This is a genomic window from Oligoflexia bacterium (assembly GCA_034439615.1).
Lineage (GTDB): Bacteria > Bdellovibrionota > Bdellovibrionia > JABDDW01 > JABDDW01 > JAWXAT01.
Genome location: JAWXAT010000008.1, coordinates 1 through 57,671, shown reverse-complemented (window position 1 = coordinate 57,671; position 57,671 = coordinate 1). Strand labels below are relative to the sequence as shown.

Genomic DNA, 57,671 nt, shown 5'->3' with positions numbered 1-57,671 from the left:
CACAGGCCGCATGCAAGGGATTACCCATTAAATATAAAGCCTATGATAAAAAACAAATTGAAGCCTTACATATGGGTTGTTTATTAGGTGTGAATCGCGGAAGTGCAGAAGAACCTCGTTTTATCGTTATGGAATACAATGGCGGTAAAAAATCAGAGAAGCCATTTGTACTCGTCGGAAAAGGTCTTACTTTTGACACTGGCGGTATCAGCATTAAGCCTTCAGCTGGTATGGAAGAAATGAAATTTGATATGTGTGGTGGTGCCGCTGTGATTTCAGCAACCATCGCAGCAGCAAGATTAAAATTAAAAGTAAATATCGTTTGTATCGTGCCGAGCACAGAAAATATGCCTGGCGATGCTGCAATTAAACCTGGTGATGTGCTTGTTGCAATGAATGGAAAAACAGTTGAAGTGAATAACACTGATGCTGAAGGTCGACTGATTTTGGCCGATGCTCTCGCATATGCCTGCAAGAACTATAAACCTGCAGCCATTGTTGATGCAGCCACACTCACAGGTGCTTGCGTTGTAGCATTGGGCAATGTGTTTAGTGGTGTGTTTTGTAAAGATGAAAAATTTCTCGCAAAAATTCATAAAGCTGCAGACTTAAGCGGTGAGCGTGTTTGGCAATTACCTCTCGTTGATGATTATGTCGACGATATGAAAGGTACTTATGGCGATCTTTCAAACATGGGTAATGCAAAAGGTGGCGGTTCAAGCCAAGGTGCTGCGTTTTTAAGTCAATTTGTCGAAGACGGAATCGTCTGGGCACATTTTGATATTGCAGGAACAGCGTGGAATGTTGGCGGACGAGCAGCATACAACCCTGACAAAGGTGCGTCGGGTGCGGTGGTGAGATTGTTCACGCATTTAGCTTCGCTTAAATAAAAACAAAAGCTAATCGCTCAAATTAGTTTCTCAATTAAATCTTAGCTTTTTCTTGTGTGCTGAAGCGCACTTCTTTGGGCATGCTCAAAGGTGAAACTGTAACGATAACCTTGAAATGATCTTCAAAAAGTTTTGCTTTGTCTTTTATCACAACCTGATTAAGGCGCGAACCTTCTTTAAGGTCGACGCTGATATGCACTTTGCCAGGCCCCCATTGACATTTGAGCCAGCGCACACCTTGATCATGGGGGGCATCTAGTGCATCTGCGAGACGCAAAATTGAAGCTAAACCAAAGAGACTTTGCTTATCAGGAGCATCAAGTTTATCAAAATCTTCATGCCCCACTCTTGGCGGACTCTTTCGATGATAGCGAGCGAGATTAGCGACAAGGAGTCTTTCTTTATCACTAAAAAAAGGCATCACTGTATTTTGCAAAATATAAAGACTGTGTTTATGACTACTGTTCACTGCGATATAGCGGCCAATGTCATGCAAAATAGATGCAGCCATTAATATCGGCTTTAAGTTTGAAGAAAGGCCATGCACGGGGGCTAGCTCATCAAAAAGTAAGCGCGCCATGTTCCATACTTGATGACAATGACTGCGGTTAGATTGATATCGCCTACCGATGGTATTAAAAAACTCTAAGCGTTCTTGCTCGGCAGTTTCACGAACAACGCCTAGATTTTTCTTTGGATGTTCTAAGAGATCTAAAAGTAATCCCTCGCGAAGGCCCCTGTTACTTACTTTGAGTTGTTCGATTCCAAAATAATCAAAGACATGTTTTAACACCCGCGTACCCGCAGTTAAAATTTCAGCGCGCTTGTTATCAATACCGGGTAATGCAGTAATGCGTTTTTTAGACATTTTTGAAATTTGTATGTTCAAGCGATCAAGTTGTTTTTTTCTAATCACATGATCATCGTCAGTGAATTCAGATTTACTGATCACGCGAGCAAGGGCTCGAATTGTGCCCGCACTTCCATAAACCTGCTTTATCGTCGGAGGTTCACGCCAATTATCACGTATGAGTTTTTTAATATGCATGTCTAATTTTTTAAGCTGTGTCTTTTTTGGCTTAGGGCTGGGCAAAAACATTTCTGTCATTCTCACCGCACCCAAGGGAAGACTTACAAATTTTAGAATTTTCTTTTTATGAACTAAAGAGACTTCACAGCTTCCCCCACCGATATCTATAAAAATTGTGGGTTTCGGCGGTAGTGAAATTTCACTAGCAACACCTTTTACAATAAGCCTTGCTTCTTCTTCAGCTGGAAGAGTTTCAAGGGCGATTCCTGTTTTCTCACGAACTTCACGAATAAAATCAGGGCCATTTTTTGCGTCTCTTAATGCGCTGGTTCCGGTTGCCCTCACCACATCAACTTTGTAGGCTTCTAAAAATTTCGCGTACGTTTGAAATACTTTAAGTGTTCGCAATTGAACATGACGAGGAATTTTCTTTTTGCCGTCAGTAAAAGTTCCCTCGCCCAAGCGAACGATTACTCGATGACGTAAAAGCACACGCATGTGCCCGTCAGGGTCATGTCTGACGATGAGTATTTTGATACTATTTGTACCTAAATCAATGGCCGCTGCGTTCATTGTCGTTAAATGTAGGTAATTTTGTTGGATGGTTCAACAAGAACCTCAATGCTTTTTGAAAAAAGATGCACTACCAATTCATCGATATGGCTTGATTAAAATTCTCAACGTTAAGAATACGGCTGGTGTATTGCGTGTGGGTCAATTTGATACTGGTTAAAAACCAATGACTTGGCCAGGCACCTGGAGCATTTTGCAATTTTATCGATAGGGGTTCTTTAGAATCATAAAATTTCAGTTCAGTTTCCACTGGTTTGGCAGAGCGAATCTTACTTACAGGAATTCGTATAGGAACCAATGCGTTTATATTGCTAGCTACTTCACATTTAGATTCAATAATTAACTTTGGCTTTGATCCATCAACAGCGACCCCTTCGGCTTCAAAAACCAAAGTCACCTTATCGTAAACTCCGCAGGCAAAGTCTTTTTCATTATTGCCGGTAGGAAGCACGAAGTTTCCTACCGTAATAAGTGTTTCAGATTTATCATCGCTAAAGGCAATCTCAACACTGTTTCCGAGGCGCTCTTTAGCTGCTGTGATGAGGCTCTCGCCCTCGAGATAACTGTAATCAAATACTTTTTGAATCGAAGCCGGATTTCTCGAACTTGAAACCTTACCCGCCCATTTGCCACTAAATAAGTAGTAGGCTAACAGAAACATCAAAACAGCAATTGAGTATTTAAGCTCTCGTGATTTCACATATTAATGATCGGCAGACTGGGCTTGGTTATTGAGGGGTTTGCACTACATTTGCACACAACAGTTCGTAACCTTGGCAGGCGCCTTAACTCTTCCCGGAGAGAGCTTCCCCTCCTTTGGCACTGTCTAAAAAGTTGACAGTTCATAAGCTTACAACACCTTACAAATCTCCCCATGCCGCAAACCTTACGCGGGCAAATTATTCGTACCGAGCACCCACATCTTGACCCTCACGGCCAATTGCTAGTGCGTTTAGCCTTGCGATCCAGCCGTAGACGTTTTCAAGCTTTGATCCCTCAACGTCCACCATAAGATCTGACATACAAAGTCTTTTGAAAACTGCTCCCGGGCTATTTAGGTTTTCCATTGGGCCTTTTTGTTTGTGCGATCGTAAAAAACCACCTGCTAATTGATTGCCCACCATATAAATTGCGGGCTCAGCAGTGTCACCATCAGCTGAGACTTGTGTTGGAATACCCTCTTGCAAAATTACTTCATGAACAGTTTGGCCGCCTTTTGAGTAGCCCATTTTTTTACGTTCTTTTTGCGAAAGGCTGATGAGCTCCTCACCAGATCTTACTGATAAAATTCCCATGCCATATGTGCCGCGATTATTTTTTATAAAAATCGCGGGCTCACTGCATTTATGTTCGCTGGCTTTGCAATTTGCATTTAATCGATCAATAAATATTTGAGTTTTTTGAGCGAGACGATCAAGGCTTGATGGATCCGTAAAATCAACTTCGGCAAGTTCTGTTTCAACGGTGAAAGTCCATGGATTGACATCAATGATTTTTGAAAATTCAGTGGCCAACTCATTATAATATGTAAAATGACTGCTCTTTTTGCGACGAAACCATCCAAGCTCATGAGAAGGATTCATTGGAACTTTAAGCCCCGCATACCACTCTGCATGGGGATCACTAAAATCATTATTGCTTACAATAAGATCTGGTGTAAAACTTTTTGCACCTGCGACACCATCACCCGATACTTTTACTGAATCACCGTCTCGTGTGGCTGAAAAAACATGAACGACCACACCCTTGGGTGTAGTGATATCAAAACTGCCTGTGAAAACTTTTGGCACAGCGATCTTACATGTACTGCCCGCCTCAACTAAAAACTGGCTTAAAACATTTACATTTTCCCAATAATATTTATTAGACGTATGTTCTTCTGCTAAAAGCAAGATTTGCAAATTAGATGTTTTATAATGGCTTGTTAAATAATCTTTTATTAGCTTAACGGCATTTTCTTGATCAACATCGCAGATATTATTGAAACCTGCCGGAAAAATATTTGCGTCGACTGAGGCAAGTTTTACTCCTGCATCGCGAATATCTACAGAGCTATAGATCGGGAAATCCAAACCTTTACTTTTTTCTATAAACCATTGATCGACCTGCTCGCGTCTTTCGACGAGTCGTTTATGAATAAGATCTTTCAATGGAGGGGCTCCTTTTTTTTATTTGCGCTACAAATCGTGCCCCCGAAACTACACTTCCAGGCAGCATCAACATATTGAGCACTGGAATAGCAGTCGTCAACCCTATGGCAAAAGTAAACCCTATGATTTCAAGCTTATTACCCCGCATAAAGTGCATACGCTCTTGAAATGACATATGAAAGTGATCAAACGAATAATCGAGAATATCAAATGTGATCAGTGAAACGCCAATCAAACCGGCAACCAGACCAAGCCCGGGAATAAGTGTCGCAAAAAGTAAAATGCAGCCTGCGATTAATAAGAAGAGAAGTTTTTTAAACATCGCTGTGAAGTTTTTTACACTTCCTGAAAGCCAACCTTTGATGCCTTCATTTTTTGAGTCTAAAACGCCATGGAGCGTGAGAGTTTTTTCTGCCAATTTGTCGTTAAATGGAAATGCAATGAAATTGGAAACTACTGCCACGACAAACAAAGTTAAAATAAAAAACGTCAAAGCTGTCAAGATGAGCACAATATAATAAAGTACATATTGGTACCAAAGCTCAGGCTTTTGCACCACATAAGCCACAGCTTCTGGAATTTTTGTAATTGCAAAACTAAAACCCGCAGCAAATAAAATAATATTTATGATCATCGGAAATAACGACAAACCCAAGAGCGAACGTGTATTCATCCAAAATTTTAAACCAGAAAAATAATTTGTGAACCCGCGACTGAGACTAATCATTGTCCGATTGGCTTTATGCTGCGCTTAAGCCCTTCGCGCTTATGAGCTTCATACGTTTTTTGATCTTGTACATCGCGAGCTTGAATTGTCGCATCAACTTGTTTTTGAACTAAAGCTACTGTTTTAAATATTTCAGTTACTTGAGGCAACTCGGGTTCTAATTGCGTTGATGGCAAACGCTCAACCTTTATTTTATCAAGAACGCGATCGAGTGCCTCAGACATACTTTTTTGTTTTTGCTGCTGAATCTTTAGCGCCTGAAGTTTATCTGAACCATCAGGAACAGGAAAATTCGCGATGAAGTTCCACGCATCGTTATAACCCGTGGTTAATTCTGCGGCTGCTTTTTTTGACCATTCATTGCCACCAAGCTCTGATGCGCGTAAAAGCCAAGATTGCGAACGCTCTATTGTACCAACATAGTTTTTAAAATCTTCGTCGGTAAAATCAGATCTCAAAGGAGCAAGTTTTCCCATGCTGTAAAGAGTTTTAGGAAGCCAAACCAGCGTGTCTTCTGTCAAGCGAACACGCCGTAGTTTTTTTAAACCTAATTCCGCACGCGAGTAATAAACTTTAGCTTCAGCTAAATTTCCCATACGAGCATAAGCCGCCGCTAAACGAGCGGGCAACTCGACATTTCCCGTGTTTCGATTGAGAAACTCAGAATGAGTATCAAGTTCTAGAAGTGTTAATACCATTTTTGTATCATCACCTATATATTCATAACAAATCGATAACCGATACAAGGCATCTGCTTCATCACGGGTATGAACACCTTGGTAAAATTCGATTACTTTTTTATATTTCTCAGCAGCTTCGGCATGCTTTGTCTGCCCCTCATAGGCCAAACCTAAATTATAATAAGCACCCGATAGCCAACGTGTTGAAGGAAAATCATTGAGCAACTGATTAAATTTATTTGTAGCGGTTGAATAATCTTTTTTAACAAGCGCTTTTAAACCCTGTTCATAAAGCGCTTTCTCTTTAGGAGCCGCGGGTTCATCTCGCATCGTTTTAACGGCACAAGCACTTAAAAGTATTGCCACTAAGAGCAGTAAAATATTTCTCATCGCCAAGCCTCTTCAAGATGCGCATTATCAAAACGCTTTGCTAAAGTTTTTAAACTTTCAATATCATGAACATCTTGGTCGATATCTGGAAGGCGACTAAAAATTACGTTTTGGCGATGTTCGCCAGCAAAATTCTTAAACGCCTCTTGTTGACTGAGATAAAATTCATGAAGTTTTTCGTAGTACTCTCGAAGTTTCAAATACTGTGGCGTATTGATCATCTCTTTTTTCGCATCGTCATGCACGATTTCATGTCGGCCCCAAAGTGGGAACGCTCGATTGACGACAATGGCAGACAAAAGATAGCCGCCTTTTTTAAGACTGCGTTCAAAAAAACGTGCTTCTTCAATTTTTACAGCATTAAACCCAGTTACCAAAACAAAACCAGTAGTACCCGAAGTCAGAAGCCTGTGAACTTCAGCAGTGCGGTCGCGAAGAAGTTTTTGCCAATCACGAATGCTCGCAAAAAATTCTGTAAGGTTTAACAAAAACTCAGTACCAGCTATATTTTCAAAAACCTTAAAGGCAGCTTTTGTACCACGGTTCATGAGGCCCAGACTCATCTTATCAAGTGTTGTAAAAGGCATTAAAAACCACTTAATAATTGAATCTTGAAAAAGTGTGTGAATCTTCACAGGCGCATTTAAAAAATCAATGGCGTGTTTTGTTGGTGGAGTGTCGAGAATAACAAGATCGTATTTTCCGGAACTCACTACTTGCAAAAGTTTTTCAAGGGCCGTGTATTCTTGTGAGCCATTAAGTGCTGTGGATAACTGCTTGTATATCGTATTTTTTAAAACACGTTCTGAAACCTCAGGGTTCGGAGCCAACTTTATAATGAAATCGTCAAATATTTTTTTAACATCAAGCTGACTTCCATACAGCTCACCTTTAAATTGCCCCGGGGCAACTTGAACTTCTTCGTTAAGATTTTTTAAGCCCAAAGAAGTTGCAAGACGTCTTGCCGGATCAATCGTTAGGACCATTACTTTCAAACCAAGTTCTGCTCCACGCACACCCAATGCAGCAGACAAAGTTGTCTTGCCAACTCCACCTGAGCCACAACAAATCAAAACTTTCTTTGATTTTAAGAGTTCGTCAAAATCCACGGCTTCTCCAAATGGGTTGCAAAATGTGCAATGCAATCTTGACTGCTTAAAGAATCTAGAATCAATGGAACTCCATAATATTCAGTCGAGAGTTTTGCTAAACGTGCGAGTTGTTGATCTTGATTTTTTTCTTTGAACTGAATGTATTCCAAAAACTCATGCATGTTTTGATCTTTAACTGATTTCGTAAGCTCCACTTGCTCACTACGCGTAAGGGGGGGAGCAATAAGTTTATTACAAATCACTGAAATCTGCGCATTCTGCTCTGTTTTAAGCATTGAATAAAACTCTTCAGCTTCAGTGATTGGCATTTCTTCTGGAAGTGTTACCAAAACATAATGTGTCTGCTCTGGATTTTTTAAAACTTGTGCTATGTCACGCGCTTGATCATGTAAGGGGCCGCTTTTAAATATCGCACTTAACCCCTCGGGCGCACGAAACAAAGCCATCGCATGCCCAGTACTATAACAGTCAACAACATAGAGGTCATAATCATCAGGTAAAATTCCTCGAATATCGCTTGTAAGTTTGCCCAGAATTGAAAGCTCAGCCAATGCAGGTGACGCGTTTAAAAATGCTTTCATCACTTTGTTTTGGAAAAAAATATCATAGAGCTTTGGAACTTTGAGAAAATGAAGAACATATTCCCGCAGGCAATCTTGGGGCGTATAAAGGGCAATGTGTACGTCGGGAATTACTTCACTGGGTTCATAACTGATGCCGCGAGTTTCGAAAAAAGACTCGTAAAAACTCTGACTTCCTAGTTCTACGAGACAAACACGACGGCCTTTTCGGGCTTCAGCCCAAGCAATCGAGGCAGCACAGACGCTCTTACCCACGCCGCCCTTACCTGTAACAAAAACAATTTTTTGCGATGAAAGGTCCATATATTCCTAATGAGAGAGAGTACCCAATGCCTTGAGGGTGCTACAAGCTAATTCCTTGATTTTATCGGCGGTTTAGCCTATTTTCTGTCCTTTAAATTTTGAGGAGTATTCATGAAATCTGAAGTACAAAAGTTGTCTGGCCTTTCCCGTCGTTTAAGTGTCGAAGTTCCTTTAGAAGTCGTCACAAAAGCATTTGAAAAACAATACCAAGAGGTGCAGCGCGCTGCTTCTTTTAAAGGCTTTCGACCGGGCAAAGCCCCCATGTCATTAGTTAAAGCTGAGTACAGATCAAAAGTCGAAAACGATGTTGTTTCTCAAATAATTCAAGACCATTACGGAAAAGCTTTAGATCAACATGAATTAGATCCTGTAAATCGTCCAGAAATTGAATTTCAAGGTTTTAAAGAAGGCGAGCCACTTAAATTTTCAGCCACCTTTGAAGTGCGCCCCGATGTTGTATTAAAACAATATACAGGCCTTGATGTTGAAAAAGAAAAACTAGAAATCAAACCTGAAGTTGTTGAGCAAATTATTGAAGATATTCGTAAGAGTAAAGCCAGTATGGTTCCATTAATCGAATTGCGCGCAGCTCAATTAGGTGATGTGGCGATTATTGATTTTCATGGCAAACTCGACGGACGCGACTTGCCAGGCGGTTCAGGCCAAGAACACATGCTGGAGTTAGGTGCAAATCAATTTATTCCAGGATTCGAAGAAGGTGTTATTGGAATGACCTCTGGCCAAAATAAAACTTTGAACCTTAAATTCCCTGAAGATTATCATGCAAAAGAAATTGCCGGCAAAAATGTGGAATTTTTAGTTACTTTAAAAGAAATCAAAAAGAAGGTTTTGCCCGTACTTGACGAAGAGTTCGCAAAAACAATTGGTCATGATTCTATTGCACAGTTACGCGAAGAAATTAAAAAAGACGTTGAGTCACGAGAAGAAAAGCGAGTTAAAGACGATCTTAAAAACAGACTCTTGCATGCTCTGGTTGAAAAAAATAATTTTGAAGTTCCAAAATCTATGGTGGCTCAGCAAAAAGCAGTGCTTATCGACGATATCCGTAACCGCATGGAAAATCAGGGCATGTCTGCAGAGCAATTCAATGAGTACAAAGAAAAATGGGACGCTGATTTTGATAAATCTGCAGAGTTCGTCATTCGCTCAAGTCTTTTAATCAGCACCATCGCACGTCAAGAAAATCTCATGTCTTCAGCTGAAGAATACGAAGCTAAGCTTACCGAATACACCAAGCAAAGCGGCATTGAGATAGAAAAGATTCGTGCATTTTACTCAAAACCTGAGAATAGCTCTCGCTTGCGCTTTCAAATGACTGAAGAAAAAGTCATGGTGTTTTTGACTGAAAAAGCCAAGATCAAAGAAGTTCCCAAAGAGAAGCTTAAAAAAATAGATAACGAGCAACAATAAATTATTACTGTTTTTGCTGCTATTTCTTCAAAGGCGAAGCTGCCGGCGCTGGTGCGGCTGGCACTGTTGGCTTTTCAGGTAACTTTGCCGCTGGTTTGTCTTTTTTCTTCTTCGCAGGTTTATCAACTGGAGTTGTTACTGCGGGAGAAGATGCAGCTGGAGTTGTTACCGCTGGTGTTGCTGACTTCGCAGGAGCTGTAGTTCCTGCGATTCCCATATCTTTAAACACAGTCCAAGCCTTTAAGTAATTCAATGCCTGAAAAACTTGAAAATCTTTTTTGGTCAAACGCTCAACCGGTGAAAGCTTTGAATCATCTTCTTCATCTTTTTTGGCGTCTTTATCTTTTTTCTTCCAAAACATAAAAGTATCTTCGCTTTTTTTCTCATCTTTTTTCTCATCTTTTTTGGGCGACTCATTGTCACCCACGAGATGGCCTTCGATATCAGATTCACGCATGAATTTTTTATGGATAATTGCTTTTTCGTAAGCAGCGGAATCAACAGGGTCAACATGGATATCAGGTTCAATACCGAGAGCTTGAATACTTCGCCCCTTGGGAGTGTAGTAGCGAGCTACCGTAAGCTTAAGGCCAGCGCCATCGCCAAGTTCTACGACGGATTGAACACTTCCTTTTCCGAAACTGCGTGTACCCATGATTGCAGCACGTTTGTGATCTTGTAGTGCACCCGCCACAATTTCAGAGGCAGAAGCTGAGTATTCATTGATTAAAACAATTGCAGGAAAATCAATGCGCGCTCCATCTTTTTTGGCATAAACAACATCTTTATCTTTTTTATTACGCCCAATGGTACTTACAATAATACCATCGTTAAGAAATTGATTACTCACACGAATTGCCTGATCTAAAAGACCCCCAGCATTATTGCGCAAGTCTAAAATTAAGCCTCTCAATTTACCGTGCTTTTTTTCATGATTGTTGTTTACATTTTCAAGATCTTCGCCTGTGCGCTCTATAAAACTTGTGATGCGAACATAACCAAAACCATCACCCATGTCTGTGTATTTAATAGATTTAACTTTGATGATTTCTCGTTCCATCGTGAATTTTTTAGGTTTATCAAAACCCTCACGCCAAACTGTAATGGTAACAGGACTTCCTTTTTTACCACGCATTTTATTAACTGCTTCTGCGAGGCTGATGCCTTTAGTACTTTTGCCATCGATCTCTACGATTTTATCTCCCGCTTTAACTCCAACTTTCCACGCAGGTGTGTCCTCAATGGGGCTCATAACGGTGAGGACATCATCTTGAACGCTGATTTCTATTCCCAGACCACCAAACTCACCGGTGGTTTCGACTTTAAATTCTTTAAAAATGTCAGGTGGTAAAAAATTTGTATGTGGGTCAAGGCTTGCAAGCATTCCTTTGATTCCACCGTAAATTAATTTTTTGGTATCTACCTCTTCTACATAATGTTGTTCAACAAGATTTAAAACTTTTGTAAAGAGTTGCAAATCTCCGTAGCGATCTTTTGTAATTGCGAGAGCAGATTTTGTAAGCGCGCCAAATGTTGCACCCAAAATGATCAACGTCATAACAAATAAAAGGGTTGTGAGTAATTTATTAGGTGATTTCATTTGTGACTCCCCCGAAGGTGCTGCACTCGTTTGTATTCATTAATTATAGACGTCTTGGATTACGCAAATCAAGCCAAGGTAATGGATCTAGACTCTCACTGAAATGACGAATCTCCATATAGAGGCCTGGGCCCCTGAGACTACCTGTGTCACCAGCAAGAGCGATGACTTCACCAGTGGCTACAGAATCACCCGATCTTTTATCTAAGCGTGAGTTGTGAGCATAAAGCGAATAGTAGTGATCACCGTGGTCGATAATAATGGTTTCACCATAGCCGTTAATCCATCCGGAAAATGCGACTTTACCCCAAAAAGTAGCAGAAACTTTATCTCCCACTTGAGCTGCAAAGAATAAACCTTTATGAAAGATTTTTGTGTCAAATCTTGAATTGATCATAATGCCATACTTCTGAACAATTTCTCTAATGACTGGTGGTTTTAGATTACCCTTTTGTTCAAAAATACTAGCACGCGCAATTTCTCTAAAAGCATTGTGATGAACACCGATTTTAGTTAACTGCGCTTCAAGCTTTTGCCCAGCTTCGCGCCACTCTTTAATCGCCAGCAGATGACTTTCACGATCTTTTTCGATTTGCGATAATAAAAATAATTGTTGATCTTTATGTGAGGAAATTTTTTGTTTTTCTTGATTAAGTTGGGTTTGAAATTGAGCAAACACCTTTACCTGTGATCGAAGTTTATTTTGCTCTTTTGATAATTGCTCTAGAGTTGCTCTATAATTTTGAATAAGACGTGCATCTCTCTGAGTAACAATTTTCAAGAACTTTAAATTACGCGCAAACTCGCCACTAGTTTGACTCGAAAGTAATACTTCAGTGTAACCCTTGAAACCCATTTTATACAGCGCTCGAAGTCTCTCGCGCAGCAATTTTTTTTGTGTACTTTTAGTACCGTCAATTCGAACGATTGTTTTTGCATAACTCTCAATTGTTTTTTGAGAATTCTTCATTTGCGTTTCAATATTATTAATATCACCGCTTAGTTTAGTAATGTTTTTATTAATTTCATAGAGCGCGCCCAATATGCCGCGCTTTTTTACTTCCGAATCAACTAGAAGTTTTTTCTCCTTTGATAAATTATCTTTGAGTGTTTGAAACGTCGGGAGCACCTCGGCTTGCGCCGAAAATACCAGCAATGATGCTAAAACCAACGCATACACCTTCATCAAATTTTTCTTTCGCGAGCAGCAGCCCAACCCGTGTTTAAACGTGAAACACAAATGTAACTTCCAAATGCCCCCAAAAGAGTACCGAGCAAAACAGAAGACGCCGCTGTATTCCAAGATAAAAATGTAAGTGAGCTAATAACCGTCGACATGCCCAAGATATGCTCAAGATTGTGGTAAACAAAATTGTAAGTGAGTCCTAACAAAATAAGTGCACCGAAAGCTGCCACAAAACCCTGAAAAGCGCCTTCAATTAAAAAAGGGCGACGAATGGTTTGTGACGTCGCGCCAACTAATTCGAGAATTTCAATTTCTTCGCGTCGTGATGAAAGTGAGGCGCGAATGGCATTACTCACCGTGAAAAGACAACCAATAAGAATTACTATTGTGCAAGCCAAAGCCACCATTTTAAAAATGCGAAATAATATCGCGTAATTTTTAATCCATTCTTGGCCATAGCTGATGTCTTCGACCCCTGGGAGACGACCAAACTGTTGAGCCAACTCATCAACGCGATCAGGTGATTTGTGGTTTTTACTCAACCGCACCATATAACTTGCCGGAAACGGATTATCTTTATCGTTTTCAAGTGATTTTAAAAAATTAGGCCCGTAAGAACTAAGGCTTTTTTCAAAAGAGCTTTTCGCTTTTACTTTATCGACATAGAGAAGTTTATCGATTCCATTTTCACTGGAAATAGTTTTCTCAAGATTAGCAATTTGATCTTGAGTAATATCATCGGAGAGATAAATGGTAATTTGGATTTCATCTCCCCAAACAGCGAGTATGCGCCCAAGATTAGTAGTAAATAAGATGGCCCCATACACGAGCGCAAAACTTAGCGTAAGAACTGCCGTTGTCGCAGCGTTTGTCCAAAAATGTGATTTCCAACTGCGCCAAATTGTTGCACTGAATTCTGACATCACAACTCCCTCATTGTCATGGATAAGGGATAATCATCTACCAGCGCACTGGCTGCCTTGTGTGTCTCTGAGAAGTGGCCTTTTTCTAAACGCACAACTCTTCGATTACCCCTCGTAATAAAACTTTGATTATGTGTAGCGATAAATACCGTCGTACCTTGTGCATTTATTTTTGCAAAGAGTTCCATAATTTCATCAGAAAGATTTTGGTCTAAATTTCCCGTAGGCTCATCAGCAATAAGAAGACCGGGTTTACCTACAAGGGCACGCGCAATAGCCACACGCTGTTGTTCTCCGCCAGAGAGTTGTTCGGGCCAATAGATGGCCTTGTAGCGAAGCCCTACTTGATCAAGCATATCATGCACTCGTGCTGCAACTTCTGAGCGCTTCATGTTGAGAATTTCTAGCGGCAAAGCGACGTTCTCATAAACCGTTCTATTTTTAAGCAACTTGAAGTCTTGAAACACAACGCCAATTTTTCGTCTGACATATGGAATTTGCGACGCGGTTACCGATGAAAGATCTTGCCCAGCGACAATGATTTTTCCTGAGGTGGGTTGATCGTAACAAGTAATGAGTTTAAAGAGGGTTGTTTTGCCGGCTCCACTTGGACCCGTCAAATAGATGAATTCACCTCTGTCAATTTTAAGTGAGACATTACTCAGAGCATGAATAGAATTTCCATAAATTTTATAAACATGTGTTAACTCAATCACTGTGTCGATACCCTCCATGGTACATGCACATACTTATTATTTTAGACTTGCGTTGATCAGAGTACCAGAAACCAGTTGGTCTAGAATTTGTTGATGTTGCTCTCTCATACCTAGACGAACCGCTTGACGGCCCACTGCAAAGTTTGTCGCTGCGATTTTTTCATATGTGGTCTTAAGACTTAAGACCACAGTGCCTGAGTGATAAACACGGGTGACTACAAATGGGTTTTCTTCTCCCCAGTCTTCAGTCTGGACATGATACTTTGTTCCAGCGCAGACAATATCGCTATTAAAACCCGGTTCGATGTGCGGCATAGTTATAAATGGTCTACGAAGTCGAACACGAAGTCAAGAAACCGATACAACCTAACCCCTTAATTTCAATCATAACTTTAGCCTATCTCGGAGCATAATAGGCCTCAAGTAAACTAGACTTAAGCCGATAAGTATTATGAATGAAATCAGGCGGCAGACTCCTTAAAATTTGGCTACTTTTGGCTCTATGTTTCACTATCACCAATTACATTGGCATTGGGTGTTCACCCACCAACTTTCAAACACCTCGGAGTCCAGCTGCTTTAAGTAATATTGAATCAGAACCACCCTATTGTGATCTTGAGCATGATCACACCGGTGGTTTGGTTGTCACTGGCACAGCAAAATTTCAATCGCGAGCTTTTTTCGCATCAATGCCCTTTGTTGATATCAATGCATGTGGACTCGGATCAGACGCGATCACACATCCAAATTATCCAGCATCCGAGCGCACGATTCAATATGCAGAGATTCAGGTCTTAGATGAAAGTGGTAATATTGTTCAATGTGGAGAAACCGATGGCACTGGAGCATTTAAAAGTCTAAGCGGAAATTTAGGACTCACTGTTCCGCGCAACCGCAGTCTCACATTTAAAATAAACTCACGAGCACGAAATAAACATGTTCAGGTAAGTGTGCTCGATACACCTACCAAAAATTCACCCTACTCTCTCACAGTAACAGTTAATACAGGCCCAGGCGTTGAGCCACGACCCGCGGGAAATATCATTGCACCAGCTAGCTCCGCTGATCTTCGCGGAGGTGCTTTTAATATTTACAATAATATTTTACGAGCAAATCAATCTCTCCGATTTCATACTTGTGGGGATATTCAAAAGCCCTACACAAATTTAAACTGCTTTGCATTTAGTGCAACAGGTGATGACGTCGCTCCTCGCTCAATAGTCTATTGGGCAAAAGGCGTTAATCCTTATGTCTATTTTGGTGGTGACCCTGAAAGTGGAATCAGTTTTTATATTCCTGGTACTGATAAAATATATATTCTTGGTGGAATCAACGGCGACGTTGATTCTTCTGATACAGACCATTTTGATGATGCAGTCATTTCTCACGAATACGGTCATTTTCTTGAAGATAAATTTGCAAAAACAAACTCCCCCGGTGGAAGTCATGACGGCAATCGTGTTCTAGATGCTCGACTTGTATGGAGTGAGGGGTGGGCTAATTTTTTATCATCTGCCGTTCGTGTTGATAAATTCTACAGAGATACATTTGGCAATATCAGTGTAACGGCTCGTTGTAGTTTCAACTATGATATTGATTTAAATAAACAAGGTAATTCTTCATACGATATTCCGCAAAGTGTTAACGAAGGAAACTTTCGTGAGTTTGCGATTGCCCGCGCGCTTTGGGACTCCATTGACGTAGTAGATGCTCCCACGGGTGTTGTGCCCTTAACTGGCTACGCCGGTTCAAACGGCGCTGCGCTGAAAGATGATAATACCAGCGATAATAATAAAAATAGTCTTGGCGTATTTTGGAATGCCTTTAAAGATTTAAACGATTCTTCACTTCACTTTAGAAGCATGGGATTGTTTCTTACAGCACCTCGAGTGCCGGCGAATGTTTCTACTGAAAGTTCTTTTACCTTTCAAAAAATGTCCAATACCAATGGAGACTATGGAAAACTTTTAACCACAACAGCCGTAGTGAAGTGCCCCGCAATTCAGATCACACCCAAAGATCCAAAAACAAATGTAATATTTAATGGAGCTTTAATTTGCACAGCAGGAAGCCATCATTCATGGTGTAGCGATCAATTTCACAGCAATGACTTCTACACCGTCAATCATGATGGCACCATTTCAACCATTGAAATTAAACGCACCTCAGGTAATGCAGAGCTAGATCTCTACTTGTATAAAGAAAATTATACTTTTGAACGCGTCTCATCTGATGCACTCGTAATGAATGATAATTTGATGAGCGCGGGCGGAAATCCGAAAAGCAAAACTATTAGTTTAAGCGGATTACACCCCGGAATTTATATGCTCAACATCAGCGCCTTTGAAAACAATCAACCTGCAACGTCTGAATACCAACTATATGTAAATGGAGCACTCATATGCCCATGAAAAATAAATTACTCCATTCATTAATCTTGATTGCAACTTTATCTATCACTGCTTCGACTTATTACCCACAGGGCCTTAAGCAAAAAAGATTAGCCAGTGCGCTTTCACCAGAGACAGCTTTTAAGACCATGAGAAAATCATATCCGTCGAGCGCATCAATGAGCATTGAAAGTGACATGACACCCCCGGCATTACCTCAAAAGCCTTTTTCTCTGACTGCTGTCATCAACGCAAATACAACTATTTCAGGAGTGCTCAAATGGAAATTACCAGAAGGTGTTAGACTTTTGAGTGGGAATATAAATGAAACTGTTTCGCTCAATGCAGGGGAATCAAAAAACCTAACCATATTAATTGAAGTATCAAATATTAATAATCATCAAATTTTCTCATTTTTTGATTACAGCATTGGGCCCAAACAAAACTTATCAGCCTCAGCACAATTTGTGACTAACCCACAAGCGCTTGACCCGATTCACTCCACACCCTTGGCGGGCGAAGTGCTTTTTGCAAAACCAGAAACACAAGAAAGTCTTAAAGAAATTAAAGAACAAGAAGTTGAAGACAAAAATGATAATGACGTTAATGCAAAAAAATCTAATTCAACAAATGCTAAGAATGCTGACATTGATAAAAAAACTCAAGAATCAATAGAACGTCCACGCATAATTCAATAATCACTTATTGCAAAATTCTAAGATTTCTAGCTAGTGTCAACTCATGGACAATGAAACAGCCACAGCCCTTACTGATGTCATTTTAAGCTTTGGAACAATCGCCCTTGGTCTCACCGTGGGCCCTCGAAAATTCAAACATTTATGGATGGCCTTTTTTATTATGCTCAGCATAGCGGCACTCTTAGGAGCCATCTATCACGGCACTGTGCAATTTCACACTCCCAGTTTTTGGATTTTAGTTAGCATAAGTTCTGTGACCAGTGCATTTTTACTATTAGCAGCATGTATTTCAGTAACAAAACCAAATCTACCTTGGCTAAATATTTTTTGGCCTGTATTAGGATTCATTGGGATTTTAATTGGCGGCCTTGTGGCTCCACTTCCTTTTATTTATATTTCAATCGTCAGTGGATTTTGCCTGATAACTGCAGCACTCACATTAACAAAAGCACCCGCCTCAAAAGCCAGAAGTTGGATTTATACAGGTATGGCCGTCACCATCTTTGGTTTAGTCATCAGAGAAGTTACGAACTTCGATGGACTCCTTAGTCGCAACGCACTTTTTCATCTGATTCAACTAGCAGGTAATTTTTTATTTTGGAAAGGTGCTCGCAAAACATGATTAATAACTCCCGCTATCTGGCTGGGGCCTTTCACGTCATAGCGCATCGAGGCGGAGCACTTGAAGCACCAGAAAACACCATGGCCGCCTTTGATCATGCTGCAAAAATTTATAATGAAATGATTTTTGAAATCGATGTGCATCGCACCCGCGATGGTGAAGTCGTTGTGATTCATGACGACACACTTGATCGCACCACAAATGGACATGGAAATGTTCATGATCTTAATTTAGTTGAAATTAAAAAATTTGATGCTGGATATCACTTCATTAATGACGGTGGACATCCATTTCGAAATAAAAATGTTCGTGTACCTACACTTATCGAAGTTTTAAAAACACATCCTCAATCACGCATGAGCATAGAAATAAAACGTGCTAATCCGCATTTTGAAGATTTGGTGGTAAAAATTGTTGAAGATGCCGGGGCAACTGATCGCGTCTGTCTTGCCGGAGAGCATCATAATATTTTATCTAAAGCCAGATCAGCTAGCCCTCGTATGTGCTCAGGGTTTTCTTCTCGAGAAATACTACAAACCTTGATTTTTAATCGCACAGGGCTCACTTTTCTACTTCCGCAAGAAGGTGATGTTTACCAAATTCCCATTGAGCACAAAGGTATTCAGGTGTTTTCTCAAAAACTGATCAACGTAGCTCATAAAAACAAAAAAGCAGTTCATGTATGGACCATTAATAATCAATCCATAATGGCGCAGCTCATCAAAGAAGGTGCGGACGGAATCATAACTGACGCGCCAAGTCTTCTCCTGAAGGTTGCTCGCGAGCTCAAAAAGATTTAGCCTTTCTACATCACTTCAACAACTCTAAGGGGTTTAATAAATGGGAAGCACAGCTGTTGCCGCTACAACAAAATCTGCAATTAAAGTCGGAATGAAAATGGATGCCTGGGATTTAATTTGGAATGCAGGTATCACTGTAAAATTTGTTTTACTCATACTTGTTGTTTTTTCGATTGTCAGTTGGGCAATCATTTTAACAAAACGTGTACAGCTCACAAAAATGAATTTTGCAGATAGCGGTTTTTTAGATTTTTTTTGGAAATCATCAAGCCTCGATGTGATTTTTAATGAACTTCAAAAATATCAAACAAGCCCGCTTGCCAATGTTTTTAAAGCTGGTTATTTAGAATTACAAAAAATTGCCGACAGTAAACCCAACGATAAAGCGCCCGGGCAAGGGTCATTCGCACTCAGTGGCCTCGATAACGTTTCACGTGCATTAAGAAAAGCAAGTGACAACGAAATCGCACGCATGGAGGGTCGCACTGGTTTCTTGGCAACCATCGGTAGTACATCTCCATTTATCGGTCTCTTTGGAACCGTATGGGGTATTATGGGTTCATTTCAAAGTATCGGTAATACTGGAGCTGCTTCACTTGCGGTAGTTGCACCTGGAATTTCTGAAGCCCTTATTGCCACAGCGATTGGTCTCGCCGCTGCAATACCAGCGGTCATGGGCTACAATTATTTCGTGGGAAAATTTCGCAAACAAGATCTTGAGATTAGTAATTTCACAGCTGATTTTTTAAATATCGTTAAACGCAATTTCTTTAAGGATTAATCATGGGAATGTCATCAGGCAGTGATATTAAAAGTAGAACCACCATGAGTGAAATTAACGTCACACCACTTGTTGACGTCATGCTTGTTTTATTAATTATCTTCATGATCACAGCACCAATGCTTCAACAGGGCATCGATGTACAACTTCCTGAGACTGCAAACACAGGTCTCACAGTGAGAGAAGAACCCTTTGTGATCACCGTTCGCAGAGGTGATAAAATATTTATAGAAGCACAAGAGTTCAAGCTTGATGCCTTAAAACCAAAACTTACTGCAATTTTTGAAAACAGAGAAGACAAGCAAGTTTACATTCAAGCAGACAAAGATGTCTCTTACGGATTTGTCGCCGCAACCATGGGTGAAATAAAAGCAGCAGGAATCAACGGCATCGGACTTGTCACTTTGCCAAAGAATGTGAAATGAGTTTTAAATTTCTCGATTTAACAACTGAAATACCAGAATCACAGATGTTCAAGAAGATGATCATCTTCAGTTTATTTTTACATCTTACATTAGTTTTTGTATTCGGAGTTAAAGCTTATATTTTTCCGTCTGAAGCACTTAATCTTGATACTGCAATCAAAGTAGATATGGTTGATTTGCCCGACAAAATACAAAACCTTCCGGCTCCGCCGCCACCTCAAGCTGAGGTCACAACAAAACCAATTGAAGCAGCAAAACCTCAAGAAGCGAGTCCACCAAAACCTGAAGCGGTTGTTTTAAAGCCGAAAAAAACAAAAGAAAAAGCCTTAGATAAAATAAAAAAACTCGCCAAAGAAGAGCAAAAGCGAAATCGGCTTGCAGAGATTGAAAAAGAAGTTAAACAACAAGAGGCACAAGAGCGTGCTCTACGGCAATCTCAAGCGCGAAACTCACTTATTAAAGGCAATGTGATCAGCCCCGGCTCATCATTGCATGGTTTAGCCAAAGCTGACTTTAATGAATATCTTGGAAACATTTACTCTCACGTTGAGCCTCAGTGGAACTTGCCCGAGTGGCTTCGCAATGATAATCTCAAAGCGGTTGTTACAGTTTATATCGACAATAATGGTACCGTGATCAAACGATTCTTAAAAAAATCTTCAGGAGATCAACGTTTTGACAATTACGCGCTCAAAGCTATTGATGATTCATCTCCATTCCCAAAACCACCGCCCAAGTTCGTCGACCTTGTACGGGTCGATGGCATTGAAGTGGGCTTTCCAGAATAAGGGGTTATTATGAAAAATATTTTACTCACACTTTTACTCATCTTATCGATGAGCACATCAGTACTTGCACAAGAAGATGGCGATCGCATTTATATTAAAATGGGGGAAGCCAAGGTTAAAAAGAGTCTCATCGCGGTGCCAGCTTTTCTATTTTTAAGTTCACCATCACTTGCTCCATCGTACAAGCAAGTTGGTACTGAGTTATTTAATACAGTCGTAAATGACCTTGAAATCAGCAATCTCTTCACAATCATCAAACAAGACGCCTACCTTGAAGACGTGGCAAAAGTTGGTCTCACACCAGCACCCGGAAACCCAACAGGTTTTCATTTTGATTTGTGGACTAAAATTAATGCTGAATTTTTGGTACGTGGTGGATTTAAAATTGATGGAGCAACCGTAGAGTTTGAAGTCTATGTCTACTATGTTCCCCAAGCAAAATTAGTTTTAGGGAAAAAATATGTGGCGAAACTTTCTGAGGTTCGTCAAACAGCTCACACCTTTGCTGATGATTTAATGAAAGCACTCACCGGCAAACAGGGTATTTTTCGCACAAAATTTGTAGTGGGTAGTGATCGCGCCGGAAAAAATTGGCGAGAAATATATGTAATGGATTGGGATGGCCGCAATATCACAGCAGTGACAAGCCATCACAGTGTGAGTCTATCTCCCGCATGGAGCCCCGATGCAAAAACCATCAGCTACACATCTTTTGCCTATCACCCAAAATTAAAAATTAGAAACCCTGATTTATTCACATACGATATATTTACAGGCAAAAGATATCTTGTGAGTAGTCGTCTAGGAATTAACTCGGGCAGTACTTTCACCCCCGATGGACAATCCATTTTCTTAACCATCAGTAAAGGATCAGATCCTGATATTTATAAAATGAGTTTAGATGGCGATGATATCACCCGCGTTACCAATGGTCCACGTGGAGCACTTAATGTTGAGCCTTCAGTTACTCCTGATGGTAAAAAAATCGCATTTAGCAGTGATCGCACAGGTAATCCGATGATTTATCTCATGGACACAAACGGAACCAATACAAAGCGTATTACATTTGCAGGGCATTACAATTCAAGTCCGAGCGTTTCACCGGATGGCAAACGTCTGGCCTTTGCGGGTCGTGATAAAGGTCACTTTGACATTTTTACTGTAAATATTGATGGAACCGATATGCAAAGACTCACTTCGGCAAAAAAACCTGATGGCCGTGGCGCTGATAATGAAGATCCAAGCTATAGCCCTGACGGTCGGCACATTGTCTTTACGTCGAATCGCACTGGGAAAAGCCAGATTTATATCACAAGTGTTGATGGCACAAATGAGCGTCGCATTACTGTGGATAATCACAATTATTTTAAAGCTCGGTGGTCGCCATATATAAAGTAATGAAGCCTAGTGTTGCAATTTAACTGACGCTTCGATAGCGTACTGATTCAGAGGAGAAAAACCATGAAACAATTGATCACCATGATTTTTATTTCAACTTTAGGTTTAACAAGTTATGCACAAGATGCAAAACCTGCAGCCGCGACAGCCACACCAGCAGCAGTAAAGGCGGAGACAGTTAAAGAACCAGCAAGAGCTGATGCTGACGCTGCCAATAAAGGAAGTAATAAATTAGAAACTCCAAAAGCAAAAAAAATCACAACCCCCACAAAGAAAGGTTTTAAGAAGATGTTTGCATTATTTGATACTACGATGGGTAAATTCAAAGCTCGTTTGTTTTTTGATCAAGCGCCAAAAACAGTTGCCAATTTCACGGATCTCGCAGAAGGCAAAAAAGAATGGGTTGATCCTGGAACAAAACAAAAAAAGAAATCAAATTTTTATGATGGCCTCGCATTTCACCGAGTAATACCTAATTTCATGGTGCAAGGTGGAGACCCTGTGGGCAATGGTACTGGTGGCCCAGGTTATCAATTCAGTGATGAATTTGCCCCAGATTTAAAACATGACAAACCAGGAATGCTCTCAATGGCCAACGCCGGTCCAAACACAAATGGTAGTCAATTTTTTATCACCACAGTGCCAACACCGTGGCTTGATAAAAAACATGCAATTTTTGGTGAAATTGTTGAAGGTATGGATGTTGTAGAGGCAATCTGCAAAACACCACGTGATATGAGTAACGACAAACCACTAAAAACTGTTGTCCTTAATAAACTGACAATCATCAGAGAGTAAATTTTGAGTAAACTAAAAAAGAAATTAAAGACAGGGGCTGCATCATCAGCCCCAGTTGTTTTTTTAACAACCTTTGCTAATCGTGAAGACGCCGTGAAATTCGCAACTACTGTTGTAAAAGAAAAACTTGCCGCATGTGTGAATATTATCGAAGGTGTAACTAGTATTTATATCTGGCAGAAAAAAGAACAGCGCGAACAAGAAATCCTCGCCATTGGCAAAACTACCGCTAAAGTTTTTAAAAAATTAAAGGCCAAAATAAAAACACTACATCCCCATGAACTACCAGAATTGATTGCACTTCCAATAAGTGATGGTATGCCCGCTTATTTAGAATGGCTCACCAAAGAAGTTAATTAAGCAAAAGCCAAATTTAAACTTGAGTGTATCTAGGACCACCGCCACCCTCGGGCACAGTCCAATCAATATTAGTAAAAGGGCATTTGATATCGCAGGTTTTACAGTGAATACAATTTGTGTAGTTGATATGCAGTTTCATTTTAGCATTAGCCGTCGTTTCATCAGGTACCATTTCATAAACACTTGCAGGGCAAAATCTCACACAAGGACTTTCATATTTCGGATAACACGTACTTTGACAAATGTTTCCGTCAAGTAAAAGCAAATGATTCGGTGAATTCTCATCATGCATCGTACCTGTAAGATACACGCTCGATAACTTATCAAAAAACAAAACTCCGTCGGGCTTTGGAATACTAAGCTCTTCATCTTCGCCTAGTTTTTTGTTTCCCCATACTTCTGCCTTTGTCGCCGTCGTTTTTGCATCTTCATGCATCATCAATCGCCCAACAAGACTTGCACCACCTGTGATTTGTTGAAAAGCCAACAAGAAAAAAGATTTTAACCAACCAAGACTCAATGTCTGGTGAAAATGGCGCACGCGATAAAGTTGTCGCCCAATAAAACTACCGTAAATAAGTTCTTCATATTTTTTAAGTGTTGCCGCACTGAAATCGTTTTTCAATAAACCCTCAAAAACTGTTTCAGCAGCTAGCATGCCCGATTTCATTGCCAGGTGAATTCCTTTAAGCTTTTGCACATCTACAAAAGCTGCAGAATCACCAATGACAAGCATCCCATCATGATAAAGCTTAGGTATCGAAAACCACCCGCCCGCAGGCAAAGTTTTTCCGCCGTAAGCGATTACTTTTCCACCCTTGATCATGTCGTAAATAAACGGGTGAGTTTTAAGTCTTTGTAATTCGCGATGAGGGTCAAGAAGTGGATCTCTTGAATCAAGAAATGCTACAAGGCCCAAAATAATTTGATCATTTGGTATTGTATAAATAAAAGTTCCACCAATAGATTTCTTTAAGGGCCAACCCATGGTGTGGATAACTTGCCCGGGTTTTACGGTGCCGGGAGGCATTTGGATTATTTCTTTAACACCTTCTTCAAAAACATCAGGCTCTTTGCCTTCTCTTAGACCAAGTTTTTGAGCGACACGCTTAAATAAACTTCCCCGTGTACCTTCTCCAAAGATAGTCACTTTTGATTTTAAAATATAACCAGGTTCAAAGTTTGATTTTTTTTCGCCAGTTTTACTAATGCCTTTATCACCTGTTTGAACGCCTACTACTTTATTGCCATCGTAAAGACAGTCAGTGGCAGCAAACCCAGGGAAAATATTAATACCTCGATCTTCAGCAACTTTTCCAAGCCAACGATTGTAGCGAGCCAGTGAAATAATATAATTTCCGTGATTTTTAAACGGTGGTGGCGGGATCGGGAATTTAAACTTCCAAGTTTTACCCAAAAAATAAACGGCATCGTAATTTGCCACCGCTTCAATTGGACAACCTTTTTCTTTGTAATCAGGAATGAGCTCTTTAAGTGCTACCGGGTTCATTACTGCGCCACTTAAACTATGAGCGCCAAGCTCACTTGCTTTTTCAACAACCGCAATCATTGGATCCGCTAGTGCACTACCTGATTTTGTACCGGCTGCAATTTCGGCATTATGTTTTTTTACGAGATTTGTAAGATGTATGGCACCGCTAAGACTAGCAACACCTCCGCCAACAAAAAGAACATCGACATCCATTGTTTCGCGTTGAATTGAATCACTCATGAAGATTACTCCCCAAAACCTGCATCGGAAGATGAAGCATCATACTCAAGACCAACAGGTTCGTAGTTCTCGTGATCAGCTTCGCCTTCTTTTTTAGAAACTTGCCGCAGTGTTTGCACAGTCAAATCAGAATCATCCCGACCTCCGGGATAAGCACGCCTTACAGCAGACCTTGAGCGCTGTTGCTGCTCTTGGGCGAACAAAGGCAGCCCAATGATGCTTATTAAAAAGATAATAGCTAAGCGGCGCTTCATTTTAAAATAAATTTCAGCGCGAACGCAGCACTGATGAAAATCGCGCATATAAAAAGAATCCGTCGTAATTCAGCTTTAGACATATAAAACTACTCCTTTGATCAATGAGATTTCTTATTATGTTTCTTTTTAACATTATGGATTTTTCTGGCAGCTTTTTTTTCTATTTTTTCAAATTTACGCTTTTTAATTGCATTATGTTTTGGTGCAGGAACCCTTGGAGCGGGCGCGGCGTCAACTATTGGGGCCGGTGCAGGTGGTGGCGGTGGAGCATCTTGAGCTGGAGCTACCGGTGAAGGAGCATTGTCGTATTGAGCATTAGCAAAAATTGAAAATGTAATGATCAATCCACAAACTAAAACCGTGATTTTCATGAACTCTCCTTAGATGTTACTCAACCAAAAACAGTATTATTCATACCCCCCAGATTGTCGATAGCTACTTGTAAATTTTTCTATGTTTTAAGGGGCTTCGTGGCCCGTCGTTTGCTTTGATTTATGGGACGGAGAGATCACAATGACAAATAAAAATATAATTTCTATTTTGCTTTGCGCAAGTCTGATCGTTCAGCCCGCAATTCTCTTAGCTGGCAATAGATCTTTTAGCCTAGATAGTAACAGTGCAATTTCTATCGAAAATACTGACTCAACTTTTGTTCAACAACTCATCTTAAATGCAGAGCTGCCTGGGGCTTCAGCGCTTACCTTTAGTTTAATAAATGATGGTGAAAAGATCATCGCATTACGCGTTAATGGCCAAAATATCCCAGATATTGAACCAATCGTTGAGGCAATCGCAACAAAACTTAAAGCTAATCCAGAACTTGCAAAAGAGTTGATCACAAATCAAATTGATCAAAATACACAAATCCAAGATAAAATTTTAAAACTTCTGGAGCCTGAAATTAATTCAATTTTAGGGAAAATTTTAGATGGTTTACCAGCAATTCCAGCCAATCAAATTGCTTCAGGTGAAGTCAAACAAACACAAGAGACAAACGATACGACAAATAATAATGAAATACTTCAAAGTCGAACCGAGAAAATCTCAAAATTTCTTTTTGATGGTAAACTTGCAAGAAAGACTCAAGCGCTTGCTTATTCAACAACTTACGGAATGATCAACCTCTTTACAACACTGGCGATTATTACCGGTACAATAATACTCACAGCTTTTCCAGGCGGGTTAATCACTGATGGTTTTGCACTTAATAGTGATGCAATCCTGCTTCATCTCGAACACAGCGCGCTATTATTCAGTATCAAGGTCTTAGCACGATCAATCTACACAAGAAAAATCGCCATTGTTAAAGAAAAACTACGAATTCTTGAAGGCAAAGCATCTGCAACACTCAGTATCAATATTCTCAATGAGCCCCAATCAAGTACAACCTCGTGTGTTGACCAACTAAAGCGCGTATTTAAATTTTTAGCCTATTGATCGCAATAGCAAAAAAGGAAGTCATTAAAAATGATGTCAAAACTTACTCAAATTTTTATCCTCGCTATTTTTACCATCGGTACAAATGCACACGGGCAACAGAATCCTTATTCTTTTGGTAGAACGTGCGCATCTCAGGGGCCATGGACACAAAGAGCACTGGCACAATCAGATGCCATCATTACCGCCATTAATCAGTTAAAAGGCCTTGAACACTGCAAAGGGCTTGAAAGCTTAGATTCACTAAGTAGTTTGATTGTTGAACAAATGGGTACCATCGCACCCGAAGCTGGGGCAGCACCATATGCTACTCGCATGGAGAGTATTCCAAGTCGTATCGCTGCACTTCAAAATTATGCACTCACCGGAGAAGACAAAGAACTTCAACCAAGTGTACTTAAAGCATTGATGAAAGAAACCCTAACAGGTGCGGCGGTTTCTGCTGAAGCGGTTTCGCAAAAAGGATTATTTACTGCATTGCCTGCGATTGCTTCACGTTCAAATAAAACATTTACTCGAGCTGCGGATATACTTGAGCAAATTACAACGACGCTTCCTCAGTTAGATCGTTGTCTGATTGGCCAGGCCGCCCAGGGCACAGCCCTTGTTGCAAAAATTATTGATCTCACAGCATCATTTGCCTCAGCCGGCGATGGTGTGCATTCTCGACTTGGTAATTCGATAAATAATATTTTAAAAATGCTTCAGAAATGGAAGTTTTCAGGTTCACTTCGCTTGCTTGATCAAAATCATCTTCGCACATCAGTTGCATGTTTAATGGAATCAACAGCTGAAGCTTATTGCTCAGTACAAGATGCTCACCACCTTTTAAAAAGTGGCATATTAGAATATAAACCACTATTTAAACTTGATCCAGAAAAGGAAGATATATCACTTCAGCATCCTTTAGCTGGTTACTATGTACTCATTCATCATTTGCCAAATATTTCCCGTTGGATTCAAAAAGTACAATACGGAGTTGAACCCCAATGGGCTGAGGACGCAGAGTTTAAAATCAATTCATTTACTAACGTAACAAATCTTCAAACATCTATTTGGAAAATCAAAGGTGATTTCAATTCAGATTTAAAAATATATTATAAAGCATCATCCCTTGATGACAAAAAATTAGCGTTAATGCGCGCACTCTCTAACGTAATCGGCAGTCTTGGTGGTGGGAATCCAATGTTAGATCCATCAGAAGCAACTTCGGGTGGAATTAACTTCTTCACACTTTCAGAAAACGCTGGAAAAATTCCTTTCTTTTTAGTTGGCAGAAGTAAAATCCCACTTGAAGTAGCGCAAAATCAACCCGGTCTTCAAATGATGACCTGGGATGAATACATGAAGGGCGATGGAACATTTCAAAGAATGCCGGAGTTTAATACCCCCGACAATTTGATCAAAACAATTAACATTCAACTCGACACGCTCTTACAAAAAGCTCGCGAGAAAGCCAGTGATTTTTATCGTGAAAGAATTATTGTTAATCAGCCAAACTTAGCTATCGAATCACTCGTCAGTCAAGCCTACTCACCTCACAAAAGTTTTAAATTTATTTATCGTTATTTATCTAACCTCGACACAGTACTGACCAAACAAGGTGCAGCCAGTGTAGATTCTGATTTCAAAAAAATAATTCCAGGGCTCAGAGACACAAAGAAAAGGTTGAGGGTAATTCTTGATGCCTATCAAAGTCTCGATCAATTTTATAATTTTGATCCCAAGACAGATGCTGATTCACTCATAATTGATGAAGCCTATAAAAAAGTTGTCAAAACTGTTTATGACCAACTAGATGTTTTATGGCAAAGAGACAGTTATCTAACTAATAGTTTAAATAATTTCATCTACGCCGACTATGTTTTTAGAATTAAATCTGACTCTATGGATCTTGGCACTTATGAAAAAGATCTACTCCTTACTTCTGGGAATGATCTTTTAAGCATGTTAACAATGGTGCATTCAATCAACCCGAGCGTTCAACAATTAGATTTAGCAACCGCAAATACCGCAAATCTTTATAATTTATCTGCACTTCATGTGTTCAGCGACACACTTGAGACAACTATACGTGAATACAACATGATCATTGCTCAAGAAAAAACTGGTGATTGGGCAATGGCCAATGATTCAGCAAAGAGATTATGGAAAGATACTTTTCGACGATCGACAGAAGATGATGTCGCAAGAGCTGAACGTGAAAACCCCATGAGTTCACTACTAGCAAGTTTCGGTGGAATCATTGGTCGTATTTTTATGCGCAACACCCTCAGACCAGATTTGTACCCAGCGCGAGTTTCGACAATTCCCACATACCGACCTGAGGCCGATAGTAACCACCACGACATCAGAGGGTTTAGAAATCAACTTTGCATTTTATCATTAGCCATGGGCAAAAGTGGTACGGAACGAATTCAAGAATTCTGCAAAGGAACTGTTTTAACCACGAATTACGGCAGCATAAATCCCCGCTTCGTACTCAATGCTTCATACGATAATCTTTTAAATTCAAGAAATGACAAAGATTATCAAGAACGTACGGTTTGCGCGTTTAGAAATTTTAATAGAAAGAACTTGGTATTCTGGTTAACCCAGAATTTAACAAATGTTGAACAATAATTTAAGGAGAGAGTTATGACAAACGAAAAATTTTGTTTTAGAAATTTTGAACCCAGTGATGAGTTCATAATTTATGCAAATGAACTGTTAAAACGAACCATGGATTCAGCCCCATCTGACTCCACATCATTAGCAACGGTATTAAATGTAAATACTAAATATAAAGCTCGCATGGAAATCTTCTCAGGCGTTGCCAACTTCAGTGCAATAACTGAAGGTGACACACCTGAACTTGCTGTTGATGAATTGGGAGAAAAAATTGCGCATCAGATAACACGCTGGCGCAACAATAGATTTGAGACACAAAGCTTTAAATTATGGCCACTGAGTCTTAAAAACTTATTCAACAAAGTCACAAAGCAAAGTGTTTCTTAATTTATCACTGCGTTGCGATTGAGCCTCGAGCACCTTGGCTGCGGTCACCTGGTAATTTATCAAACATCTCTTTCATTGCGCCAAGAGAGCCCAATGTTCCGGCTGCTTCGAAGGGTAAAAACACGACTTTATCTGCATTGCTAGCAATGAGATTGAGTGTTTCCAAATATCTTTGAGCGATCAAATATTGAGCTGGATCACCAATTTTCCCCAGTGATTGGGTAACTAGCGTAATTGCTTGGGCTTCTGCTTCAGCAACTTTGAGTCTTGATAAAGCTTCACCTTCAGCGGCAAGAATTGCAGATTGTTTTTTACCCTCAGCATTAATGACAAGGGATTGCATTTGACCTTCAGCGCGTAAAATTGCTGAAGTTTTTTCGCCCTCTGCAGTCGTAACTACGGCGCGACGTGATCGCTCAGCAGTCATTTGCTTTTCCATTGTTAATTTAACTTCTGCTGGTGGATTGATATTTTTCAATTCAACACGCATGATTTTTACGCCCCACGGCTGGGTCGCAGTATCTAATACAGCTCGTAATTGCGTATTAATTGTATCGCGCGATGTAAGCGTGTGATCGAGATCAAGTGAACCGATAACGTTTCTTAAAGCACTGAGTGTAAGTTGCTCAATACCCCACTTTAAACTTTGTACTTCATAGGTGGCACGCACAGGATCAATAATGACATAATAAATTACAGCATCAACCGCCATAGTAACGTTATCACGTGAAATAACTGGCTGAGGTTCAATTGGTGAAATTTGCTCTCGTATATCAACAACAGCTCTTACGGCATCAAGAAAAGGAATAATGATATTGAGTCCCGCTTCAGCCTTCTTGTGATATTTCCCTAGTCGCTCAATGATCATGACTTGTTTTTGAGGAACAATTTTAATAGTTTTTGCCAAGATCACAATGGCTAGGATTACAAACGTAAGTAAAAAATAAGACATATAAACTCCTTAGTTAATAACTTTAACTTTCAATCTGATTCCATCGACACCTTCAACACGAACTGTGGCACCGATAGGTATTTTATTTGAACTTTCAGCAGCCCAATCTTGACCCATAATTAAAACGCGACCTGTACCGCTTACAGAGTCGATTGCCTCTGTTACTTTACAGTCTTTACCCATCAATTGATCAGTAACAGACTGTACCCCCTGAGAATCATAAAGTATTTTAACAAGTCGAGGACGTAAAAGTGTTAAGGATAAAATAGTTGATACAGCGAAAATTCCGAATTGCCCCAGAACAGAGACACCAAATGATGCTAGTAGGGCCGCGATGAGTGCTGCACCAGCAATTAAAACGGCACCAAAAGCAGGGGAGATTACTTCGATGATAATCAACACCATCGCCGTTGTGAGCCACCAATATGTTGCAGTCATTTCAAAGCTTTGCATGGGCCTACATTCTGACAAAAACCGCACACTGTCCAATTAATTCACACACATGTGAAAATCTATCATGGTGAGTTTAGAGTCTGCTACTCAAGCGTCACTCTACTTTACATGGGTGCAAATTTTTCTGGAACAGCCCTTGCTAAAGCCAACTTGATCGATGTCATTCAAACATGGGAGTAATTAATGACGAATTTTTATTTAGCAACCACGAGCCTAGCCTTAGTTCTCAGCCTTGCTTCACCAGTTCAAGCACAAGAAATAGAAGCCCTTACAATCACCGTAGATGGAGAAGAGTTTCTAGTACACCCCGCTGTACTTGAAGCTTATGAGAATTCACCTGAACTACAAAAAGCTATCGCTGAAATTGATGCTCGTGAAACCAGCGCCACTCCCATTATGGACGCCGCTGAAAGAATCATAGAACAAGATACAAAATCAGAGAATCAAGCAAACGACAAGTCACAAGAGTTCTCATCTACATTTCCAGGGAAAATCTGGGCTATCATTACTTATAAAGATGCTATGAAAAAAAGTATTGAGAAAAATTTCTCTCCAATTCAAGCAGCAGCTTTTTACCCGCTTGTTGGCGCATTAAACGTTCAAGTTTGTAGAGCTCGCGGACTCTCAACAGGAGATTGTGTAAAACGTGTTGGTATCGGCCAAGGTCGACGTTACATAAAAGATATCGTTGGCATAAATCGCATGATCAATAAAATTCCAGCCGGAGAGAGTGGCGGTAAGAAATTTGTAAAAATTAGTAAGTTTTTACTTAAACAGGGTTCAAACTATGCTTGGTCATTAGGTCAACGCTCACTTGAAAAAAGATGGGGTGTTTACGATAGTGGCTCAAGATTTGAAAATCATATCCGCGGAACTCTTGAAGGCGCACATTATGCACTTTTGCGTGCAACTGATGCGATGCCATTTATTCCAAATAGCTTGCCCAATAAATAATAGTTTCGTAGTTAAAATGCGATCTAATTTAATCCCCACGGTTTTCTGTGGGGATTTTTTTATGGCAAAAAGAAAGTTGAGGCACCTTGAGAGTCTATTTTCCAATCTATTAAATTGATGGTTTCGCAACAAGTCGCTTGAACACTTTTCCAGAGCTTGGATTCTACTCGAGAGGTTTGTGCCTGCGTTGCAAGTTTTAGGATTTCTTTTTTCTGTGCTGCCGTAAATTTATTAGATGGCTGAGATGTTAGTATTTGCCAAAAAAGAAAGAGATGCCCTGCAGAGGGTTTAGTTGTCTGTTTGACCTCGGTAGCAATCTGACCTTTAGAAACTGATCGCATGTCTGTTAGACGGTAATCAGGTTTTTTATAAACTTGATGGTATTTAGGCATGTCTTTAAAATAATTAGGAACATCTTGGGTAGATTTTTTAATATCTTTTAAATATTTCATCCACTCAGTTTCAGAACTACTTGTAAAAAGCGTAATTAGTTCCCAAAGTGGTGCAGCAACAGAAGAATCTTCAATCATCGCCTTTTGTTTTGTAGATCTCTTATTATGTAAATCTTCAAGCCATAAAAGCGCATAGTAACGCTGTTTCTCAGCATAACGAAATTCATGACCAAACCAGTTTTCATACTTTTGTTTAATTTTTTCAAACATCTTCACCTCATGTTCAATTTCAACATGATTTGAGAATGCCCATTGCCCGCTGAGATAAAAATCAACGAGTCCTTGGCAAAACTTAAAAGATTCAAAATCAGGCAATTCATTATTAAATCTTTGAAAATCAGTAAGATCTTTTTTGTCTAGATCTACTGCCAAACCTTTAACCGAAGTTTTTATCAAACAATGATAATCAAGAGTTAGAACTGCAAACGCTTCACTCGCCAAATGACACTCGAGAAATCGCGCCGGGTCATTCCAACATTCAACACCCAAATTAAGTGAGACAAAATCGTAAAATGCTATATGGAGAATATCGTGCACAAGCCAAAGGTTTGTAAATTTTTTTGAATTAAATTTCGGTTTTTCTAGGTCTTTATAAACATTTACTTTACGCAGGTGAGGTGTAAACCCGCGCATATCGGGCAAACCCACAGCTTCCCAACCAGAATATCTTGGCGTGTTTGCAAATTCTATGTTGGTGGTTTGAGCGTACTGAATTATGCGCTCATAGATTTTTTGTTCAAGCGTCATGAATCACCCCGATGTAACACTCACATTATCAATCAATATGTAGGGCGAATCAAAACTTCCCATTTGACGAAACGATTCAGAGCCAATGAGTTTTATATTATTGAGTAACTCAAACATATTACCTGCGAGCATGACTTCTTTGAGCGGATATGAACGCTCACCATTTTCAACCCACCAGCTGTTTTTTGCCACTCCACTAAACTGACCTGAAACAGGATCTGAGTTTCCTGAAAATCTCTTTAGCACTAAACCTGTTTTAAGAGCTGAGTTAAGGTCATTAAGAGTACTTTTACCAGTGGCTACGGTTAGCCCATGTAGACCAATACTAGGAAGTGAGCGTGAACTTCCAACGGCATTACCCGTGGGTTTTGTTTTTCCCCGTGCTGCGCTAAAACAATTATGTGCCGTGAATTGCAAAGTGCCATTTTTAACGATTTCGTGTGTTTCAGTTAATACACCTTCACGATCAAACGGTGACCAATCTGAAACTCTAGTTTCATCAAGGGGCGATTCTAAAAGTGAGAATTCTTTATGGGCAACTTGTTTACCTAATTGGTCTTTCCACTTTGACATACCATCTTGTTGAGCTCTGCCATTAACGTTAAAACCAATTACTCCAGCTAAAAGTGAACCTACGGCTGAGGGATGAAACAACACAGGGCCTTTATAACTTTTAGCTCCACGAGCACCAAGACTTTCCACAACCGATTCTCTAAACTCTCTAGCTGTATCTTTGATCTTAGATTCGATTTCAGGATATGTTCCTGAGCTATTTCCCTCGTAGTCAAAGCTTGTGACTTCATCGCCTTTTTTAGCCATGCCCATAACAAACCAATTACATGAAGCGAGTCTCACCTCTTGAAATACGCCGTTAGAATTTTGAATAAGCCTTTTATTAACCGTTACACTCACCTCTACACGATCAAGTGTGACGCTTGAGTCTTTGCGCGATTCATCAACTAAAAGTTGAGCCCAGCGAAAAATATCTTTGGGTTGAGCAAGGGCTAGTTTATCGTCGTAGATTGAATAAAATGCAGCAGTTTTTTGTTTTTCGGCCATTAAATGAAATTGCGATTCAGGGCTCAACCTTGCCACCATCTGTGCTTCGCGTGCTTTATCTTTGAGTTCTGCTTCATCAAGAGAATTTGTCGTAATAAAACCCATGCGGTTATTCACAACTGTTCTTAAACCAAAAATCGTAGCATGTGAATTTGAAGCAACACTGAAATCAGTGTTTTCATAAACAACTTTTATTTCACTCACTTCATCAGCGCATACTTCTGCCACACAAGGTTCGAGACGTTTACTTTCATCAATGAGAATTTGACTAAGCCTACTCAGGTTACTCATTGTTGCCCCCCGACCAATAGTTCGCATCGAAGATAAGGCCCGCCAGCGTCAACCTTGGCAGGTTGTCCTTTACCGCAATGACCTGCTCCGAGATCCCACTTGAAATCACTACTTACAGCATCAACTGTTCTTAGAACTTCAAATGCTTGACCCGCAACAGTGATTTTTTGAACTGGTTCTGCTAATTTTCCGTCGCGAATCTTTCTGACCTTACTTGCGCCAAACATAAATTCACCTGTCGCATCGGCTTGACCACCTTCGGGACCATCTATGTAATAGCCCTCTTTAATACCAGCGATCATTTCATCAACCTTGTCATTGCCCGGCTGAATGAAAGTGTTTCTCATTCGTATAAGTGGTTCATCGCTAAATTCCCAAGCGCGTGCATTGCCGCCGGGTTCAACACCAAAGTGTGAGGCTGTTTCACGATTGTGAAGATAATTTATAAGTTTACCATTTTTAATAATGTCTACGCGTTTAGTAATTACACCTTCGTCATCAACAGGAAGTGTGCCGCCTGCACCGACGGCAAATTCACTTGTTCCGCTATCAGCAAGCGTGACTAATTCACTAGCAACACTTTGATTGAGTTTTTGAGCAGCGATACTTCCAGCTAATACAAAATCAGCTTCTACTGTATGACCGATGGCTTCGTGACATAAAATACCAACCATACCAGGTGATAAAATAACTTTTGCTTTACCACCCGTTGGGGCTTCGGCCTTTAATTGTTCAACTGCACTTTTTCCAGCGTCTTCAATCATTTGATCAACTTTTGAATTTCTAAAAAGACAATCCCAAGCACCAGTAACACCTGTTGTTTCTCGGCCCGTTGTGCGTTTTGCACCGTCGGCTGCAAATACTGTCAAACGAAATTCAGGTCTTACCCAACGCATGTAAGAATCGGCACCATCTGTAGTCATAATTATTTTTTCTTCAAACACTTCATTATAACCACACGAAGCGCTCTCAACTTGCTTTGATGATTTTCTTAATTTTTCTTCAGTTTGTTTTACGAGTAAGAATTTTTCTTCCCATGAAAGTTTTTGTAGCTCATCAAACCCTGCTAATAAAAAATCACCCTTTGCTAGATTTTTTATCTCTGCGATTTGTATTTTCTTTTTCTTACGACTTGAAAGCTCACGGGCCATGTTTTCTGCTTGGGCAAGTGCTTTGACGATTCCAAGTTCTGAGATATCACCTGTGCTTGCAAAACCCCAGGTGCCATCGATGAGGCAACGAAGTCCAATGCCCTCATAGTGTTTACTCGACATTTCTGAAACTTCACCCTTTAGAATACCAAGCGTGTGACTTGCTTTTTTGTGATAGCGCATTTCTGTCCAATGAGTAGAACGGCTCAATGCTTGGCGAATACGAGTGCGAATAATTGCGGTTTGGGACATTTTGTTCTCCTAGATCTCAAAAGAAACTTAACTACCTTCTGAGTATAATGCAGAAGCACAGCACTAAGCTAGGGATCTAGAATTGACGCAGGACGTGAAAAAAAATGCCCAAGGTGTTTAGCCTTGGGCATCATCAATTACGAAAAGTAAGGCCGTGCCTTTTTGTTATTTGCCGTGCGCTAATTGGGTGCGCGCGGACTGAGCGGCTTCTTGTATGGTTTGTTTGCTAATACGCATACCGTAGAAAGAACGGTGTACGAAGAACAAACCGATTAAGAACATCGCAACACCAAATTTTGGAGCTACATCTGGCGCGCTCACAGCAATCTCAACAGCCAATAGACCAAAGAGAGTGGTGAACTTGATGATCGGATTCAAAGCAACTGAGCTTGTGTCTTTGTATGGATCGCCCACTGTGTCGCCAACAACTGTTGCGGCATGAAGTGGTGTTCCTTTTTCTTTGAGATCAACTTCAACAACTTTTTTCGCGTTATCCCAAGCACCACCAGCGTTAGCCATGAACATTGCTTGGAACAAGCCGAATACTGCGATTGAAATTAAGTAACTTGCAAAGAATGTAGGATCAAAACATGCAAACGCTAAAGTGAATGAGAAAATAACACCAAAGATGTTGATCATTCCCATTTGAGCGTATTGTGTACAAATTTTAACAACAGCTTTTGAATCTTCAACTGAAGCTTTTGTAGCACCGCTATCAAGTTTAATATTTTTCTTGATGAACTCAACAGCACGATAAGCACCCGTTGTAACCGCTTGCATTGATGCACCAGTAAACCAGTAAATTACCGCTCCACCCGTGATCAAACCTAAAAGAACTTTAGGATTCAAAAGATCAAGTTTTAAATTCAACATCAAGATAATTGAGAAAATCATAGTAGTCGCACCGATAACAGCCGTACCGATCAAAACTGGCTTAGCTGTAGCTTTAAAGGTGTTACCAGCAGAGTCGTTCTCTTCTAAATAATGTTTTCCTTTTTCAAAGTTAGGATCAAAACCAAATTGGCTTTTGATTTCACTTTTGATATTTGGAATGGCTTCAATTTGTGACAATTCAAATACAGATTGAGCATTGTCTGTAACGGGGCCGTAGCTATCTACAGCAATTGTTACAGGGCCCATTCCTAAGAAACCAAATGCTACGAGACCAAATGCAAATACAGCTGGGTAAACCATGTAAGCATCAAGACCCGTTAAGCTGGTCAAATAAGCAACGTACATGAGACCAACCATAACCATACCCTTCCAGAATGCGCTGAAATTTCCAGCGACAAGACCTGAAAGAATGGTGAGTGAGGCTCCACCTTCACGTGATGCAGCTACGATTTCTGCAACGTGTTTTGATTTAGATGAAGTGAACACCTTGGTGAGCTCAGGAATAATAGCAGCAGCAATAGTACCGCAGCTGATAATCGTTGAGAGTTTCCACCACATTTCACCCATATCGTGAATCAATAAATAACTGACCACGTAAGTTACTGCGATTGAAACTAATGAAGTAACCCAAACCAAAGAGGTCAGTGGAGCTTCAAAATCAAAATGGTCTTTTTGAGCATACAGTGCGCGAGATACAGCGCCGTTGATCCAGTATGAAAGAATTGATGTGACGATCATCAATACGCGCATTGCAAATATCCAAACAATTAATTTTGCCTGAACGTCTGTTCCGCCATTGAGAAGTGTGGGTCTGCCATCAGGGCCCATGGTCATACCACAAGCCAAAACAATAAAGCTGATAAGCGCAACACCTGTTACACCATAAGTTTCAAAACCGTCAGCCGTGGGACCAACAGAGTCTCCAGCGTTATCGCCCGTACAGTCTGCAATTACACCAGGGTTACGAGCATCATCTTCTTTAATGTTGAAGGTGATTTTCATTAAGTCTGAACCGATGTCGGCGATCTTTGTAAAGATACCACCGCAAATTCGGAGTGCCGCAGCACCAAGTGATTCACCGATAGCAAAACCGATGAAACAAGCTCCAGCATTTGCTGGATCAACGAAGAGAAGAATAAAAATCATCATGAAAAGTTCTACGCAAATAAGTAGAACTCCGATGGACATACCTGCGCGCAGGGGAATATCCATTACTGAGTAGGGTTTTGCTTTTAAAGAAGCAAATGCTGTTCGGCTGTTTGCATATGTGTTGATACGAATACCAAACCATGCAACACCAAATGAACCCAAAATACCCAGAATAGACCACATCAAGATTTGTAGAACGCGGGCTAATTCCATGTGCTCAAGTACAAAGAAGTAATAAAATATCGCGCCGCCGATGAAGAGCTCAAGGATTGCTAAAAACTTACCTTGCTGAAGCAAGTATGTTTTGCAGGTTTCATAGATCAGGCTTGAAACTTCAAGCATTGAACGATGAGCTTGAAGGCCCTTGATTCTATAAAACTCGATGATTCCAAAAACTACACCCATCAGGGAGATGATCATACCGGCACCTAAGATGGCGCGGCCTGAAATATCGTATCCAAAAATATTGTACATTGTATTGAGGGCCGGAATTTTTAGATCAGCTTCACTAGCCATAGCGACTGATCCCAACAAAGTAATTAATGTTGTGATTCCGAACCATTTAGACAGAGAGATCCAGCGATTTTTACCCATACTCATTCCTCTATTTGCTTAAATAGTGCGCGCTTTGTTATGGCCGCAACACGGTTGTTGAACTCACGAATATGACGAGGAAATAATGGATCTGAAATAGGATGTCAAAGGCTTAATTTACTGGAGGATTCTGATAACCCGCTTGGCCAGGTTGATACCCTTGTTGTTGGATAGGAGCAACCGGCTGATTACCAGCGGCACATGCTCCTAGTTGAGAAGAACCGCCATAATAAGGTTGTTGATAACCCCGTTGTTGCTGTGCGGCATTTTGAATGGGCTGACAGATAAAGCCAGTAGCGCATGAAACCATATTGTTCATACCGTATTGCTGACCATATTGTTGTCCATAACCCATGGAACAAGTTTCTCCGCCCTGTGATAATGGCGCGATTGGAGAATCACTTCCGCCTCTGAGTACATCTGTATAAACACATGACCATAAACCAATGTTAGTCCAACTCACCATTTCTTGGCGTCTTGCGGTGGTTGGATTTGCAGGGTTATTACAAAGTTCTGGTTGAATGGGTGGAGTTAATACTGAGGTTCCACCAACTTGTGGTTGCACTTGTTGTTGTTGGCCATAACCATATTGATTTTGATTATTGTTGAAACTTATATATCTACAAACCCAGCCGCTCTGTTCATATGAGAGCACTTGTCCGTAAGGGCATGTGGGAGCATGTTTTTTGTCATCTTTTTTCTGACACCCGATAAAAGCCAAAGCACTTAGTGCTGCTACTGCTGCCATCAGTTGTACAAATTTGAATTTAGTATTCATCGTATATCTCCCATTAAAACGCATTTGTATTTTCCTTATCCCAAGGGGGCACACAAAGGTCGTCTCACGTGGACTCACTAGTGCAGCTGGCACGCCAAGATTTATTTATTTCGTGGAAAATTAAATTTTCTAAAGATTTCAGGGGATTAAGCCTGGATTGTTTTTGTATTCGAGATGCGAGCGAAAACTACAGGGCTGTATAAATCTTAAACAATCTGGCGTGTAAACGGCACTTTTTGGGTTTTTTGGGTATTTTGGGTTATTTTGGGTACGGTTATTTTGGGTACCGGGTACCTTTTTCGTTAGCAATGCGTCATTTACGGCTTTGCTTTGCAATTCAAAGTGAAATGAGTACCACAAGTTTTGCTATTTAATCTAACTTGCCGTGGCTGATAAACTTAGCGCTTTCCTCATTAATTTAATGCTTACAGCCCGATCTTCTTCTCATCAGTGACAATGAGAATATCAATGCGGCGATTGCGGGCGCGATTTTCAGGTGTATCATTTGGAACCACGGGTCGCTGATCAGCATATCCAACTACAGAAAGTCGTCTTGGTGAAATTTGATGTTGCGTAATAAGATAACGAACAATAGTTGAGGCGCGGGTGGCAGATAATTCCCAGTTACTTGGAAACCGATCTGATTTTGTTGCAAGGCTATCTGTGTGACCTTGAATGATTAATCGCCTGCCTGTCTTTTTAATTGTTCGAGCGATTTTCTCTAATGATGGCAAGGCCTCTTCGCGAATGAGTGCATTTCCTGAATCAAAAAATGAATTTGCGGCAAGACTTACTTTAACACCAGCTACGTCAGTATTAAGCTCAATGAGTTCTTTGATATCACTTTCGGTGAATTCTTTTTCTATTTCGCGCTCCACGTAGTCTTTCATTTCTAATGGGCCCGCACCCTCTTGAGGCACGACGTCTATAGGCGGCGGAAGAAGTTGGTTGTTCTCATAAGTATCAACGTACTTACCTTGAAGGCCGCCAAAGTCTACGTAACTGCGAAATGCTTTTTGAACTGATCTCTGAAACTCTTGCGCTTTAGAAATATCTTTTTGAGATGTGGCGTAAAGAATAACGAAGAAGGCAAAAAGCAGCGTGATAAAATCGGCGTACGATACAAGCCATCGCTCATGGTTTTCATGTTCTTCTTCGTGTTTTTTCTTAGCCATTACTCAGCACCACCCTCACCTTTTTTATCTGTGTGAATATAGGCGCGGAGTTTCTCTTCGATGATGAAAGGATTCATACCGCTTACAATACCAATAGCACCGGTGAGGATCATTTCTTTCATGGCAGCTTGGAGTTTAATTTTACGAATGATTTTTTTAGCAAAAGGCATGAAGAAAATATTAGCAGAACCTACCCCGTAAATCGTCGCAACGAACGCCACGGCGATACCGGATCCGAGCTTTGAAGTATCAGCCAAGTTTTCCATAACGTGAATAAGACCCAAAACTGCCCCGATGATTCCGATTGTGGGAGCATAACCGGCTGCTGCCTCCCAAACTTTAGCACCTGCAGTGTTATGTTCTTCTTCAAGATAAATTTCGCTTTCAAAAATATCTTTGATCGTATTAGGGTCAACACCGTCGATAACAAACCGGAAAATCGTTTGCATATATGGATTTGAAAAAGTGCCCAATCTTTTCTCGAGAGCTAAAATTGATTCTTTTCGTGCAATTTGTGCAGCTTCGATAAGTTCTTTGATTACTTTTTCTGGGTCATCGCCCTTCGGGTTAGAGAATACCCACTTCAAGAGCTTCATTCCGGTTTTAAGATCTTCCATCGGAGTACCGATCATTACGGCACCAAATGTTCCCCCGAAAACGATGACGGCTGCAGTAAACTGCATAATGGAGCCCATGTGACCACCCTCAAGAACTTGCCCGCCGAGAATTCCACCCATCGCAAGCACGATGCCAATTATTGTTGCTAAATCCATGATGCTCGTCCTCCTTGACGACCGTACTTAACTGCTTAAGAAACTATAATTTTAATTCTGGCAAACCTACTAAGCGGCGAAACAATATAATTTTTTGCATGATTTCATCCGGCTTTGTTCGAAGTAGAATTTTTTCTCCATCAGTGAACGTAACAACCGTATCAGGCGTGATCTCAATAAATTTAATGAGGTCAGGATTGATAAACATCTTTTGTCCGTTAACTCTTTCTACATCGATCATGATTTATTGTCTCATATCAGCAAGTTCACAACAACGCTAACGCGTACCACCAACACCTTTTTTACGCTGACTTCAGTCCTGAGTTCTTCTACACTTTCATGAGATGAAAGTTCATTTGAGAAAATGAACCTGGTACTTAAGTACTGCACATGAGGGATTATCATGGATTTTATAACTTCAAAAAACCCAGCAACTGGAGAAGAAATTCTTCGACAAGAGTGTTTCAACCCCACTGAAATGACAAATCTTGTTCAGCGAGCTCGCCTTGCACAAGAGCCATGGAGGCGACTTTCATTTAAGGAGCGCGCAAAATTTCTAAAGCGCGGTCAACAATACATGCTCGCTCACATGGATGAGCTTGCTCTGAATTTGGCAAAAAATAATGGCAAGCCTTTAGTCGAAGCCCTCTCGGCAGAAGTGTTCGCATCTATACAAACCTATGGTTTTGCGATGAAACGAGCTGAAAAACTTTTAACCGATACTCCCATTCATATTGGTGGTGGCTTATTAACGAAAAAAGCATACATCACATATCAACCCCTCGGTGTACTTGGAATTATTTCCCCATGGAACTACCCACTTTCTACTCCTTTTTCAGAAGTGATCCTTGGACTCATCGCTGGAAACGCCATCATATTAAAACCAAGTGAAATCACGGGCCTCGTAAATCAAGATATGCAAAAAATAATCGATGCCATGAAATTACCAAAAGATCTTGTAACACTTGTGCATGGCAGAGGTGATGTAGGAGCGGCCCTCGCAAGTGCAAAAGTAGACCGACTGATTTTTACAGGCAGCACAACTACGGGACGAAAAATCATGTCTACTGCCAGCCAAAATCTTACGCCTGTGACTTTAGAACTCGGCGGAAAAGACTGCATGATTGTTCTTGAGGATTGTAACATCGAACTAGCTGCTTCTGCTGCAGTAGTGGGTGGTTTTTTTAACACCGGGCAAACATGTTGCTCAGTTGAAAGACTTTTAATTCATGAAAACATCGTCGATCCGTTTTTAAAAGCTTATAAAGAAAAACTCAATAAATTGCGCGTCGGTGCAAGTTCTGGTTTTGAAAATGATTTAGGAGCCATTACTTTTGAAGGACAAAAAAAAATATACTTTGAGCAAACTCAAGATCATGTAAGTCACAATCAAAAAACGGTTTTTGGCGATGCGAACTTTGATGGAAAATCAAATTTTATGAAACCACTCGTAGTTCAAGCCGACGATAAGCGCAGCTTTTGGAAAGACGAAACGTTTGGCCCGGTTGTGGCGTATAAAACTTTTAAAACCGATGAAGAAGCTATTTCTATAAATAATGATTCTCCGTATGGTCTCACAGCACTTATTATTTCAGGCAATACATCTCGTGCTCGTAAAATGGCAAAACATTTACAAGTTGGCGCCGTGGTAATCAACGACGCTCCTTTTACAAACGCCTGCGCAACTCTACCTTGGGGCGGAGTGGGTGAAAGCGGTTTTGGACGCGTGCACGGCGAAGCGGGACTTAAAGAATTATGTCAACAGCGATTGGTTGTGTACGATATTGTCGGGCAGATGAAACAACTTTGGTGGTACCCTTATAACAAAGCACAATATGATTTTTTTAAAGCACTCGCATATTTCACTGCGGGCGATGGTTTGTTTGTTAAACTCAAAGCATTAATAAATATTCTCAAACATATTTTTAAAATGGGGCCAAGGATTTAATGGGCGAATATATTCAATTATTATTGTCTTACGATTCACAAATATTTCGACTCATAAATCAAGTGTGGATCTACCCCTTTTTTGATAAATTCATGCCGTTTATTACTGAGCCCAAAAAAACAGGAATCTATCTATTAGTTTTAATTTTAATTTTACTTCTCAAGTATCGAATGAGTGCAGTTAAAGTGCTTATCGGAATGAGTATCGCTGTGGGATTAGCCGACTTTACAGCAGCTAAGATTCTTAAACCTGAATTTAACAGAAAACGCCCTGAATTTTCTGAACCAAACGTAAGGCTTCTTGTTCAATCACAAACCGGCGGGAGCTTTCCGTCTAATCATGCGGCTAATACATTTGCTGCAGCAAGTTTTCTGAGATTAACATCACCAGTGCTTGGCAGCATTGCCACTGGCATTGCGATTATCGTTTCATACAGCCGCGTTTACGTTGGGGTTCATTATCCACTTGATGTTATTGGTGGCGCCCTACTTGGAATAATCTATAGTTCACTTATATATTATCTTTTAATGTATCTTTTTGATCGTATAGGAGCGCTTCAAACACGCCCCACTACTTACTCACCTTATAATTGGGAAAAGAAAAAAAGAATTAAGCCTAAAAGAAAAATTAAAAAGAAAAATTAATGTTTTGTTGAGGGTCGATTACCGTACATCCATAGTAATATCGTCAGAGTTAAAATACAGATCTGTGCAACCGTTGTTTCAATCGTTGGGTAAAAACCAAATAAATCAAAACGCATTTTAATCGGTGAAGATGTAATAGATATCATCCCCGTCTCTTGAAAGGCATGGACACCTTTGCCCACCAATATAACAGCTAAAACAGCCATGAGACTTGATGAATAAGTAAATATCTTTTTAATTGGCAGACGAGCTGAATATTTAATTAATGACCATGACAATATGATGAGTAAAACAAAAGATACGGCAACTCCTGAAAACATGGCCGTTTTTATTCCCGCTCCACCTTCGAGCCAAAGTGCGCGTAAAAACAATACTGTTTCAAAAACTTCTCTAAACACAGCAATAAAAGAAATCGCGGCTAAGCCAAATAAATTACCACCCTCGAGCATTGCGTTTACACGGCCGCTGATAAATTCTTTCCATCGGCCAATCTCGGTACGACTATGTAGCCAAAACCCCATATAGAGTAAAATAACTACGGCTAATATAGAAATACCACCTTCAAGCAACTCTCTTTGCGCTCCACTAATCCCCATGACCCAACCTGAGAATATCCAAGCAACAACACCCAAAAGTAATGCTGTAATCCAGCCAGCATGTATCCAGTGGGCTGCTTTTTTAGAACCAGCGGCTCGAACCACACCTAGAAGTGCTATGAGAATAAGTACAGCTTCAAAACCTTCACGCAGAATGATTGCTGAAGCGACTAAGAATGTGACCGTTGGTGATGAGGCTTTTTGACTAATAATAGTTTCTGCAACAAGAATTTGCTCTTTAGCAGAACCTACAGCCAACTGAAGTTCAACCAATGATTTTTTTGATTCTATTGCAACTCTCACTGCAGACATTTTTTCTTCTAATAAAATTATTGCAGCTGGGTCACTCGCTTTAAGTCTTGGCTCGATTGGTTCTACACCTTCAAGATATGCCAACAATGCCTTATTTTTCGCACTTGTGTGATCTCCATTTTTATAATCATGAAGCGCACTATCAAGATGCTCTTTTGCAAGATTTAGAGAACTTCCCGCATCATCACCACCAGAGTTAAGCCTAACTTGAGCAACGCTTACAGATTTTTCTTCTTCAGAACCACTAAGATTAACGCGCAATTGATTATCAGAGGATGTCGCTGCTTGGGCCAAAGTAATCTTACTTAAAACTTCATTTTTTGTTTTATGAATTTCTTCTGTACTGATTTTTGTTCCATGACTTTGTTCATGACGAAGTGAAACAACATAAAATGCTAAAGACCAGATATCACGCTCAGTGAAATGCGCAAAAGGCGCCATGCCCGTACCCTCAACACCCAAGCGAATTGTATTAAATGCTTGAAACGGGGAGATCTCAGACATGTGTTCATTATCTAAAAAATTTGAAGGTTTTGGATCAAGCCCAACACCTGCGGGGCCATCACCCGCACCAGTGATGCCGTGACATGTAACGCAGTTTTGCGCAAAGAGTTCACGCCCACGGGCCAAATTGGGCCACTGTGTAGGTGCAACTTCTAATTTTGTTATATTAATAACTTCGTTTTTAATTGTGTTTGTGAGGGCTGCAACTTGTGTAGCTTGCCCTTTAGCCATAATGAGTTTTTGGAGTTTTTGAATATCACCGTTAATTTTTTTATTAGAACTAATCTCTGGTATGGCATTACCCGCAGTTACAATTACATTAACAAACTCTACTTGTTCGTTATACTCACCTTGACTGATGATGTTTCCATTCTCAACAGCACCACCGTAATCACGTCCCAGATAATCCAGAAGATGTACGATAGTACGAGGCGTATTTTCAGCTGCTGATAAAAATGAAGTGGAAAAAAATATGACTAGTGCGAGAAGCGCATTTTGTGTTTTCAACTGTTGACTCCAATAAATAATTGCTAAATTCTTATTGAGACTATATCTCAACAAGGTTAATGTCAATAATCAAGTCACTAAATATTAACAGGTAGGAATTTTTTGCATGAAAGACCCGCTGGAAGAATTAGGCTCACATTTAAAGCGCAAAGGGCTTCGCCTTACTGAAGAAAGAAAGAAGCTTGTGCAACTGATTCTTTCTATGAAGGGCCATTTTAGCCCTGAAGAATTACTTAAGCATGTCAAAACCAAGCGATTGCCCATATCACGTGCTACAATTTATCGAATATTACCTGTACTTGTATCAGCTGAAATTATTCAACAGAGTTTACTCACCGAAGGGCAAACACGCTTTGAAGTGACATGGAACAAAGATCACCACGATCACTTAATCTGCACCTATTGCAATAAAGTCATCGAATTTCAACACAACACCATTGAGATTATGCAAAGAGAAATCGCCAATCGCTACGGCTTCATATTAGAGCATCATGTGATGGAGCTCATGGGTCGTTGTAAGGATTGTCGTAATTAAAAGTGATGCAGATTTTTTTCTCGCGCAAAACTAAGGTCGGTAGTTGTCATCCGAAGCCTGCCACATAAAAAACCAGCAATGTTTTTATAAAACTTTGATGACACCGTAGAGTTTGTACTCAGATATTTTTTTAAATTTTCATAATCAATTTCAATTATCTCACTTTTTTCTGCAGCAAGTACGGTTGCTGAACGGCGCTCGCCATCAAGAAAAGGCATCTCACCAAAATGGCTGCCAGTGCCGAGCATTGTGACTTCGATATTATCATCATTTTTTGCTTTTTGCTGAACGTGCACAGAACCAAATTGAACAATAAAAAGAGACTTAGCCTCATCACCCTGAAAGAAAATGGTATCACCATTGTTTGCTTTTCCAACTCGACAGAGTTTTTGGATCGGCTCTAACTCTTCATGGGTGAATTCTTTAAATAAATAAATGTTTTTTAAAATCTCACTGTAGGCCATAGCACCCCCCGTTTCTTTATAGATGGTAACACGGGGGATGGTCTAGTTTACAGTCTAGGACGATTACTTTATCTCTTCAAAATCTTCTTTTTTAGCACCGCAATCAGGACAAGACCAATCAGCCGGTATATCTTCAAACAAAGTACCGGGTTTTAAACCAGTATCTGGGTCACCTTTTTGCTCATCATAAATAAAACCACAGACTACGCATTGAAACTTTCTGCTACCTTTCATGATGACCTCGATTTTCTTTTATCAAGATAACTTTGATAACGATCGGCGTGCACTTTTTCAATTTTTGTTAGCGCTGCAAACTTTTTTCGCGCTAATTCTAAGGTTTGAATAAAATTTTGCTCATGATCTTTTGACTCTTTTGCTTGTTCAGCAAATTCTTTTGCCGCATCACTTTCAGCTTCGCTCAAGGCCTCTTTTTCAAAACCCGGATACATCGTTGTGTGCTCGTAGCGTTCTCCTTCAATTGCCATTTGCAAAATCTTCTCTACCGTCATCTGAGCTTTGGGATAAACCAAAGACAAATGTGAAAACGCATGCATGGTTTCTTGTGCGGCAGTTTCTTCAAACACCTTAGCTACTTCTTCATCACCCAATTCACGAGCAATTTTTGCGAAGTATAGATATTTTCTGTTTGCCATTGATTCACCGGCAAAAGCAGCCTCTAGATTTTGATATGTTTTTGAGTTTTTAAATCCTTTTTTCATAAATCCTCCTTTTTGCGATTAAACTATCGCTTCAGTTGGGGACCACTGACACTTACTGCAGACCCCAATAATTTGAACATTTACTTTTTCAATTTTAAAATCCTTTGGATGAGTGAAATGAAGCCCGGGTTTAAGATCTTCCATTTCAAAAAAATCTGAGACATTTTCGCATTGACGACAAATCAGATGATCATGTTTTTCTAAGATGGCGTCATAGCGAGTAGAATCATTTCCAAAACTGATTTCACGTAGCAAACCCTTGGTCGTTAAAAAATTAAGAGCATTATAGACTGTCGCAAAACTAAGGTCCGGGCTTTTCATAATGGCTTTTTGAAAAACCATTTTAGCTGATGGATGATCTTTACTGGCCTTCACAACGTCAAAAACTGTTTGCCTATGAGGAGTGAGGGCTCTTTGTTTAGTATTTTTCATTATTTAATATTAGAATAATTCTAATTATAATACAATCGTATTTTTATATGATTGAAATCACTGGCTTTTTTTACCTCAGTATTTAACAGACTTTTGTGGAAGGTTATAAAGGTCGAGGCACGTTCACATCGTTAATTTCGGTTCTTATTTTGCAATTCCTATCAGTGAAATGAAAACACTAGTCTCAATACTCATAAACTGGTTTCGATGGCGCTCACTTGTCAATGGAGTAGTCTTTACGCTGACAATTTCCGTCTCTATCACAAGCTCTGCTAGTTGCATTGATCGGATGCTTGGAATTTTCAATCCTTTTGATTACGACCCCGTTCATGAGATAACTACAAAAAAAGCAAACTCTGGTGATATCGGTTATTTCGATAAAGATGGAAATCTACTTTTAGTATCAACGGCTAAGCAGGAAGTTTATCGAATCGATGACCCCATAAATCTTCGCCCATACGAAACCGTTTCTTATTGGCTAGCACCAAGAACTTCGGATGAAGGCGGTTATTACTTACTGCAAAACAAGTGGAATCCAAAAAATAAACATAAGGAACCCATAAATTCAAAAAATAGCCGTCATCGCCTCTCAATGTTGTCGAGTGATTATAATATTTGGAAATTTGCGCTGAGAAAACCTGAGAGATTAAAATCATATGGAATTTATGCTGATACATTAAAACTTTTTATTCCAGATGCATTACGCATGAATAAATTATTGGATAAAGTTACAGACCCAAATCAACAGGTGGGGCCACGTTTTATTGATATGCCACGGAGTCACGATAAAGAGAGCGAACAAGAGTATAACTCTGATTTCTTTTTTATAAATATTGTAAAGCGCATGATCCCACTGGCATCAAAGACCGAACTGCTAAAGCATGATCGCTATGAAGAACATCTTTTAGGTGGTCTATACATTTCACCAAAATTATTTGACCGTCTTGTTGGCTATGCAAAATTTGTAGATAGTCTTATGCAAGATTCTTTGATGATGAAACACCACTCAGAAATTATTACTGTAGTGAAAGATACGTTTAGCGGCTATTGGGATGAATTAACAATGCGCATAGGCTCTGCAATTGGCGAACATATGAAACCAGAGTTTAGCCAACTACATAAATTTGGACTTGTGCAGATCCTGCATTCTTTAGCCACAAGTGACCCAAGTGTTACAAATAAAATCAACACATCTACTCGCGGTTGGGGCTTTATCTTTTTAGAGCAAACACTGCTTGCAGAAATTGAAAGTTCGACTCATTTATCAGTGTCTGAAAAAACACAGTTAGTTACTCGAGTTAAAAAACATGCGGCCGAAAATATACCAAAGCCATTAACAGATATTGAATTTAACGAAATGCTTGATCGTCTGAAAGATGCGGCGAGCTGATGATTACTTTTAAGTATGTGCAATTTATTAAATCGAGCATATTTAAGGCAATCACTTTGTCATTGATGTTGATTGCGTTTGCACCACAGCAAAGTTTTGCAAATTGCGAACTTAAGCTTTTACTTCTTTCACAACGTGAAGAAGTTCTCAATTCAACAAGATTGCATCACGCCTATCATTCTACAGTTAATTGGGTCGCATTACCTTCATTGATGGGTGAAGGTCATTTCATTCTAGAAATTAAATGGAATCCAGATTTTGTACCAGCTGATATAAAAGACTTCACCATAGCGCCTCCTGACATGCTTAATCGAACATCTTTAGAAAGCATGCAATGGCTTATTTCTCATAATAAGAATTATGCAATTTGGCCATTTACACTTAAAAACCCGGCGTTAATGTCTCTACTCGGTATTTATGCAAATGACTTAAAAATAATTATGCCCAACGCACCACTTCAGAACAAAATTATTAATTCGCTCATCGATAAAAAATTTCTAGTCGGGCCACGTTTTATAGATTTACCTTCAGATAAAATCACCATAGAAGATCAAAAATACTCCAACCATCTTTTCTTTGAAAATTTTGTGAACGGCCACATTATTTTAGCTTCAAGAAGTTTTTATTTATATCATGACCGCTTTCAAGAACATCTATTGGGTGCATTTTTTATTTCACCTAAATTTTTTAAACGGCTCGTCAGCTATGCAAAATTTGTAGAAGCCCTCAGTGCTGACTCCGAAGTAATAAAACATATACCCGAATCACTTAAAGTTGCTCGCGATTCATTTAGCGCCTATTGGGATGAAATCACCACCGACATTGGCGACACACTCGTGGGCAGATCAAATGGCACATTGGAGAATCCAAAAATTGATAGGCTTGACAGAGTAATTCGAGGCTTAGGCGGTAGACCGGTAATTGATAAATACTCATCTCTTGAAAATTTTAATTCACATCACTTTACACGACTCCCAGAAACATTTCTCACAGCTGTTAAAAAATTAAAACTTTCGAAATTAGAAAAAATACGCCTTGGTCTTCGAATTAAAAAACTAGCTGGTGAGAATATTATTAAGCCATTAACGAAAAAAGAAATTGAAGCAGAAATCATGCGCATTAAAGAGTTGGCTGATTTATCGCCCCAGGGGGCCGAGCGCGTCCCATAAAACCTGCCAAAAATAAAAGTGTGACTACATAGGGTAAGGCCTGCACAAATTGTGTAGGTAGCGGCTGATCATTTGGTAAGAGTGGCACACTTTGAAGTTGAATTTGCAAAGCATCAGCGATACCAAAAAGTAGACAGCCCAAAAAAGTTGGCCATGGCTTCCATCTTCCAAAAATTAGTGCCGCAAGGGCAATGTATCCTCGTCCGGCGCTCATATTTCGCGTGTAACCACTGCCCGCACCAATTGATAAATAAATCCCGCCGATTGATGCGATTGCGGCACCAAGCATGATTGATTTAAAGCGAGTGAAGTCCACACTTACACCTTGAGTACGAAGCGCTTGCGGGTTTTCTCCAGCAGCCCATACACGTAAACCTAAAACTGTTTTTGAAAAATAAAATGCCACACAAATCACAACTATTATTGCGGCAATAGCAAATGGCCAAACACTAATAATGCGTTCATTTACAGGTAATGAGGGTGTTTGCCCTGAAACTTCAAAAAATGCTTTGGAAAGAACCGGGAGTAGCCCCGCCACAAAGAGATTTACAGCCATGCCCGTTATTATTTGATCAGCACGTGCTTTAATTGTGAAAAAGCAAAATACAAGCCCCACCATAAGCGCACCAAATACACCCATCGCAAAACTTAGCGGAAGTGAGTGTGTCACAGCCATTGTTGCTGCGGCTGCAAATGCACTTGCTAGTAAGTAGCCCTCAAGTGCAATGTTTGAAACCCCAGCACGTTCGCTGAGCATTCCGCCATAAGCTGCAAAAATTAATGGCAGAGAAAGTCTTAAGCCTGAGAGGATCCACTCTTGAAACCAAATCATATTTGCTCTCGCTTTCGGAGAAACTTAATTTTTGAGCGCCAAAAACTCTCACTTGCCACAAATAAAATAATAAAGGCGAGCATTACTCCTGAAAGATCACGAGTGATTTTTTCTGTGTCGATTTCAAGCTCTAATGATCCTTTTTGAATTGCGCCGAATAATAGCGCTGCAGCTACGATTCCCAACGGACGATTACGACCAAGAAGTGCAACAGCAATACCCGTAAAACCATAACCAATTGAGAATTGATCTTTAAATTTATGTGCAAAACCTAAGATTTCATTTACAGCCACAAGACCGGCAAGGCCTCCACTGATAAACATGGCCTCTAATACTCTGCGCTTCACATTAATACCTGCACGCATTGCGGTTTCAGGGGCAGAACCAGAAAGTCGCAATTCAAAACCCCACTTTGTTTTAAAAAGAATAATCCAAACCGCAAAAGCTACTAGTAAGGCTAGAAAAAAAGCTGAATTAACCGGGGATACTTGAGAAATATCGCCTAACCCACCAATAAGGTAATTTACTCCGACTTCTTTACTTTCAGGATTTTGAGTTTCAGTATTTTTAAATAAATTCATGATGGCAAAACCACAAATCGAATAGGAGATAAAGTTGAGCATGATGGTCACAATTACTTCATGACTTCCACGATATGCTTTAAGCCAACCAGCAAGGCCACCCCAAAGCGCTCCACCTAAAAAGGCAACGCAGATTCCAAGAAAAGGCGAAATCACAGGATAGTCAGGAACCAAAATTCCAACAGTCGTTAGTAATAAAGCTCCAATATAGAGTTGGCCTTCAGCACCGATATTAAAAAGACCGCAGTGAAAGGCCACAGCGACAGATAGCCCCGTAAAAATGAGAGGTGTTGCATAAAAAAGTGTGTAGCCAATGTTTGTTACACTTCCAAAAGCTCCCGTGAATAAGATTTCTAGAACGCGTAGAGGGTTTTCACCTATAAGTGCTACAATGGCTAAACAACATATGAGCCCGAGGGTGATACTAAATAGTGTTAATAAGAAATTTGTAAAACCAAGTGGTAATGCTTTACGCATGATTCACACCACCTGTCATTGCCATTCCGATTTTTTGAAGATCATATTTTGGGCCAGAAAATTCTGCGACGTTACGGCCTTCAAAAAATACAACAATGCGATCACTCAATGCACAAAGCTCTTCTAGCTCTGATGAGATAAGTAATATCGCTGCGCCTGATTCTTGAAGTTTTAAAAGTTGCTGATGAATAAATTCAATCGCCCCAACATCAACACCTCTTGTGGGTTGACTGGCAATGAGGAATTCTGGTTTTCGAGCATTTACTTCTCTGGCGACAACGATTTTTTGTTGATTACCACCACTAAGTGATTTTACTTTTTGACCAACACCACTCATTTTCACTTCGTAATGAGAGAGGGCTTCTTCAGCGTGGGTTTTCATGCCTTTGCCATTTAATAAACCATATCGTGAAAATTTATTAGTAAAACCAATAGAACAATTATCTGAAACTGAGGCATCGAGCCACAGTGATTGGGTTTGCCGATCTTCTGAGATTAAACCAAAATTAAGTTTGTTTCGAATCTCTGCGGTGACTTTTGGCAAAGGTTTTTGTTTGTAAAATATTGTTCCCTCATAAGATCCCAAACCCAAAAGACTCGCCACCAAAGCTTGTTGGCCATTGCCCTCTACACCCGCGATACCTACAATTTCGCCATGACTTAACGTGAGACTAAGATCATTAAGTGAGCCCACTGTTTTTTCATGAAGCGAGATACCTTTAATTTCAACTAAGTGTGCACCCAGTTGAGTTCGTTTTTTTTGCAGCAAAGAAATCTCTCGACCAATCATTGCTTGAATGAGTTTTTCTTTTGTTAAACCTTTAACTGAAAAACTTCCGGTGACTCGCCCATGCCTCAGCACCGTCACATCATCACAAAGCGTGAGAATTTCATGAAGTTTGTGGGTTATGATAATAATCGTTTTTCCCTCACTCTTAAGACGTCGTAAAAGTGAGAAAAATGTTTCAACTTCTTGTGGAGTTAAAACAGCGGTGGGTTCATCAAGAATTAAAATCGAAGCTTTTCTAAATAGAAGTTTTAAAATTTCAAGACGCTGTTGCAAGCCAACTGATAAATCCTCTGCAGGTTTATGCCAAGGTACTGAGAGCTGCTCACCCGCAAGGGCTTCAAGAATAAGCTGTGCTTGTGCGCGGTCTATGAACCCACCATTTGTAGGCTCATCACCCAATATGATATTATCGAGAGCTGAAAGTGGGCCAGCCAAAGCAAAATGCTGCTGAACCATTCCGATATCAGCGGCAATCGCATCAAGGGGTGAAAAAAACTTCATTTTTTTATCGTTGATGAATATTTCAGAAGAAGAATCATCAGGCTCAATGAGCCCGAAAAGAATTTTCATTAAAGTAGATTTGCCAGCACCGTTTTCTCCGGCGATAGCATGAATAGTACCGGGTCTAACGCTAAAATTTATTGAGTCGTTCGCCCGGAGTGCTCCGTACGTCTTGGAGATTTGTCGCATTTGAAGGGCGAACTCGGGCATAGCTTCCTCGTAATATAATAATCAGCCACTGTGATTTTACCGCTTAAGATGTCACCTCTAACCTTCTCAATCTTGGTGCGCATCTCCACGGGAATAAGACTTTCATTATACTGATCCAGGGCATAGTCAACTCCCTTATCAGCCAAACCAAAATATTTGTTTCCCCACATAAAACGACCTTCTTTTTCTGCCATAATAATATTGTAAACGGCCACATCGACACGTTTGAGCATACTTGTAAGAATTTTACCTGGCTTGACCCAATTCTGATTGCTATCGACACCAATAGCGAGTTTGTTTTTTTCTTCAATGGCGTCAAACACTCCTGTATTGGTGGCTCCTGCAGCGGTGAAGATGACATCAGCTTTTTGACCGATTTGTGAAAGTGCCAGCTCTTTACCCTTAGTCGGATTCATCCAAGCATCACTTGTTACACCCACATAATTGGCGAGAATTTTTGCTTTTGGATTAGCGTAAATAACACCTTCACGAAAACCCAATTCAAAACGCTTGATAAGATCTACGTCCATTCCGCCAACAAAACCAACAACGTTTGATTTTGTATGTAGCCCAGCTATGTAACCCACTAAAAAACTGCCTTCGTGTTCTGCAAATACAAGGCTTGCAACGTTTGGAACATCAACTACTGAATCAACAATTGCAAAATGTGTTTTAGGAAATAGTGGTGAGATTTTTTTGAGTGCATCGGCCTGCGAGAAGCCAACAGTTATAATCAAATTATATCCACGTTCTGCAAGTGTACGAATGGCTGGCTCATAGGCTGTGTCATCAGGACTTTCGATGGTCTTTACTTCGATTCCGAAATCTTTTACCGCTTGCGTTGCTCCTTTATAAGCAGCAGCGTTAAAACTCTTATCGTCTTTTCCACCTTTGTCTAAAACTAGTCCGATTTTGATTCCGCTTTTTGAAACGCTTTCTTCTTTTTTCTTGGTGCATGCTGGCGTAACGGCCACACATAATATTATACTTAAAACACACTTAAATATTTGAGCCATAACACCTCCAAAAGGTGGCCCCAAAATGGCATTGTTGATGTCTTATTTCAATGGATTAGGTTAAAATGTCATATGAATTTAACTAAGAATGCTGTGATTAGATCATTTGCCGCCATTGGAGTCGCCGCCGTTTGTATTGGCGGTCTAATGATCATTACCCTTGCTGCTGTTTTTTTATCGCTGCCCGATGCGAGCGGTTTGAAAAAATGCATGACAACCGAAATGAATAAGGTTCAGCTTTGTGAGTCAGGCCCTAAATATGTAAAATTGAGTGAAATTAGCCCAAATATTATCGGGGCTATTATTATGTCAGAAGACGCAGCGTTTTATTCACACGAAGGCGTTGATTACGACGAAATGAAGGAAAGTGTAATTAAAGATATAAATGAGGGGCGTTTTGCTCGCGGGGCTTCAACCATTACACAACAGTTAGCAAAAAATGTTTTCACAAATGGTGAAAAAAGTTTGCTGAGAAAAGCCAAAGAAATTTATCTCGCATTTCAAATCGAAAAAATATTTACCAAACCTAAAATCTTAGAAATATATTTAAATGTGGTGGAATTTGGCCCTGAAATTTATGGAATAAAAGAAGGGGCACAATATTATTTTAAAGTACCACCTTCACAAGTGAGACCAGAACAAGCTGCTTTTTTAGCTTTTTTACTACCGAATCCTAAAAAATACTCACAGAGTTTTCGTAAAAACGAACTCACTCCTTTTGCACGAAAAACCATCAAGACTATTTTACGCAAAATGCTCCATGGCCATAAAATTTCTGAAGAAGAGTACAATGTTGCCCTAGCGCGCGTCCCGTACTTTCCGTGGCAAGGTGGAGAAGCGCCAGTACTTGCAGATGGCGCCGCTTCGCCAGCTGGGTCAGAGGTTTCAGAGGAAGGCAGCCAAGAGGGTGATGATTTTAAGTTTGATTTTGAGGGCGAAGAAGAGCTGTAGGTAATATTAACCTGAGCTGTTGAAACCGGATAGCTATGCGGGACGACAGATTCCAGAATTTATCTTTCCAGAAATTTGTTATTCCAACACCCAGCTTAAACTATGAATGACCAAGAAAATGATCCATACGGTTTTGTCCAAAAACTTGAATTGCATGAAAAGTGTTGTGGCTGCGACAAAGAAGTCTGAGATTTTCAAAAGCATTGTCGCCGCCCAATGCTTTAGGTGTGATGTGATCAATTTCAAGCCTGTGCTGCGAAGGACATCGATTTTTTGTGAGTGGATCAATAAATGTGCACTGATTTTGATCTCTTTGCCAAATCACTCTTCTCAAGGTTCTAGAAACCTTAGAAGTAGTGGTGGGTTTAATGTTTTGAGTGGAGTCCGCTAGCGGACTGCTTGGATTTTGCCTTAATTGCTGCGGATTTCTTTGCTTTTGTTTACCTTGTTTTTCCATTTGCTTGATGGCCAAATCCAGAGCTTCTTCAAGGACGTCGATGTTTTTGAGATTATTATTTTTATAAGCTATAAGGCCTTTGAATTTCTTGAGTTTTTCCCTGACCTCCAAAGGTAAATGGTTTTCAATATCAACTTGCCCCTTCTTTTTACTTTTTTTCGATAATACTTGAGGAGAAATACTTGCGAGATACTCTTGACCCTCCTGTGTTGATTTTGATTCTAGTGTTTTCAAAACTTCTCTTTTCATATTCAAATCAAAACGTTGAATTTTATAGGTCGCACTTTGCTCGAGTGTGTTAGAATGTTGCGTATTAATATTAGCCACTGCTTGAAAGTAACTTTGTGCATTTGCTAGTGTGGTGAGTTCAAAAACCCCTTCTTCAAACTTTGCCTCGAGCTCTGGTAGATCTCGCAATAATCTCATAGCATTAATTCTTCGGTATGCAGCACCTCTGGAGTAATTTAATTCACTTACGCAAAATTCAAATAAACTCGGATAGGCACCTTCGCAATAAGCCCTACGCCTATCAATTTCACGCAAAACATGAAGCACCCACAGAGTTTTCTTGGTTTCTCCTTTCACAGAAGATTTTGCCTCAAGGAGTAAATCGTGATTTGTCATTTTCTTAAGATTTCTAATTTCAGATTCTTGGAACATTTAGCTCTCTCATCTCGATAAGTTTTGCACGCAACTTACGTAAAAGAACATTACCATGGATTTTTAAATCGAATTTTTCTCGATTAAACGTTCATCACTTAATGAAGAAAATTAATTTCATACGCCCCCTATAATTGTTAAAAACATTTACTACAGGGGTTATGACGATCTACAAAATGTGTTTATTTGTGATTTTTAAAATACAAACAACTTACGCATAGCTCTTAAAAACCATCGGCAAATGAAAACTTCTTAAATTGCGATTAATTTTTGAAGTCAGGATTGAAGATAATTTTTGAAGTCAGGATTGATTGCATGATTGATTACTGGTTTTAATACGAGATTTGATTATATTGACTTTTATGATTGTGATGACTGATGTTGATGACAACTTTAATGTTAGCTTTTTATGACAGGCCAGCAATAAGCGCGCTTACACAATGACGGCGATACGCAACTTGAATTGAGTCCGCTAGCGGACTACTTTGATTTTGGTATCCATCCAAATTCCAATACCCAACCCAACC

General features: G+C 40.0%; 58 protein-coding genes (1 of these 58 running past the window's edge). 23 read left to right on the top strand and 35 right to left on the bottom strand.

The genetic code is table 11. The features are described 5' to 3' along the window. Nucleotides 1-890, top strand: the 3' portion of a protein-coding gene (locus tag SGI74_02120) for a leucyl aminopeptidase (GenBank protein ID MDZ4676280.1). 640 nt of this gene lie to the left of the window's left edge; the window shows 890 of its 1,530 coding nt (coding positions 641-1,530); its start codon lies off the left edge, out of view; its stop codon occupies nt 888-890. 34 nt (nt 891-924) lie between these two features. Here the strand turns inward: SGI74_02120 and SGI74_02115 are convergent, their stop codons facing one another. The 7 genes from SGI74_02115 to SGI74_02085 form a co-directional block, all read right to left on the bottom strand. Further along, entirely contained in the window at nt 925-2,493 is a 1,569-nt protein-coding gene (locus SGI74_02115) for a Ppx/GppA phosphatase family protein (GenBank protein ID MDZ4676279.1), read from the bottom strand. A gap of 70 nt (nt 2,494-2,563) precedes the next feature. Then, nucleotides 2,564-3,193, bottom strand: coding sequence for a hypothetical protein (locus tag SGI74_02110; GenBank protein ID MDZ4676278.1), 630 nt, complete (start codon nt 3,191-3,193; stop codon nt 2,564-2,566). Nucleotides 3,194-3,392: 199 nt separating this feature from the next. Then, on the bottom strand, nt 3,393-4,643 hold the full coding sequence (gene gshA / locus SGI74_02105) for a glutamate--cysteine ligase (protein ID MDZ4676277.1): 1,251 nt from the start codon (nt 4,641-4,643) through the stop codon (nt 3,393-3,395). Beyond that, nucleotides 4,624-5,370 (bottom strand): EI24 domain-containing protein, encoded by a 747-nt coding sequence (locus SGI74_02100; GenBank protein MDZ4676276.1) that lies wholly within the window; start codon nt 5,368-5,370, stop codon nt 4,624-4,626. The genes gshA and SGI74_02100 overlap by 20 nt, the downstream gene beginning before the upstream one ends. Then, a complete protein-coding gene (gene bamD / locus SGI74_02095) occupies nt 5,367-6,440 on the bottom strand; it encodes an outer membrane protein assembly factor BamD (GenBank protein ID MDZ4676275.1) in 1,074 nt (357 codons plus the stop codon). Before bamD ends, SGI74_02100 begins: the two co-directional genes overlap by 4 nt. Beyond that, the gene (locus SGI74_02090; protein ID MDZ4676274.1) at nt 6,437-7,549 is read right to left on the bottom strand and encodes an ArsA-related P-loop ATPase; all 1,113 of its coding nucleotides are present in this window, start codon (nt 7,547-7,549) and stop codon (nt 6,437-6,439) included. Before SGI74_02090 ends, bamD begins: the two co-directional genes overlap by 4 nt. Beyond that, nucleotides 7,528-8,436, bottom strand: a complete 909-nt coding sequence (locus SGI74_02085; protein MDZ4676273.1) for an ArsA family ATPase — start codon at nt 8,434-8,436, stop codon at nt 7,528-7,530. Before SGI74_02085 ends, SGI74_02090 begins: the two co-directional genes overlap by 22 nt. Nucleotides 8,437-8,547: 111 nt before the next feature. On the opposite strand from SGI74_02085, the gene tig reads away from it, so the two are divergent. Continuing rightward, on the top strand, nt 8,548-9,867 hold the full coding sequence (gene tig, locus SGI74_02080; protein ID MDZ4676272.1) for a trigger factor: 1,320 nt from the start codon (nt 8,548-8,550) through the stop codon (nt 9,865-9,867). A 19-nt stretch (nt 9,868-9,886) separates the two neighbouring features. Here tig and SGI74_02075 read toward each other — a convergent pair whose 3' ends face one another. From SGI74_02075 to SGI74_02055, 5 genes are read right to left on the bottom strand one after another with little or no spacing between them, the layout of a single operon-like run. Then, on the bottom strand, nt 9,887-11,467 hold the full coding sequence (locus SGI74_02075) for a S41 family peptidase (GenBank protein ID MDZ4676271.1): 1,581 nt from the start codon (nt 11,465-11,467) through the stop codon (nt 9,887-9,889). Nucleotides 11,468-11,510: 43 nt separating this feature from the next. Further along, nucleotides 11,511-12,638 carry a peptidoglycan DD-metalloendopeptidase family protein gene (locus tag SGI74_02070; GenBank protein ID MDZ4676270.1) on the bottom strand — a complete coding sequence of 376 codons (1,128 nt, stop codon included), beginning with the start codon at nt 12,636-12,638 and terminating at the stop codon, nt 11,511-11,513. 14 nt (nt 12,639-12,652) lie between these two features. Next, nucleotides 12,653-13,576, bottom strand: a complete 924-nt coding sequence (locus SGI74_02065; GenBank protein MDZ4676269.1) for a permease-like cell division protein FtsX — start codon at nt 13,574-13,576, stop codon at nt 12,653-12,655. Beyond that, nucleotides 13,576-14,292 (bottom strand): cell division ATP-binding protein FtsE, encoded by a 717-nt coding sequence (ftsE, locus tag SGI74_02060; GenBank protein ID MDZ4676268.1) that lies wholly within the window; start codon nt 14,290-14,292, stop codon nt 13,576-13,578. Before ftsE ends, SGI74_02065 begins: the two co-directional genes overlap by 1 nt. A gap of 36 nt (nt 14,293-14,328) precedes the next feature. Beyond that, entirely contained in the window at nt 14,329-14,607 is a 279-nt protein-coding gene (locus SGI74_02055; protein ID MDZ4676267.1) for a hypothetical protein, read from the bottom strand. Nucleotides 14,608-14,747: 140 nt separating this feature from the next. Between SGI74_02055 and SGI74_02050 the strand changes: the two genes are divergently transcribed. The 10 genes from SGI74_02050 (at nt 14,748) to cutA (ending at nt 23,352) form a co-directional block, all read left to right on the top strand. Beyond that, nucleotides 14,748-16,703: a hypothetical protein gene (locus tag SGI74_02050; GenBank protein ID MDZ4676266.1), complete on the top strand. Its 1,956-nt coding sequence runs from the start codon at nt 14,748-14,750 to the stop codon at nt 16,701-16,703. Beyond that, a complete protein-coding gene (locus SGI74_02045) occupies nt 16,700-17,380 on the top strand; it encodes a hypothetical protein (GenBank protein MDZ4676265.1) in 681 nt (226 codons plus the stop codon). Before SGI74_02050 ends, SGI74_02045 begins: the two co-directional genes overlap by 4 nt. A 43-nt stretch (nt 17,381-17,423) precedes the next feature. After that, nucleotides 17,424-18,002 carry a hypothetical protein gene (locus tag SGI74_02040; GenBank protein MDZ4676264.1) on the top strand — a complete coding sequence of 193 codons (579 nt, stop codon included), beginning with the start codon at nt 17,424-17,426 and terminating at the stop codon, nt 18,000-18,002. Continuing rightward, nucleotides 17,999-18,802 (top strand): glycerophosphodiester phosphodiesterase, encoded by an 804-nt coding sequence (locus tag SGI74_02035; GenBank protein ID MDZ4676263.1) that lies wholly within the window; start codon nt 17,999-18,001, stop codon nt 18,800-18,802. The genes SGI74_02040 and SGI74_02035 overlap by 4 nt, the downstream gene beginning before the upstream one ends. A 40-nt stretch (nt 18,803-18,842) precedes the next feature. Next, nucleotides 18,843-19,583, top strand: coding sequence for a protein TolQ (tolQ, locus tag SGI74_02030; protein MDZ4676262.1), 741 nt, complete (start codon nt 18,843-18,845; stop codon nt 19,581-19,583). Nucleotides 19,584-19,585: 2 nt separating this feature from the next. After that, on the top strand, nt 19,586-20,008 hold the full coding sequence (gene tolR, locus SGI74_02025; GenBank protein MDZ4676261.1) for a protein TolR: 423 nt from the start codon (nt 19,586-19,588) through the stop codon (nt 20,006-20,008). Beyond that, nucleotides 20,005-20,796 (top strand): TonB family protein, encoded by a 792-nt coding sequence (locus tag SGI74_02020; GenBank protein ID MDZ4676260.1) that lies wholly within the window; start codon nt 20,005-20,007, stop codon nt 20,794-20,796. The genes tolR and SGI74_02020 overlap by 4 nt, the downstream gene beginning before the upstream one ends. 9 nt (nt 20,797-20,805) lie before the next feature. Next, on the top strand, nt 20,806-22,194 hold the full coding sequence (locus SGI74_02015) for a translocation protein TolB (GenBank protein MDZ4676259.1): 1,389 nt from the start codon (nt 20,806-20,808) through the stop codon (nt 22,192-22,194). Between the two features lie 288 nt (nt 22,195-22,482). Beyond that, on the top strand, nt 22,483-22,992 hold the full coding sequence (locus SGI74_02010; GenBank protein MDZ4676258.1) for a peptidylprolyl isomerase: 510 nt from the start codon (nt 22,483-22,485) through the stop codon (nt 22,990-22,992). A 3-nt stretch (nt 22,993-22,995) separates the two neighbouring features. Continuing rightward, entirely contained in the window at nt 22,996-23,352 is a 357-nt protein-coding gene (gene cutA, locus SGI74_02005; protein MDZ4676257.1) for a divalent-cation tolerance protein CutA, read from the top strand. 13 nt (nt 23,353-23,365) lie between these two features. On the opposite strand, the gene SGI74_02000 is transcribed toward cutA, so the two are convergent. The 3 genes from SGI74_02000 to SGI74_01990 are packed head-to-tail and all read right to left on the bottom strand — an operon-like array spanning nt 23,366 to nt 25,712. Continuing rightward, complete coding sequence (locus SGI74_02000) at nt 23,366-25,084, bottom strand: electron transfer flavoprotein-ubiquinone oxidoreductase (GenBank protein MDZ4676256.1); 1,719 nt, start codon at nt 25,082-25,084, stop codon at nt 23,366-23,368. A 5-nt stretch (nt 25,085-25,089) separates the two neighbouring features. Then, complete coding sequence (locus SGI74_01995; GenBank protein MDZ4676255.1) at nt 25,090-25,386, bottom strand: hypothetical protein; 297 nt, start codon at nt 25,384-25,386, stop codon at nt 25,090-25,092. A 53-nt stretch (nt 25,387-25,439) separates the two neighbouring features. Further along, nucleotides 25,440-25,712: a hypothetical protein gene (locus SGI74_01990; GenBank protein MDZ4676254.1), complete on the bottom strand. Its 273-nt coding sequence runs from the start codon at nt 25,710-25,712 to the stop codon at nt 25,440-25,442. A gap of 142 nt (nt 25,713-25,854) precedes the next feature. Between SGI74_01990 and SGI74_01985 the strand changes: the two genes are divergently transcribed. Genes SGI74_01985 through SGI74_01975 form a run of 3 tightly spaced genes read left to right on the top strand, consistent with a single transcriptional unit; the run spans nt 25,855 to nt 29,775 of the window. Beyond that, nucleotides 25,855-26,778: a hypothetical protein gene (locus tag SGI74_01985; GenBank protein ID MDZ4676253.1), complete on the top strand. Its 924-nt coding sequence runs from the start codon at nt 25,855-25,857 to the stop codon at nt 26,776-26,778. A 30-nt stretch (nt 26,779-26,808) separates the two neighbouring features. Beyond that, nucleotides 26,809-29,400 carry a hypothetical protein gene (locus tag SGI74_01980; GenBank protein ID MDZ4676252.1) on the top strand — a complete coding sequence of 864 codons (2,592 nt, stop codon included), beginning with the start codon at nt 26,809-26,811 and terminating at the stop codon, nt 29,398-29,400. 15 nt (nt 29,401-29,415) lie between these two features. Beyond that, a complete protein-coding gene (locus SGI74_01975) occupies nt 29,416-29,775 on the top strand; it encodes a hypothetical protein (GenBank protein MDZ4676251.1) in 360 nt (119 codons plus the stop codon). Between the two features lie 4 nt (nt 29,776-29,779). Here the strand turns inward: SGI74_01975 and SGI74_01970 are convergent, their stop codons facing one another. Together SGI74_01970 and SGI74_01965 are read right to left on the bottom strand one after the other, a co-directional pair. Next, nucleotides 29,780-30,727, bottom strand: a complete 948-nt coding sequence (locus SGI74_01970) for an SPFH domain-containing protein (GenBank protein ID MDZ4676250.1) — start codon at nt 30,725-30,727, stop codon at nt 29,780-29,782. A gap of 9 nt (nt 30,728-30,736) precedes the next feature. Continuing rightward, nucleotides 30,737-31,180, bottom strand: a complete 444-nt coding sequence (locus SGI74_01965) for an NfeD family protein (GenBank protein ID MDZ4676249.1) — start codon at nt 31,178-31,180, stop codon at nt 30,737-30,739. A 51-nt stretch (nt 31,181-31,231) separates the two neighbouring features. On the opposite strand from SGI74_01965, the gene SGI74_01960 reads away from it, so the two are divergent. Both SGI74_01960 and SGI74_01955 read left to right on the top strand, forming a co-directional pair. Continuing rightward, nucleotides 31,232-31,360: a hypothetical protein gene (locus SGI74_01960; protein MDZ4676248.1), complete on the top strand. Its 129-nt coding sequence runs from the start codon at nt 31,232-31,234 to the stop codon at nt 31,358-31,360. Nucleotides 31,361-31,363: 3 nt separating this feature from the next. Beyond that, nucleotides 31,364-32,134, top strand: coding sequence for a hypothetical protein (locus SGI74_01955; protein ID MDZ4676247.1), 771 nt, complete (start codon nt 31,364-31,366; stop codon nt 32,132-32,134). Between the two features lie 59 nt (nt 32,135-32,193). On the opposite strand, the gene SGI74_01950 is transcribed toward SGI74_01955, so the two are convergent. From SGI74_01950 to SGI74_01915, 8 genes are all read right to left on the bottom strand, one after another. Beyond that, nucleotides 32,194-33,333, bottom strand: a complete 1,140-nt coding sequence (locus SGI74_01950; protein ID MDZ4676246.1) for a hypothetical protein — start codon at nt 33,331-33,333, stop codon at nt 32,194-32,196. Between the two features lie 3 nt (nt 33,334-33,336). After that, nucleotides 33,337-34,683: a metallopeptidase TldD-related protein gene (locus SGI74_01945; protein MDZ4676245.1), complete on the bottom strand. Its 1,347-nt coding sequence runs from the start codon at nt 34,681-34,683 to the stop codon at nt 33,337-33,339. Further along, the gene (locus SGI74_01940) at nt 34,680-36,086 is read right to left on the bottom strand and encodes a TldD/PmbA family protein (protein MDZ4676244.1); all 1,407 of its coding nucleotides are present in this window, start codon (nt 36,084-36,086) and stop codon (nt 34,680-34,682) included. Before SGI74_01940 ends, SGI74_01945 begins: the two co-directional genes overlap by 4 nt. A 165-nt stretch (nt 36,087-36,251) precedes the next feature. After that, nucleotides 36,252-38,723: a sodium-translocating pyrophosphatase gene (locus SGI74_01935; GenBank protein ID MDZ4676243.1), complete on the bottom strand. Its 2,472-nt coding sequence runs from the start codon at nt 38,721-38,723 to the stop codon at nt 36,252-36,254. A gap of 112 nt (nt 38,724-38,835) precedes the next feature. Continuing rightward, the gene (locus SGI74_01930) at nt 38,836-39,501 is read right to left on the bottom strand and encodes a hypothetical protein (GenBank protein ID MDZ4676242.1); all 666 of its coding nucleotides are present in this window, start codon (nt 39,499-39,501) and stop codon (nt 38,836-38,838) included. Nucleotides 39,502-39,926: 425 nt separating this feature from the next. Further along, nucleotides 39,927-40,676, bottom strand: coding sequence for an OmpA family protein (locus tag SGI74_01925; protein MDZ4676241.1), 750 nt, complete (start codon nt 40,674-40,676; stop codon nt 39,927-39,929). Beyond that, on the bottom strand, nt 40,676-41,449 hold the full coding sequence (locus SGI74_01920; protein ID MDZ4676240.1) for a flagellar motor protein: 774 nt from the start codon (nt 41,447-41,449) through the stop codon (nt 40,676-40,678). Before SGI74_01920 ends, SGI74_01925 begins: the two co-directional genes overlap by 1 nt. A 43-nt stretch (nt 41,450-41,492) precedes the next feature. Further along, nucleotides 41,493-41,690: a flagellar FlbD family protein gene (locus tag SGI74_01915; protein MDZ4676239.1), complete on the bottom strand. Its 198-nt coding sequence runs from the start codon at nt 41,688-41,690 to the stop codon at nt 41,493-41,495. A gap of 162 nt (nt 41,691-41,852) precedes the next feature. Between SGI74_01915 and SGI74_01910 the strand changes: the two genes are divergently transcribed. Continuing rightward, nucleotides 41,853-43,397 (top strand): aldehyde dehydrogenase family protein, encoded by a 1,545-nt coding sequence (locus SGI74_01910; GenBank protein MDZ4676238.1) that lies wholly within the window; start codon nt 41,853-41,855, stop codon nt 43,395-43,397. After that, on the top strand, nt 43,397-44,041 hold the full coding sequence (locus tag SGI74_01905) for a phosphatase PAP2 family protein (GenBank protein MDZ4676237.1): 645 nt from the start codon (nt 43,397-43,399) through the stop codon (nt 44,039-44,041). Before SGI74_01910 ends, SGI74_01905 begins: the two co-directional genes overlap by 1 nt. Here SGI74_01905 and SGI74_01900 read toward each other — a convergent pair. Further along, the gene (locus SGI74_01900; GenBank protein ID MDZ4676236.1) at nt 44,038-45,960 is read right to left on the bottom strand and encodes a cytochrome c/FTR1 family iron permease; all 1,923 of its coding nucleotides are present in this window, start codon (nt 45,958-45,960) and stop codon (nt 44,038-44,040) included. The two genes, SGI74_01905 and SGI74_01900, sit on opposite strands and share 4 nt — an antisense overlap. 106 nt (nt 45,961-46,066) lie before the next feature. On the opposite strand from SGI74_01900, the gene SGI74_01895 reads away from it, so the two are divergent. Continuing rightward, complete coding sequence (locus SGI74_01895; GenBank protein MDZ4676235.1) at nt 46,067-46,495, top strand: Fur family transcriptional regulator; 429 nt, start codon at nt 46,067-46,069, stop codon at nt 46,493-46,495. On the opposite strand, the gene SGI74_01890 is transcribed toward SGI74_01895, so the two are convergent. From SGI74_01890 to SGI74_01875, 4 genes are all read right to left on the bottom strand, one after another. Beyond that, a complete protein-coding gene (locus tag SGI74_01890) occupies nt 46,492-46,959 on the bottom strand; it encodes a cyclic nucleotide-binding domain-containing protein (protein MDZ4676234.1) in 468 nt (155 codons plus the stop codon). The genes SGI74_01895 and SGI74_01890 overlap by 4 nt on opposite strands. 63 nt (nt 46,960-47,022) lie before the next feature. Continuing rightward, a complete protein-coding gene (locus tag SGI74_01885) occupies nt 47,023-47,193 on the bottom strand; it encodes a rubredoxin (GenBank protein ID MDZ4676233.1) in 171 nt (56 codons plus the stop codon). Continuing rightward, nucleotides 47,190-47,678, bottom strand: coding sequence for a rubrerythrin family protein (locus tag SGI74_01880; GenBank protein ID MDZ4676232.1), 489 nt, complete (start codon nt 47,676-47,678; stop codon nt 47,190-47,192). The genes SGI74_01885 and SGI74_01880 overlap by 4 nt, the downstream gene beginning before the upstream one ends. 18 nt (nt 47,679-47,696) lie before the next feature. Next, complete coding sequence (locus SGI74_01875; protein MDZ4676231.1) at nt 47,697-48,110, bottom strand: transcriptional repressor; 414 nt, start codon at nt 48,108-48,110, stop codon at nt 47,697-47,699. Nucleotides 48,111-48,279: 169 nt separating this feature from the next. Here SGI74_01875 and SGI74_01870 point away from each other — a divergent pair, with 169 nt between their 5' ends. Further along, on the top strand, nt 48,280-49,500 hold the full coding sequence (locus SGI74_01870) for a hypothetical protein (protein ID MDZ4676230.1): 1,221 nt from the start codon (nt 48,280-48,282) through the stop codon (nt 49,498-49,500). Then, nucleotides 49,500-50,669: a hypothetical protein gene (locus tag SGI74_01865; GenBank protein ID MDZ4676229.1), complete on the top strand. Its 1,170-nt coding sequence runs from the start codon at nt 49,500-49,502 to the stop codon at nt 50,667-50,669. Before SGI74_01870 ends, SGI74_01865 begins: the two co-directional genes overlap by 1 nt. On the opposite strand, the gene SGI74_01860 is transcribed toward SGI74_01865, so the two are convergent. From SGI74_01860 to SGI74_01845, 4 genes are read right to left on the bottom strand one after another with little or no spacing between them, the layout of a single operon-like run. After that, nucleotides 50,620-51,501, bottom strand: coding sequence for an ABC transporter permease (locus tag SGI74_01860; GenBank protein MDZ4676228.1), 882 nt, complete (start codon nt 51,499-51,501; stop codon nt 50,620-50,622). The two genes, SGI74_01865 and SGI74_01860, sit on opposite strands and share 50 nt — an antisense overlap. Continuing rightward, complete coding sequence (locus tag SGI74_01855) at nt 51,498-52,559, bottom strand: ABC transporter permease (protein MDZ4676227.1); 1,062 nt, start codon at nt 52,557-52,559, stop codon at nt 51,498-51,500. The genes SGI74_01860 and SGI74_01855 overlap by 4 nt, the downstream gene beginning before the upstream one ends. Next, nucleotides 52,552-54,039, bottom strand: coding sequence for an ABC transporter ATP-binding protein (locus SGI74_01850; GenBank protein MDZ4676226.1), 1,488 nt, complete (start codon nt 54,037-54,039; stop codon nt 52,552-52,554). Before SGI74_01850 ends, SGI74_01855 begins: the two co-directional genes overlap by 8 nt. Beyond that, entirely contained in the window at nt 53,988-55,076 is a 1,089-nt protein-coding gene (locus SGI74_01845; protein ID MDZ4676225.1) for a BMP family ABC transporter substrate-binding protein, read from the bottom strand. The genes SGI74_01850 and SGI74_01845 overlap by 52 nt, the downstream gene beginning before the upstream one ends. 72 nt (nt 55,077-55,148) lie before the next feature. On the opposite strand from SGI74_01845, the gene SGI74_01840 reads away from it, so the two are divergent. Continuing rightward, nucleotides 55,149-56,027 carry a biosynthetic peptidoglycan transglycosylase gene (locus tag SGI74_01840; GenBank protein MDZ4676224.1) on the top strand — a complete coding sequence of 293 codons (879 nt, stop codon included), beginning with the start codon at nt 55,149-55,151 and terminating at the stop codon, nt 56,025-56,027. Between the two features lie 100 nt (nt 56,028-56,127). On the opposite strand, the gene SGI74_01835 is transcribed toward SGI74_01840, so the two are convergent. Beyond that, complete coding sequence (locus tag SGI74_01835) at nt 56,128-57,144, bottom strand: HNH endonuclease signature motif containing protein (protein MDZ4676223.1); 1,017 nt, start codon at nt 57,142-57,144, stop codon at nt 56,128-56,130. Between the last annotated feature and the right edge of the window lie 527 nt (nt 57,145-57,671).

Excerpts from the sequence above, each read along its gene's own strand:
- SGI74_02115 (MDZ4676279.1), bottom strand. The coding sequence starts at position 2,493 with ATGAACGCAGCGGCCATTGATTTAGGTACAAATAGTATCAAAATACTC.
- SGI74_02100 (MDZ4676276.1), bottom strand. The coding sequence starts at position 5,370 with ATGATTAGTCTCAGTCGCGGGTTCACAAATTATTTTTCTGGTTTAAAA.
- bamD (MDZ4676275.1), bottom strand. The coding sequence starts at position 6,440 with ATGAGAAATATTTTACTGCTCTTAGTGGCAATACTTTTAAGTGCTTGT.
- SGI74_02085 (MDZ4676273.1), bottom strand. The coding sequence starts at position 8,436 with ATGGACCTTTCATCGCAAAAAATTGTTTTTGTTACAGGTAAGGGCGGC.
- tig (MDZ4676272.1), top strand. The coding sequence starts at position 8,548 with ATGAAATCTGAAGTACAAAAGTTGTCTGGCCTTTCCCGTCGTTTAAGT.
- SGI74_02075 (MDZ4676271.1), bottom strand. The coding sequence starts at position 11,467 with ATGAAATCACCTAATAAATTACTCACAACCCTTTTATTTGTTATGACG.
- SGI74_02065 (MDZ4676269.1), bottom strand. The coding sequence starts at position 13,576 with ATGTCAGAATTCAGTGCAACAATTTGGCGCAGTTGGAAATCACATTTT.
- SGI74_02055 (MDZ4676267.1), bottom strand. The coding sequence starts at position 14,607 with ATGCCGCACATCGAACCGGGTTTTAATAGCGATATTGTCTGCGCTGGA.
- SGI74_02050 (MDZ4676266.1), top strand. The coding sequence starts at position 14,748 with ATGAAATCAGGCGGCAGACTCCTTAAAATTTGGCTACTTTTGGCTCTA.
- SGI74_02045 (MDZ4676265.1), top strand. The coding sequence starts at position 16,700 with ATGAAAAATAAATTACTCCATTCATTAATCTTGATTGCAACTTTATCT.
- SGI74_02040 (MDZ4676264.1), top strand. The coding sequence starts at position 17,424 with ATGGACAATGAAACAGCCACAGCCCTTACTGATGTCATTTTAAGCTTT.
- SGI74_02035 (MDZ4676263.1), top strand. The coding sequence starts at position 17,999 with ATGATTAATAACTCCCGCTATCTGGCTGGGGCCTTTCACGTCATAGCG.
- tolQ (MDZ4676262.1), top strand. The coding sequence starts at position 18,843 with ATGGGAAGCACAGCTGTTGCCGCTACAACAAAATCTGCAATTAAAGTC.
- tolR (MDZ4676261.1), top strand. The coding sequence starts at position 19,586 with ATGGGAATGTCATCAGGCAGTGATATTAAAAGTAGAACCACCATGAGT.
- SGI74_02020 (MDZ4676260.1), top strand. The coding sequence starts at position 20,005 with ATGAGTTTTAAATTTCTCGATTTAACAACTGAAATACCAGAATCACAG.
- SGI74_02015 (MDZ4676259.1), top strand. The coding sequence starts at position 20,806 with ATGAAAAATATTTTACTCACACTTTTACTCATCTTATCGATGAGCACA.
- SGI74_02010 (MDZ4676258.1), top strand. The coding sequence starts at position 22,483 with ATGTTTGCATTATTTGATACTACGATGGGTAAATTCAAAGCTCGTTTG.
- SGI74_02000 (MDZ4676256.1), bottom strand. The coding sequence starts at position 25,084 with ATGAGTGATTCAATTCAACGCGAAACAATGGATGTCGATGTTCTTTTT.
- SGI74_01995 (MDZ4676255.1), bottom strand. The coding sequence starts at position 25,386 with ATGCGCGATTTTCATCAGTGCTGCGTTCGCGCTGAAATTTATTTTAAA.
- SGI74_01990 (MDZ4676254.1), bottom strand. The coding sequence starts at position 25,712 with ATGAAAATCACGGTTTTAGTTTGTGGATTGATCATTACATTTTCAATT.
- SGI74_01985 (MDZ4676253.1), top strand. The coding sequence starts at position 25,855 with ATGACAAATAAAAATATAATTTCTATTTTGCTTTGCGCAAGTCTGATC.
- SGI74_01980 (MDZ4676252.1), top strand. The coding sequence starts at position 26,809 with ATGATGTCAAAACTTACTCAAATTTTTATCCTCGCTATTTTTACCATC.
- SGI74_01975 (MDZ4676251.1), top strand. The coding sequence starts at position 29,416 with ATGACAAACGAAAAATTTTGTTTTAGAAATTTTGAACCCAGTGATGAG.
- SGI74_01970 (MDZ4676250.1), bottom strand. The coding sequence starts at position 30,727 with ATGTCTTATTTTTTACTTACGTTTGTAATCCTAGCCATTGTGATCTTG.
- SGI74_01965 (MDZ4676249.1), bottom strand. The coding sequence starts at position 31,180 with ATGCAAAGCTTTGAAATGACTGCAACATATTGGTGGCTCACAACGGCG.
- SGI74_01955 (MDZ4676247.1), top strand. The coding sequence starts at position 31,364 with ATGACGAATTTTTATTTAGCAACCACGAGCCTAGCCTTAGTTCTCAGC.
- SGI74_01950 (MDZ4676246.1), bottom strand. The coding sequence starts at position 33,333 with ATGACGCTTGAACAAAAAATCTATGAGCGCATAATTCAGTACGCTCAA.
- SGI74_01945 (MDZ4676245.1), bottom strand. The coding sequence starts at position 34,683 with ATGAGTAACCTGAGTAGGCTTAGTCAAATTCTCATTGATGAAAGTAAA.
- SGI74_01940 (MDZ4676244.1), bottom strand. The coding sequence starts at position 36,086 with ATGTCCCAAACCGCAATTATTCGCACTCGTATTCGCCAAGCATTGAGC.
- SGI74_01935 (MDZ4676243.1), bottom strand. The coding sequence starts at position 38,723 with ATGGGTAAAAATCGCTGGATCTCTCTGTCTAAATGGTTCGGAATCACA.
- SGI74_01930 (MDZ4676242.1), bottom strand. The coding sequence starts at position 39,501 with ATGAATACTAAATTCAAATTTGTACAACTGATGGCAGCAGTAGCAGCA.
- SGI74_01925 (MDZ4676241.1), bottom strand. The coding sequence starts at position 40,676 with ATGGCTAAGAAAAAACACGAAGAAGAACATGAAAACCATGAGCGATGG.
- SGI74_01920 (MDZ4676240.1), bottom strand. The coding sequence starts at position 41,449 with ATGGATTTAGCAACAATAATTGGCATCGTGCTTGCGATGGGTGGAATT.
- SGI74_01915 (MDZ4676239.1), bottom strand. The coding sequence starts at position 41,690 with ATGATCGATGTAGAAAGAGTTAACGGACAAAAGATGTTTATCAATCCT.
- SGI74_01910 (MDZ4676238.1), top strand. The coding sequence starts at position 41,853 with ATGGATTTTATAACTTCAAAAAACCCAGCAACTGGAGAAGAAATTCTT.
- SGI74_01905 (MDZ4676237.1), top strand. The coding sequence starts at position 43,397 with ATGGGCGAATATATTCAATTATTATTGTCTTACGATTCACAAATATTT.
- SGI74_01895 (MDZ4676235.1), top strand. The coding sequence starts at position 46,067 with ATGAAAGACCCGCTGGAAGAATTAGGCTCACATTTAAAGCGCAAAGGG.
- SGI74_01890 (MDZ4676234.1), bottom strand. The coding sequence starts at position 46,959 with ATGGCCTACAGTGAGATTTTAAAAAACATTTATTTATTTAAAGAATTC.
- SGI74_01885 (MDZ4676233.1), bottom strand. The coding sequence starts at position 47,193 with ATGAAAGGTAGCAGAAAGTTTCAATGCGTAGTCTGTGGTTTTATTTAT.
- SGI74_01880 (MDZ4676232.1), bottom strand. The coding sequence starts at position 47,678 with ATGAAAAAAGGATTTAAAAACTCAAAAACATATCAAAATCTAGAGGCT.
- SGI74_01875 (MDZ4676231.1), bottom strand. The coding sequence starts at position 48,110 with ATGAAAAATACTAAACAAAGAGCCCTCACTCCTCATAGGCAAACAGTT.
- SGI74_01870 (MDZ4676230.1), top strand. The coding sequence starts at position 48,280 with ATGAAAACACTAGTCTCAATACTCATAAACTGGTTTCGATGGCGCTCA.
- SGI74_01865 (MDZ4676229.1), top strand. The coding sequence starts at position 49,500 with ATGATTACTTTTAAGTATGTGCAATTTATTAAATCGAGCATATTTAAG.
- SGI74_01860 (MDZ4676228.1), bottom strand. The coding sequence starts at position 51,501 with ATGATTTGGTTTCAAGAGTGGATCCTCTCAGGCTTAAGACTTTCTCTG.
- SGI74_01855 (MDZ4676227.1), bottom strand. The coding sequence starts at position 52,559 with ATGCGTAAAGCATTACCACTTGGTTTTACAAATTTCTTATTAACACTA.
- SGI74_01850 (MDZ4676226.1), bottom strand. The coding sequence starts at position 54,039 with ATGCGACAAATCTCCAAGACGTACGGAGCACTCCGGGCGAACGACTCA.
- SGI74_01845 (MDZ4676225.1), bottom strand. The coding sequence starts at position 55,076 with ATGGCTCAAATATTTAAGTGTGTTTTAAGTATAATATTATGTGTGGCC.
- SGI74_01840 (MDZ4676224.1), top strand. The coding sequence starts at position 55,149 with ATGAATTTAACTAAGAATGCTGTGATTAGATCATTTGCCGCCATTGGA.
- SGI74_01835 (MDZ4676223.1), bottom strand. The coding sequence starts at position 57,144 with ATGTTCCAAGAATCTGAAATTAGAAATCTTAAGAAAATGACAAATCAC.